Source organism: Streptomyces sp. NPDC002994, from assembly GCF_040611155.1.
Taxonomy (GTDB): Bacteria; Actinomycetota; Actinomycetes; order Streptomycetales; family Streptomycetaceae; genus Streptomyces.
Window position 1 is genome coordinate 56,744 of record NZ_JBEXNQ010000022.1, and the last position, 55,882, is coordinate 112,625.

Here is a 55,882-nt window from a genome sequence, read left to right on the forward strand (position 1 = left end):
CAAGGGCATCTGCTCCTTCACTCTTCAGCAGGACGGGCAGCAGGACGAAGACGCCGTCATGCTGACCTACGACATCGGCGTCGTGGCCGAACTGCACAAGAAGGCGGACCCGGAGGCGGAGTTCGAGGCCGTGATCAAGAGGCCCGTCTGGGAGGGCGACGCCGAGCCCAAGGTGGAGGAAGTCCCTGGCCTTGGCGAGAAGGCGTACCTCACGGCGGACGCCGAGGAGACCGGCGAGCTGCGACTGAACGTCCTGGACGGCGGGGCGGTGTTCGAAATCACGGTCAGTTCCAGCCAGGTGGTCAACAGCGAACAACCCGACTACGGCGACGTCGAGTTGCCGGAACCGGACATGACCGGAGTCCCGGCCCTCATGATCGAGGACCTGCGGGATCTCATGACCGCGCTCAAGCGCTGACGGAGTACGAGTGAGGGGCCCCGCGGACGGGATGTCCGGGGGCCCCTCACTCGTACACGTACTGCTTACTACTACTCGCCGGCCAGAACGGCTTCCGAGTCGATCGTCACGCCGACGGCCTGGATCACCGAAGCGATCTTGACCGCCTCCTGGATCGTCTCGCGCTCGACGCCCGCCTTGCGGAGCACCTGCTCGTGCGAGTCGAGGCACTGGCCGCAGCCGTTGATCGCGGAGACCGCGAGCGACCACAGCTCGAAGTCGACCTTCTCGACGCCCGGGTTGCCGATGACGTTCATCCGCAGACCGGCGCGCAGGTTCCCGTACTCCGGGTCGGAGAGCAGGTGGCGCGTGCGGTAGAAGACGTTGTTCATCGCCATGATCGCGGCGGCGGACTTCGCGGCGGTGTACGCCTCGGCGGAGAGGTTGGCCTTCGCCTCCGGCTCCAGCTCACGCAGCACCTTCGGCGAGCGCGAGGCGATCGCGCAGGCCAGGACCGTGCCCCACAGCTGCTGCTGCGGGAGGTCGCTGTTGCCGATGACCGAGCCGAGGTTCAGGCGCAGGTCCTTGGCGTAGTCCGGTATGGCGGACTTCAGTTCGTCGAGGGCCATGGGTCACTCACCTGCCAGCAGGGCGACCGGGTCGAGGGTGTTCTCGCCCTTGGTCCAGTTGCACGGGCACAGCTCGTCGGTCTGGAGCGCGTCGAGGACCCGCAGGACCTCCTTGGGGTTACGGCCCACGGAACCGGCGGTCACCATCGTGAACTGGATCTCGTTGTTCGGGTCGACGATGAAGACGGCGCGCTGCGCGAAGCCGTCCTCGCCCTCGATGCCGAGGTCACGCATGAGCTCGTGCTTCGAGTCGGCCAGCATCGGGAAGGGCAGGTCGGTCAGGTCCGGGTGGTCCTTGCGCCAGGCGTGGTGCACGAACTCGGAGTCACCGGAGAAGCCGAGGATCTGCGCGTCGCGGTCGGCGAACTCTTCGTTCAGCTTGCCGAAGGCGGCGATCTCGGTGGGGCAGACGAAGGTGAAGTCCTTGGGCCACGCGAAGACGACGCGCCACTTGCCCTCGTAGGACTTGTGGTTGATCTGCTCGAACTCCTTGCCGGTCTCCAGGGAGACACAGGCAGTGAGGTCGTACGTGGGGAACTGGTCACCAACAGTGAGCACGCGCGCTCCTTGCAAACAGGGAAATTCCGTTACGGGAGTTTCCTGGGGGGTTGGACGGATCCCCACCCTGACACAGGAAGCATTGATCGCAGAAATAGCTAGACTGGCTTGATCCGATCGGAGGTGGTTATCAGTGGCCAGTAGTAATGGAAAACAGCCCAGCCTGGCGCAGCTGCGCGCGTTCGCCGCCGTCGCGGAGTATCTGCACTTCAGGGACGCGGCCGCAGCGATCGGCATGAGTCAGCCGGCGCTGTCGGGGGCGGTCTCGGCGCTGGAGGACGCGCTGGGAGTGCAGCTCGTCGAGCGTACGACGCGCAAGGTGCTGCTGTCTCCGGCGGGGGAGCGGCTCGCGGTCCGGGCGAGAGCCGTGCTGGAGGCGGTGGGCGAGCTGATGGAGGAGGCGGCGGCGGTACGGGCGCCCTTCACCGGGGTGCTCAGGCTCGGGGTGATCCCGACGGTGGCGCCGTATCTGCTGCCGACGGTGCTCACGCTCGTACACGAGCGGTATCCGGAACTGGACCTTCAGGTGCACGAGGAGCAGACCTCGTCGCTGCTGGAGGGGCTGGCGGCGGGACGGCTGGACCTGCTGCTGCTCGCGGTGCCGCTGGGGGTGCCGGGCGTGGCGGAACTCCCCCTCTTCGACGAGGACTTCGTGCTGGTGACGCCGCGGGAGCACTGGCTGGGCGGGCGCGAGGACATCCCGCGCGAGGCGCTCAAGGAGCTGCACCTGCTGCTGCTCGACGAGGGGCACTGCCTGCGTGACCAGGCACTCGACATCTGCCGGGAGGCGGGACGTACGGAGGGCGCGCCCGTCACGACGACGGCCGCGGGGCTCTCCACGCTGGTGCAGCTGGTCGCGGGCGGGCTCGGGGTGACGCTGCTGCCGCGGACGGCGGTGCGGGTGGAGACGGACCGTAACGACCAGTTGGTGACGGGGTACTTCGCCGATCCGGCGCCGTCGCGGCGGGTCGCGCTGGCGGTGCGGGCGGGGGCGGCGCGCCAGAGCGAATTCGAAACGTTCGCGCAGGCGCTGCGCGAGGCGATGAGGCGGTTGCCTGTGCGGGTGGTGGCGGACGGGGGGTGAGGGGCGCACCGGAGCTCCGGACCGGCCCCCGCTCGCCTCCCCATCGCCGTACGGGCCCCAAAAGGAGCCCGTACGGCGATTGAGCGAGCCCTACTCCGTGCGCAGGCCGTCCGGCCGCATCAGGCGCCACAGCGGCGGCAGGCTCAGGGCCGTCACCAGCAGAACCACCCCCGCGCCGATGCCGGACATGGCGACGACCGAGAACCAGTCGACCGAGACCCGGCGGGCCACCATCTTCAGCAGGACCGCGCCGAGCGCCAGGCCGACCACCGTGGCGAGAGCCAGACCGAGGACGACCGGGACCGCCGCCTGCCAGAGGACCGACCAGCTCAGGGTGGTGCGGCGGGTACCGAAGGCGACAAGGGACGACAACAGCCGCTTGCGGTCGCGCAGTTGCTCGAGCATGGAGACCAGCAGGCTCGCACCGATCAGCATGAGCACTGCGGCCGCGCCGATGTAGAGACCCTTGCGGACTCCGGCGAAGCGGGTGGACTCCTTCGTCGTCTGTGCGGCGCGGACAGCGATCAGCGGATCGGCCGTCGCGACGGTGTTACGGGCATGCTCCGCCGCGTCCGGCACCCGGGAGTCGAGCTTGAGGTACGCGGTGTGGCCCAGCGGCAGCTTGTCCGTCGGCGGCAGCGCACCGGGCGTGGCCAGGACACCGGCGATCGCGCCCCCCGTCGGCTCGTCGCGCTTCGGGACCTGCGGCAGCTTCGCCGGAAGGGTCCAGGGCGTCTCGGACCCCTTCTCCTCTCCCTGGAAGGTCGGGTCAATGAAGAGCTTCCGGCCGGGCTTGGCGACCTTGAGGACGCGATGGTCCCAGCCACCCGTGGTGAGAAAGACGCTGCCGTCGCGGCAGTCGGAGATCTTCGCGAGTTCGCGCAGGGACCTGCAGTCGCCGATGGTGAGGTCGACGTAGTCCTGCGGCTCGTTCGCCACGGTGGCGAGCCCGGTCCGGCCGACGGAGATCACGTCCCGTACGCCCTGAGTGGTGCGCAACTGCCGTGTCAGCGCGGCGTTCTGCGCCGGATCGGCGGAGTTGGACGTACGGAACGAGAGCTGGGCGCGGTTCGGGTCCGCCCCGGTGTCCTGCCGGTAGTCGCCCTCGATCCCGGCGAACAGCATCTGCAGGGCGATGGCGCCGGCGACCGCGATGGCGATGCCGTTGACGAGCCGGGCGGCGTTGCCGCTGCTCATCTGGAGGCGGCGCACCGCCAGCTGCCAGGCGGGAGTCCCGCCGCCGATCCGGGCCACGACCGCTTCGACGATCCACGGGAGCAGCGCGGTGACACCGATCAGCAGGAGTACGGTGCCGCCGATGACCTGCGCCTGGTTGAAGGCGCCGTCGTCGCGGCCCTTCCCGAGCATCGGGTAGAGCAGGGCCAGGCCGACTGCCGGTGGCAGCAGCCGCCACCACATCCGGCGCTTGCGTGGAGTTGCCGTACGGACCACGCCGAGCGGCTCGATGACCACGCCGCGCAGTGCGAACAGCGTCACCCCCACGGCCGCGGCGGGCACACTGACGGCGATCAGCACGGCCAGCAGCGGGCTCGGGTCGACATCGGCGGGGAAGAGGTTCAGCCCCGCGACCGTCACCTCCCCGACGAACTGCCGCCCCAGCAGGAAGAATCCGGCCCCGAGCACCAGCCCGGCCAGCGATCCGGCGAGCGCCTCACCTGCCGCGATCCGGCGGGTCGTCCGCCCGTCCGCGCCGACCAGCCTCAGCGCGGCGAGCCGCCGGTCGCGCCGGTCGCTGCCGAAGCGGACGGCCGCTGCGATGAAGATCGCCACCGGCAGCAGCAGTACGACGAAGATGATGACGACCAGCAGCGCGAGGACCGGGTCCATCTTCTCCGTCGGCGCCTTGGCGACGAAGTCCCTGATCCGCATGACGTCGCCCCGGGCGAACTCTAGGGTTCCATCGCCGGCGTAGTACGCGAGGTCGTGCGGACCGACCAGACCGGCGTCGGCGATCGTGCCGACGACGGTGGCGTCGAGGCGTTGGCGCAGCAGCTCGCCCTCGGGCGAGGAGAGCAGCTCACGCAGCTTGGGGGAGACCACCATCTCGCCGGACCCCGGCAGCCGTTCGACGCCGGGCGGCACGGAGGGGCTGGAGCCCTCGGGCTTCAGAAGCCGCCCGCGGATGTCCTTGTCACGGAAGACGGTGTCGGTCCGGCCGAGCAGCATCGTGTCGTCCGCGGCCGGGCCGTTGATTACGGCGCCGTAGTCGTTGCGGGCGTTGTCGCGCTGGTCGCGGGCGGACAGGGCGCTGGGTACGGCGGTGGAGAAGAGCAGCAGCGCCACACCGAGGCCCACGCCCACCGCGGTGAGCGCGGTGCGCAGCCAGCCCTCGCGCCCGCCGGCGACGGCGAACCGCGCCCCCATCCTGAGGTCACCGGACCAGCTCATGCGTGCTCCAGGTCACGGGATTTGCCGTCCCGTACGACGATCTCGCGGTCGGAGTAGGCCGCGACCCGGGCCTCATGGGTGACCAGGACGACGGCCGCGTTGCTGGACCGGGCCGCCTCGGTGAACAGCTCCATCACGCGCTCGCCGTTGAGCGAGTCGAGGGCGCCGGTCGGTTCGTCGGCGAAGATCACGCGCGGTGAGGTGACGAGGGAGCGGGCGACGGCGACGCGCTGGCCCTGCCCGCCGGATACCTCACCGGGACGCTTGCGTCCCAGATCGGCGACCTCCAGGCGGTCCATCCAGTCGAGAGCCTGGGCCTCGGCCCGCTTGCGCTTGACGCCGTTCAGGCGGAGCGGCAGCGCGACGTTCTCCGCGCAGGTCAGCTCGGGGACGAGCTGGCCGAACTGGAAGACGAAGCCGAACTCGCTTCGGCGCAGGGCGCTGCGCTCGGCGTCCGACATCGCGGTGAGGTCTTGTGTGTTGTACGTGATGGTCCCGCTGTCCGGCGGGACGATCCCGGCGAGACAGTGCAGCAGGGTCGACTTGCCGGAGCCGGAGGGGCCCATGACGGCGACGACCTCGCCGGGGTGGATGGAGAACGCCGCCCCGTCCAGGGCAGGGGTCGGGCCGTACGCCTTGTGCAGGTCGTGGGCGACGAGGAGGGACCCGGCGGGGGTCATGCGCGTACCTCCGTGGCGAGCTTGTCGAGGCGTGCGGCGGCGAGTTCCAGCCAGCGCAGGTCGGCTTCGAGGTGGAAGAGCGCGTGGTCGCAGATGAGCTGGTCGGCGAGATCGCCCCGACGCTTGCGGTCGGTGAGGACGCGCATCATGCGCAGGTGCTCGGCGCGCTGTACGTCGAGGAGGCCGGCGGCGCTGCGGCCGGTGAGGAGGGCGAGGACGACCTTGGTGTAGAGCGTCGACTGGAGGTACGGCTCGGGCTTCTCCGGCTGGGCGAGCCACTGCTCGACGTCGGTGATGCCGGCTTCGGTGATGGCGTAGCGCTTGCGCTCGGGGCCGCCTTCGGATTCGACGCCGTCGACTTCTACGAGGCCGTTCTTGAGCAGGCGGGACATGGTCGAGTAGACCTGTCCGTAGTGCAGGGGGCGGTCGTGGCCGAACTTGTCGTCGAAGGCGCGCTTGAGGTCGTAGCCGTGGCGCGGTCCGGATTCCAGGAGCCCGAGGAGGGTGTGGCCGATTGACATGCGGGGCACTATACACAGTGGGTATACATGCAGTGCATAATGGTGTGCGGGCACTCGCCTGCGGCGGGCCCTTCCCCACCCCGCCCCTTCCCGCTGTGACACTTTGCGGCTGCCGCCGCGTGAGGGGCAAGCCCCAGGCCCCAGACCACACAGGCGCCCTTCGGGCGTGGTCCTCAATCGCCGGACGGGCTGGATTTTGCTGAGCTGGAGTCCAACAGCGCGGCACTTTCGCGGAGCGCGGCAGCCTCGAGCTGGGGCGAAGCCCCCAGCTCGGACGAGCCCCCTGGGCAACTCCAGCCCCTCCGGCGTGTGAGGAGCGGGGTCTGGGGCGGAGCCCCAGTTGTGGGAAGCCCCGCTGGGGCCGCCCTACGGCGGCGGCGGTTCCGGGTCCGCGTCCGGCGGCTTCGGGGGGCGTCCCCGGCGGGGGATCGGGCCGGCGCCGCCAGGAAGGCGGCCGGTTTCCGAGAGCGCTCGCCGCAGCAAGAACTCGATCTGCGCGTTCGCGCTGCGCAGCTCGTCCGACGCCCAGCGGGCCACCGCGTCGTACACCGCCGGATCAAGCCGCAGCAGCACCTGTTTGCGCTGCCGCGGCGCCTCGTCCGTCACTGGTAGAGCGTGCCGGTGTTGAGGACGGGCTGCGCGGCCCGGTCACCGCACAGCACCACCATCAGGTTGCTGACCATCGCCGCCCTGCGCTCGGCGTCGAGCTCGACGATGTCCTGCTCGGTGATCCGGGTCAGAGCCATCTCGACCATCCCCACCGCACCCTCGACGATCAGCTTGCGCGCCGCGACGACCGCGCCGGCCTGCTGCCGCTGAAGCATCGCCGATGCGATTTCGGGGGCGTACGCGAGATGCGTGAAGCGGGACTCGATGATGTGGACGCCCGCCGCCTCCACCCGCGCGTGCAGCTCCACCGCGAGCTTCTCGGTGATCTCCTCCGCGTTGCCCCGCAGCGACAGGCCGTCCTCGTCGTGCGCGTCGTACGGGTACTCGATGGCGATGTGGCGCACGGCGGCCTCCGTCTGGGTGGAGACGAACTCCAGGAAGTCGTCCACCTCGAACGTCGCCTGCGCCGTGTCCTCCACCTTCCACACCACGACCGCCGCCAGCTCGATCGGGTTTCCGTAGGCGTCGTTGACCTTGAGGACCGCCGTCTCGTGGTTCCTGATCCGGGTCGATATCTTCGAGCGCGTGGTCAGCGGGTTGACCCAGCGCAGTCCGTCGGTGCGGATGGTGCCGCGGTAGCGCCCGAAGAGCTGGACGACGCGGGCCTCGCCCGGCGCGACCATGTTGAGGCCGCACATCGCGAGGAACGCGGCGAAGGCGGTCAGGACGCCGATGATGATCAGCGCCACCTTGGGGCCGGTCGAGGCAAGGGTGGCGCCGGCGGCGATGAGGGCCGCTCCCGCCAGCAGCCCCAGCAGTCCGAGCAGCAGGGCGAGGCCGCCGCCGATGCTGTGCGCGGCGGTCTCGCGGACTCTGGGCGCGGGCATCTGTGGCAGGTCGGTGGGCGTGGGTGTGGGCGTGGACGTGTTGCTGGTCGTCGGCATGGTGGTCCCCCGTTTCGTGCGGTGATCGCGGTCCGCGATCGCGGCCCGACTGGCCTAGCAAAGTGATATCACTTTTTCGAGGACCGTAAACCTGTGAGAGGACCTTCGCAACCTTGGAGCCCTCTGATGAGTCGGTTCCAGAGAGACAGGTGCTGATTGTCACGTACGGAAAAGAGCGGATCGGCTGCCCTTTGTCCGCAGGTGCGGTGTTAGCTTTCTGAGCTGACATCCGGGGGCTCGATGAGCGGAGTTACGGAGTAATGGGCCGAGCAGAAGCGCGACAGAACCGGAAGCGCGGTGCGCGCCGGGCGAAGAAGCCGGGAGGCATACGCCGCTTCTTCACCTGGAAGAAGATGCTGGGCACCTTCTTCGGGCTTTGCCTGCTCATGATGGGGGCCTTCGTGGCGCTCTACATATGGGTGCCCGTGCCGACGGCCAACGCTCAGGCCGAGATGCAGAGCAACGTCTACAAGTACAGCAACGGCAAGATCATGGCCCGCTCGGGCAAGGTCAACCGCGAGATCGTCCCGCTCGCCAACATCCCCAAGGACGTCCAGACCGCCTTCGTCGCCGCCGAGAACAAGAACTTCTACAGCGACTCCGGCGTCGACCTCAAGGGCACCGCCCGCGGTCTGCTCAACACCGTCACCGGCAAGGGCAAGCAGGGTGGCTCGACCATCACCCAGCAGTACGTCAAGAACTACTACCTCACCCAGGAGCAGACGGTCAGTCGCAAGCTCAAGGAGCTGGTGATCTCGATCAAGGTGGACCGGAAGCAGAGCAAGTCGGACATTCTGGCCGGTTACCTCAACACCAGCTACTTCGGGCGCGGCGCGTACGGCATCCAGGCCGCGGCCCAGGCGTACTACGGCGTCGACGCCGACGAGCTGACCGTCACGCAGGGCGCGTACCTCGCGGCGCTCCTCCAGGCCCCCAGCCAGTACGACTGGGCGGTGGCGGGCCCGACCAGCAAGAAGCTGGTCACGGAGCGCTGGAACTACGTACTGAACAACATGGTCGAGATGAAAGAGCTGGACCAGGCCAAGCGCGACACCCTGAAGTTCGACATACCGCGGAACCCCAAGGGCGCCGCCGGTATGGAGGGCCAGACCGGCTACATGGTCGACGCCGCGAAGGCCGAGCTGAAGAAGCAGGGCGTCACCGACGCCGAGTTCGACGCGGGCGGGTGGACGATCACGCTCAACATCGACGAGAAGCGCCAGAAGTCGCTGGAGAAGGCGGTCGAACGGCAGCTGGAGTCCAAGCTCGACCGCAAGAAGAACAAGGTCGACGCGACCCTCCAGGCCGGCGCGACCTCGGTGGACCCGAAGACCGGCAAGGTCGTCGCGATGTACGGGGGCGTGGACGCCACCGAGCACTATTTCTCCAACGCCACGCGGTCCGACTACCAGCCGGCCTCGACCTTCAAGCCCGTGGTCCTCGCCGCCGCCCTGGAGAGCAACTCCAAGACGCAGGACGACGAGCCGATCACACCCAGCACGATCTACGACGGCACGAGCAAGCGCCCCGTCGAGGGCAGCGCCACCCCCTTCGCCCCGCAGAACGACCTGGGCAAGAGTTACGGCCCCATCACCGTCCAGCAGGCGATGAACAAGTCGGTCAACTCCGTCTTCGCGCAGATGCTGGTCGATGTCGGCCCGTCGCGCGTGAAGGAAACCGCGCTGCGGATGGGCATGGAGGACAAGGGCGGCTTCGACGAGCGCCCCGCCATGTCCCTCGGTGTGATGGGCGCCAGCACCATGGACATGGCGAGTGTCTACGCGACGCTCGACAACCACGGCAAGAAGGTCACGCCGACCATCGTGAAGTCCGCGGAGCACAAGGACCGCGAGGGCGGCAGGGTCGACCTGCCCAAGCCGGCGGAGGAGCAGGTCATCGACCGCTCGACGGCGGACAGCGTGACCAAGGTGCTGACCGGAGTGGTGAACAGCGGTACGGGTTTCCGGGCGAGCAGCCCGAACTACAACGCGGCGGGCAAGACCGGTACGTCGGAGAAGAACCGGTCCGCCTGGTTCGTGGGCTACACCCCCGAACTCTCCACCGCCGTAGCCCTCTTCGGCGAGTCCACGAAGCCGGGTGGCGGACAGGTCTCCCTGACCGGTACGGCCAACGCCGGCCGCGCCAGCGGTGGCGGCTTCCCCGCGAGCATCTGGGCGGACTACACCCTGGGCGCCCTCGGAGGCGGCTCCGACGCCGACTTCGACCTGGAGATCGACCCGGACGACAAGTATTCGCCCCCGCCGACCAACACCCCGGACCCGACCAACACCCCGAGCACGCCCCCGACGACCCCGAGCACGCCTCCGACGTCGCCGTCCACCACGCCTCCGACGTCACCGTCCACCACACCTCCTTCGTCGCCCTCCACCACGCCCCCGACATCGCCGCCGCCCATCACGCTCGACCCGCCGGACCCCGGCGGTGACACCGAAGGCTCCGACGGCGGCGCGGACGGCGGCGGTGACACCGGAGGCTCCGACGGGGGCTCCGGCGGTGGCACGGACGGCGGCGCGGACGGCGGCGCCGACAGTGGTGCCGACGGTGGCACCAACAACGACCTCCGGCCGCCGCGCCCCTGAGCGGCCACGGCCAACGGCAATATACGTCTGCGGCGGACACCCTCGGGTGCCCGCCGCAGTCGTATGGGTCGTGCGTACAGAGTCGGCTACGGGCGCGTGGCCAGCTCGAACCAGACCACCTTGCCCGAGGACAGCCGCGTAGCGCCCCAACGTCTCGCCAGCCGGTTCACGAGGAACAGCCCGCGCCCGCCCTCGTCCGTGTCCCGCGCCCGCCGCTGCCTGGGCAGCTGCGGCGAGTCGTCGCCGACCTCGCAGCGCAGTACGTCCGTACGCAGCAACCGCAGCGTCACGGGCCGCTCGGCGTACCGCACCGCGTTCGTCACCACCTCGCTGACCAGCAGCTCCACCGAGTCGCTCAGCTCCTCAAGACCCCAGCGCGCCAGCGCCCGCCGGGCCAGCCTGCGGGCCCGCCCGGGCGCCTGCTCCTCCGGCTCCAGGAACCAGTACGCGACATCGCTCGGCGCGATCCCGTCGAAGCGGGCGGCGAGCAGCGCGATGTCGTCGTCCCGGTCACCCGGCCCGAGCATGTCGAGTACGTCGTCGCACAGCGCCTCCAGCGGCGGCGAGTGGTCCGGCCCCGTCAACTGCGCGGTGGCGGCGAGCCGTTCCCGCAGCTGCTCGATTCCGGTCCATACGTCCCGCAGCCGCGACTCGACCAGGCCGTCGGTGTAGAGCAGCAGCGTGGCGCCCGCCGGGGCGTCCAGCTCGACGGCCTCGAAGTCCACTCCGCCTACGCCGATGGGCGCGCCCGGCGGCACCCGCAGCACCTCGGCGCGGCCGCCCAGATGGAGCAGGATGGGCGGCGGGTGGCCCGCGTTGGCGATGGTGATCCGGTGCGAGACCGGGTCGTACACGGCGTACAGGCAGGTCGCCATACGGTCCTGGCCGAGCCGCTGCGCCTGCTCGTCGAGGTGGTGCAGGACCTCCTGCGGCGGCAGGTCGAGTCCGGCGAGGGTCTGCGCCGTCGTCCGCAGCTGGCCCATGATCGCGGCGGAGGTCATGGAGTGGCCCATGACGTCACCGACGACCAGCGCGACGCGGCTGCCCGGCAGCGGGATCGCGTCGTACCAGTCGCCGCCGACGCGGGCCGTCTCGGCGGCCGGAAGGTAGCGGGAAGCCAGCTTGACGCCGGTCGGCTGCGGGAGCGAGTCGGGCAGCATGGTGCGCTGGAGCTCGTCGGCGATGTACGCCTCGCGCCCGTACAGCACGGCCTTGTCGATGCCGAGCGCGGTGTGCGTCGCCAACTGGGCCGCGACCAGGAGATCGTTGGCCTCGAAGGCGGGCCGCTCGGGGCGGCGCAGGAACACCGCGGCGCCGATCACCCGGCGCCGGCCGCGCAGCGGTGCGAGGATCGCGCGGCGCCCGGCGGGCAGGCCCATGGAGTCGCCGAGCAGCTCGGGCAGGGCCGCCCGCGCGGACGCGGAGTCGCCGAACACCGGGCGTACGCCTCTGAGGACCTCGGCGAGGGCGCCCCCGCTGCGTACCTCGCACAGCTGGTGGGCGGGCAGCGGCTCGGCCTGGAGGTCGATCTCCTCGGCTCCGTCATCGGCTAAACGCAGCCGGTCGGTGCGGCGCAGGCGCAGCACGAACGGTACGGCGGGGCGCTCGTCGCCGACCGGGAGCGGGTCGCGCAGATACACGAGGATCGCGTCGGTGAAGGTCGGCACGGACGCCCGGCACAGGCCGAGCACGATCTCGTCGAGGTCGATGCCGCGCGCGATGCGCCGCGTCGCCGCGCCCACGAACCGCAGCCGGTCCCCCTCACTCCTGGCCTCCCCGGCCTGTTCCGGGGCCCCGCCGCCGGTGGCCGGCCCAGGAGCGGGCGCGGGACTCGGCACCGCTGGGCGCGCCTCCTCCTGCCGTGGCCGGGTGCGCTCGTGCGGCCTGGCAACCAGGGGCTGCCGGCCTTCGTGCGAGGTGGACTGGTGCTCCGTCACGCGTGGGGTTCCGTCCGTCCGGGGAGCTTGTGCGATGCAATCGCTTTGTGTGGCGATATACCCGCTCTGCGGGCGGCCTCGACAAGGCGGTGGGCCCTGAACTCGGCAGACTTGCTCTCCGGCACGGCTCCACCCCCCTGTGGTGACATACGGTCAGGTTCTGCTCCGGGCCCGCGTGTTGCGTGCGGGATACGTGCGATCAGTGTTGCGGAAGGCGATCCTACGTTTGACCCATGGGGGCGTTTCAAGGGTCTCATGGAGCCATGTGAGCAGGAGTGCGGTCCCAGTCATCGGGCAATCGGGGCACGGCCCACCGCGGATCGGGCCGCCAGTTCTCCCAGCCGTCCCGGAACGGAGCGCCCCACGCGTTGATCAGGCGGACCGCCGCGCGCCCCGCGTCCCGTACCTGCCGGGCCTGGGCGGGGCTCAGCAGCCCCACCCGGCGGGCCTGCTCGAACTCGTCCTCGTCCAGCCAGCACCAGGCGCGGTCCGGGTGCACGGAGATGTCGAGGAAGTGGTCCTCGGAGTCGACGCCGCCCGACCAGCGGGTGCGCGGCTCCTCCAGGTTCACGTACCAGTTCTTGAACTGCCAGCCCCGTTCCCAGAACAGCCACACCGACCACGGGTCGTCCGGCCGCGCCAGCTTCAGCACGCCGGTGCCCCACCACCGCGAGGTGGTCGTGGTCCGCGGCGCCGTGTACCGCGTGGCGAGCGGCTCCTCGTGTACGGGCGTACCGTCCGCGAGCACCGGCCGGACACACTGCGTGCCCGGAGCCATCCACACCGCGAGCAGTTCGTCGGTGTCGCGGACCACCGTGACGGGACGGCAGATGTGGATCCGGTCGGAGGCATTGCCGCGGTAGCGCCAGAGGATGTGGTCCCCCGGCGCCCAACGCGCCCCGCCCGCCCCGCTCACCGTAGCTGTCATGAGCAGATCTTAGGAGTACGTACCGCCGGTTGCTCCGACCGAGGTCACGGGTGCGTCATACGCAGCACGTCCAACGCCTCGTCGAGCTGTTGCTCGGTGAGGTCGCCCCGCTCGACGTACCCGGATTCCAGGACGACTTCGCGGATGGTCCGGCGCTCGGCGAGCGACTTCTTGACGACCTTCGCGGCCTCTTCGTACCCGATGTACTTGTTCAGCGGGGTGACGACGGACGGCGACGACTCGGCGTACTCGCGGGCGCGCTCGACGTTGGCCGTGATGCCGTCGATCGTACGGTCGGCCAGCAGCCGGGAGGCGTTGGCGAGCAGCCGCACCGACTCCAGCAGATTCTTGCCCATCACCGGCAGCATGACGTTGAGCTCGAAGTTGCCCGCGGCGCCGGCCACCGCGACCGTCGCGTCGTTGCCCATCACCTGGGCCGCGACCATCAGCACGGCCTCGGGGATGACCGGATTCACCTTGCCGGGCATGATCGAGGAGCCCGGCTGGAGGTCGGGAAGGCTGATCTCGGCCAATCCGGTGCGCGGTCCCGACGCCATCCAGCGCAGGTCGTTGGAGATCTTGGTGAGGGAGACCGCGATCGTACGGAGCTGACCGGACGTCTCGACGAGTCCGTCCCGCGCGCCCTGCGCCTCGAAGTGGTCGCGGGCCTCGGTGAGCGGCAGTCCGGTGCTGCGGGCCACTTCGGCGATGACGGCGGCCGAGAAGCCGGGCGGAGTGTTGATGCCGGTCCCCACCGCCGTACCGCCGAGCGGGAGTTCCGCCAGGCGGGGCAGCGAGGCGCGCAGGCGCTCGACGCCGTACCTGACGGCAGCGGCGTAGCCGCCGAACTCCTGGCCGAGGGTGACGGGCGTGGCGTCCATCAGGTGCGTACGCCCCGACTTGACGACGTCGGCGAACTCGGCGGCCTTGCGCTCCAGGGCGGCGGCGAGGTGGTCGAGGGCGGGGATGAGGTCGCCCGTCACGGCGGCGGTCGCGGCGATGTGGATGGAGGACGGAAACACGTCATTGGACGACTGCGAGGCATTGACATGGTCGTTGGGGTGGACGGGGCTGCCGAGCCGCTCGGTGGCGAGGGTGGCGACGACCTCGTTCATGTTCATGTTGGAGGACGTGCCGGATCCGGTCTGGAAGACGTCGACGGGGAAGTGCTGGTCCCAGCGCCCCTCCGCGACCTCCGCGGCCGCGTCCTGGACCGCTTGCGCGATGTCCTTGTCGAGCACGCCGAGTTCGGCGTTGACCTGGGCGGCGGCGGCCTTGATGCGGGCCAGCGCCTCGATGTGGGCGCGCTCCAGGCGCTGTCCGGAGACGGGGAAGTTCTCCACGGCCCGCTGGGTCTGGGCGCGCCACTTGGCGTGGGCAGGAACGCGTACTTCACCCATCGAGTCGTGCTCGACGCGGTAGTCGTCCCGGTGGTCGTCCCGGTGGTCGTCAGCCGTCATGATCGATCCTCTCCTCGGAAAAAGTTGAGCACTTGTCTTGTTCTGCGTATTCCCAAGTCGCCTACCCACCAGTAAATACCGGGGGTAACAACAAACCGGGGAGGCGCAATGCAGCGCACACGGCTCAGACTTCGCTCTACGGTCGCGGCCACCGCCGCACTGGCGGCGGCCATCGGCGGCGGCCTGGCGGCAACCACCCCCGCCACCGCCGCTGACACGACCACCACCGCATCCACCCCCCTTCCGGCCGAACTGGAAGCCATCCGCGCCGCCGAGGCGACCAAGCTCTACGGCGACCCGGCCGAGCGGCCCATGGATCAGCGTAAGAGCGGGCTGATCTCGCTGGGCGACAGCGAGATCTCGGGTGAGGGTGTCGGCACGTACGAACCCGGCACCAACGGCCCCGACAACTGGTGCCACCGCTCGCCGGACGCCGCCATCCACCGGACCGGCATCCCGGCCGATGTCACGTACAACGTCTCCTGCTCGGGCGCGTACACCGGCAACATCAGGATCGGCGGAAACAAGCAGTACGCCGACGAACTGGTCCAGAGCGACAGTCTGGCCGTCAAGGCCCGCAACACGAAGATCAAGATGGTCCTGCTGGTCGCCGGCGCGAACGACGACCTCCAGTTCGGCCCGGTCATGACGGACTGCGTCACGCGCTGGCTGACCATCCAGGGGCCGTGCGAGCCGAAATACGCGCCCGGCTGGCAGGGGCGCGTCGACGCGCTCGTGCCCAAGGTGGAGCAGACGGTCCGGGACCTGCGGACGGTCATGCGCGGCGCCGGGTACGCCGACGGCGACTACAAGATGGTCGTGATGGGCTACCCGAGCCCGATCGGCCCCGACTTCAAGGACAATCCGAACTTCCCCGGCAAGATCCCGGGTGGGTGCGTGGGGTACGACTCGGACGCGGCCTGGGGCCGCAACACGGCGGTCCCGGTCTTCGAGCGCGGCATGCGCAGGGCGGCGGCGAACACCGGGTCGGTCTATCTCGACAACTCCCGCCTCTTCCACGGCCACGAGGTGTGCATGGAGGATTCCTGGGCGCGCGGGCTCTACATCGACCTCTCCAAGCCCGGCATGCCGGACGCGAACTCGGTCCGCCAGTCCTTCCACCCGAACATCAGCGGCCACGCGGCGTTCGCGTCGTGCGTCACCCAGCTCTACAGCTCCTCGCTGCGTGAGGCGAGTTGCGCGGACCCGGCAAGCACGGGAAAGCCCGTGCTGTTCGCGGGGGCGTGGGACGACGCGTACAAGCCGCTGAAGAACGCGGGGACGGGGACGTGCGCCGACGTACCCGGGTCGACGACCCGTAACGGGACGGCGGTGGGCGGCTGGGACTGCCACGGCGGCCGGAACCAGGGCTGGTGGTACGACACCGCCCAGAAGTCGCTCCGTACGGAACTGAGCCACGACCGGTGCCTCGACGTGCCCGGCGCGAAGTATGCGGCGGGGACCGGGCTGGTCCTGTGGAACTGCTCGGGCGCGGCCAACCAGCAGTTCGTACGCGACGGATCGACGATCCGCCCGGCGGCGTCGACGGGCCTGTGCGTGACGCTCGCGGCGGCGAAGGACCCGCTGAAGCTCCAGCCCTGCACGGGCGCGGCGAACCAACGCTTCGCCTGACGCCTGACGGGCGTGCGGTGCGGCGTGCGGGGCCCGGGCGAGCCGGGACCCCGCACGCGTATAGCGCACGCGCACGCGTGGCGGCGCCCTCCCAGGCCCCGCCGGGGGCCTCACTCGCCCTCTTCCGCTCCCTGCGGCGGCGCGGCCAGGGCGGTGAGGACGGTCTCCAGGGCCCGCCGCAGGGTTGCCCGGTCGGTGGTTTCGGGGCCCGGCCGCACCACCCCGTCGTACGTGAGCCCCTCGGCGAACGCCACGACGATCCGCCCGCCTTCCTCGGGGTGGTGGCTGCCGAGCCCGGCCGCCAGCAGGCGCGCCTGCTCGACGAAGCCTTCCCTGGCGCGCCGCAGCTCGGCGCCGGTCTCGTCGTCGGGACGGCCGACGGTCAGCAGGATCTCCAGCCGGGCCCGGGTGCGCTCGCGCTCCGGGCCGAGCCAGTGGGCCAGTACGCCCGCGAACCGGTCGGCCACCTGCCGGACCGGCGGGGCGGACGCGAACTCCTCGGCGACTTCCGCCTGGCCGATGTCGGCCAGCTCCTCCTCGGCGATGAGTGCGACGACGCCGGCGAGCAGTTTCTCCCGGGTGCGGAAGTAGTAACTGGTCGAACCCATCGGCACGTTCGCCCGGGCGTCGACAGCCCGGTGGGTGAGGCCGCGCAGCCCCTCGGCGGCGATGACCGAGACGGCGGCACGCAGCAGGGCCGCCACCCGGGGGCTCCGGCTCACGCCGCCGCCCGCTTCCGCAGCTCCCCGAGCATCAGTCTCCGGGTGAGGCCGCTGAACGGACGGATCACCAGCCAGTAGCGTCCCATCGCCCGCCGCGCCTCGGGATCGGTGCAGACGACGCGCGTCTCGGTGACGACCTTGGTGCGCCGGCCGTCCGGTGACTCGGTGAGCTTCAGTACGAACACCGCCTTCGCGTGGTTCGGTTCGGCGAATGCGAGGAACGCCTCGGCGCCGACGACGTCCGTACGGTTCGCGGCGCCTCCCATCGTCCACCACTGACCCACGATGCCGTGCACCACTTCGCGGGGCGGATCCTCGGCGAGCGGGACGGACAGGGTGGGCATGTCTTCGTACGTTCCGCCCCGGTTGCGGAGCCGGCCGAGGAGCCGGCGGACGGCGACCAGCGCCCGTACCGCCCGGACGTTCTTGAATCCGCCGGTTCTGTCGAACTCCTGGATGGCTGCCCATACGGCCTGGGCCGGGGCCGGGATGACGGCCTCGTGCGCCGAGGCGAAGTGGGGGTGAGGGACGAACCGGTCGGCGAGCGTGCTCATGGATGGACCTCTCTGCCGGACTCTACTTCTGTAGAGGACTCTACAGAAGTAGAGGAGGCTGCGGGCGAGAACGCGACTGCCCCCGACCGCGATTGCGCGGTCGGGGGCAGGGCAGCTCTCGGGGCGAGGGCGCTGTTACGCCAGGCCAGGGCCCCGCACCGGGATCGAGGTGAACGTCGGGGCCGGGGCGGGCTCAGTAAAGAAGTCGTTGCCCTTGTCGTCGACCACGATGAACGCCGGGAAGTCCTCCACCTCGATCCGCCAGACGGCCTCCATGCCGAGCTCCTCGTACTCGACGACCTCGACCTTCTTGATGCAGTCCTGCGCGAGACGCGCCGCCGGACCACCGATCGAGCCCAGGTAGAAGCCGCCGTGCGCACCGCACGCGTCCGTCACCTGCTTCGAGCGGTTGCCCTTGGCCAGCATCACCTTTGACCCGCCCGCCGCCTGGAACTGCTCGAGGTACGAGTCCATGCGGCCGGCCGTCGTCGGGCCGAAGGAGCCGGACGCGTAACCCTCGGGGGTCTTGGCCGGGCCGGCGTAGTACACCGGGTGGTCCTTCAGGTACTGGGGCATCTCCTCGCCCGCGTCCAGCCGCTCCTTGATCTTGGCGTGCGCGATGTCGCGGGCGACGACCAGCGGGCCGGTGAGGGAGAGGCGGGTCTTGACGGGGTACTTCGTGAGCTCGGCCAGCACCTCGTCCATCGGCCGGTTCAGGTCAATCTTGACGACGTCCCCGGCTTCATCCAGCTGCTCGTCCGTCGTCTCCGGCAGGAACCGCGCCGGGTCCTTCTCCAACTGCTCCAGAAAGACGCCCTCAGCCGTAATCTTTGCGACCGCCTGGCGGTCCGCCGAGCAGGACACGGCGATCGCGACAGGCAGCGACGCGCCGTGGCGCGGCAGCCGCACCACGCGCACGTCGTGGCAGAAGTACTTGCCGCCGAACTGCGCGCCGATACCGATCTTCTGCGTCAGCTCGAAGACCTTCTCCTCCAGCTCCTTGTCCCGGAAGCCGTGGCCGAGCGGCGAGCCCTCGGCCGGCAGCTCGTCCAGGTAGTGCGCGGAGGCGTACTTCGCGGTCTTGAGCGCGAACTCGGCGCTCGTACCACCGACGACGATCGCCAGGTGGTACGGCGGGCACGCGGCCGTACCGAGCGAGCGGATCTTCTCCTCCAGGAACTTCATCATGGAGGCCTCGTTGAGGACCGCCTTCGTCTCCTGGTAGAGGAACGACTTGTTGGCGGAGCCGCCGCCCTTTGCCATGAAGAGGAACTTGTACGCACCGCCGTCGGTCGCGTACAGCTCGATCTGCGCGGGCAGGTTCGAGCCGGTGTTCTTCTCCTCCCACATGTTCAGCGGGGCCATCTGCGAGTACCGCAGGTTGAGCTTGGTGTAGGCGTCGAAGATGCCGCGCGACAGCGCTTCCTCGTCGCCGCCCTCCGTCAGGACGTTCTGCCCGCGCTTGCCCATGACGATCGCCGTGCCCGTGTCCTGGCACATCGGCAGGACGCCCGCCGCCGCGATGTTCGCGTTCTTCAGCAGGTCGAGCGCCACGAACTTGTCGTTCGAGGACGCCTCGGGGTCGTCGATGATCCGGCGCAGCTGGGCCAGGTGCGCGGGCCGCAGGTAGTGCGAGATGTCGTGCATCGCCTCGGCGGCAAGGGTGCGCAGCGCCTCGGGGTCGACCTTGAGGAACGTACGGCCGTCGGCCTCGAAGGTGGAAACACCCTCGGCGGTCACCAGGCGATACGGCGTGGTGTCCTCTCCCAGGGGGAGCAGATCGGAGTACGCAAACTCTGGCATTACGGCCATTCCTCACTCGGCAGACGGCAACTGGCCTCCATTGGCGCAGCGCGCCCACCAGCGTAAGACGCCGTCGGTGCGTCCGGTCTGTGAGGTAAGGCTCAGTTGGCGCCCACTTGGCAGTCGTACGCACTAGTCGCGATCTATCGCGTTTCGGTACGCTGGGGCGGTGGACCTCGAAAAGCACCCCCAGCAGCCCGCCGCCATCCGTGCGTCCGACGCGGACCGGGACCGGATCGCGGACATCCTGCGCGACGCCATGGCCGAGGGCAGGCTGACCGCCGAGGAGCACTCCGACCGTATCGACTCGGTCTACCGCGCCAAGACCGTCGCCGAACTGGAGCCGCTGGTCCAGGACTTGCCCGCCCCCGGCGGCGACGCCCGGCGCGAGCCGGCCTCGGCGGCGTACGACCCGGTCGATCCTTCGGTGCCGGTCGCCGCGGAGAACCTGATCGCCGTCTTCAGCAGCTCCACCCGCAAGGGCCGCTGGCGGATCGGCGGCAGGACGAACGCCTTCGCGCTCTTCGGCAGCGTCGAGATCGACCTCACCGAGGCGCTTTTCGGCCAGCGGCTGACGGTGATCAACGCGACCTCGATCTTCGGCAACGTCGAGGTGCGCGTCCCCGAGAACATCACGCTGCGCGGCGGCGGCACCGGGATCTTCGGAAACTTCGAGGTCGACACCCTCGAAGCCGCCAATCCCGAGGCGCCGGTCGTAGTGATCAACGGGTACGCGGTGCTCGGCAACATCGAGGCCAGGCCCAAGCGCGGAAAGCGCATCGCGGACCTGCGCGGTCGCATGCGCAAACACCTCGGGCACTGACGCCCGCTGAGACGGTTCGAAACCCTGTGCATAGGCGCGCGCACAGCGGGTAGGGAACGCTGCATCGCTGCTCGCTCCCGAAGCCGTCGTCAGGAGTAGACCGTGCTGCATCCGCCGCAACAGTCCCTGCAGGTCGCCGCCGTTCCGTCGCAGCGCGCGCCGGCCCGGGATCAGGCCGGCCCATGGCACACGGAGGCGGTGTGCCGCCGGGACGAAGCCGGGCTGTTCTTTGCCCCTTCAAAGGAGCCGACGGCCGCGAGGCTGGCCCGCGAAGAAGCCGCGAAGCGGGTCTGCGCGCGCTGCCCCGTGATGGTCGAGTGCCGGGAGCACGCGCTGCTCCAGCCCGAGCCGTACGGCGTCTGGGGCGGCCTGACCGCGGCCGAGCGCCGGGTGGTGCTGGCCAGGCGCAGGCGGCGCGAGATGGAGCTGGGCCAGGCGGCTCAGGCGGGCAGGATCGCCGCCGCGGGCTGACCGGCTGATCAGGACATGAGAAAAAGGGGCGCCCCCCGCTGTGAAGCCGGGGCCGCCCCTTTCTCGTACCGCTTCGTACAGTGCTGCCTCGCGCAGGTGCTACTTCGCGCGGTCGAAGTCGATGGCGCTGTACGCGCGCAGCTTCGAGAGGCGGTGCGTCGAGTCGATCTGGCGGATCGTGCCCGACTTCGAGCGCATCACCAGGGACTGCGTGGTGGCGGTCTCCGAGCGGTAGCGGACGCCGCGCAGCAGCTCGCCGTCCGTGATGCCGGTGGCGACGAAGAACACGTTGTCGCCGCTGACCAGGTCGTTCGTGTGCAGTACGCGGTCGAGGTCGTGACCCGCGTCGAGGGCGCGCTGGCGCTCGGCCTCGTCCTTGGGCCACAGCTTGCCCTGGATGGTGCCGCCGAGGCACTTGATCGCGCAGGCGGAGATGATGCCCTCGGGCGTACCGCCGATGCCCATGAGCATGTCGACGCCCGTACCTTCGCGCACCGCCATGACCGAGCCCGCGACGTCGCCGTCCGAGATGAACTTGATCCGGGCGCCCGTCTCGCGGATCTCCTTGACGATGCCCTCGTGACGGGGGCGGTCGAGGATCATCACGGTGACGTCTTCGGGGGTCGAGTTCTTGGCCTTGGCGACCCGGCGGATGTTGACCGAGACGGGGGCGTTGATGTCGACGAAGTCGGCGGCCTCCGGACCGGTGACCAGCTTCTCCATGTAGAAGACCGCGGACGGGTCGAACATGGTGCCGCGGTCGGCGGCGGCGAGCACGGCGATGGCGTTCGGCATGCCCTTGGCGTTGAGCGTGGTGCCGTCGATCGGGTCGACCGCGATGTCGACCTCGGCGCCGGTGCCGTCGCCGACACGTTCCCCGTTGAAGAGCATCGGGGCTTCGTCCTTCTCGCCTTCGCCGATGACGACAATGCCGTTCATCGAGACGGTCGAGACGAGGGTCCGCATGGCCTTCACCGCTGCGCCGTCCGCGCCGATCTTGTCACCGCGGCCGACCCACCGCCCGGCGGCCATGGCAGCGGCCTCGGTGACCCGGACGAGCTCCAGGGCCAGGTTGCGGTCGGGGGCCTCGGGCGAGACCTCGAGCTGAGACGGAAGATGGTGCTCGGTCATCGGAGCGCACCTTTCTGTACGGCGACGGCCGGAGTAAAGAGGGTGCTGCCGACTCTATCGGTACGTCGACAAAATGAGCAGAGCGGGGCACGTATGAGCGGCATATCGGGATGAGATGCCCCTCGCGCAGGCGGTGACAGGGCATGGGGGACCATGGGGGCGTGGCAGGTATGAAAGGCACAGGCAAGCAGACGGTCCGGAGCATGATGCTGTCGATGGCGGCGATCGGTGCCGTCGCCGCGAGCGTTTACGTGTTCATCCCGCATGACGACTCGGCGGACCCGATCAAGCCGGTGGACTACCGGGTCGAGCTCATCACGGCGCGACGGGCGGCGCCGTACCCGGTGGCAGCCCCCGTCGGGCTCCCGGAGACCTGGAAGCCGACGTCGGTCACGTACGACCGGCAGGACGGCAACTCCTGGCACCTGGGCTTCCTCGACCCGGATCGGCAGTACGTCGCGGTCGAGCAGTCGAACGGGCCGGCGGAGAAGTTCGTCCACGAGGTCAGCCAGCGGGCGACGAAGACTGAGAAGACTCTGCGGGTCGGCGGCGAGACGTGGCAGCGCTGGGAGGGCCCGAAGTACGACGCGCTGGTGCGCGAGGAAAAGGGCGTGACGACGGTGGTCACGGGCACGGCGTCGCAGGAGCGGCTGGCTGAGATGGCCGAGGCGCTGGAAGCGAAGAAGTCCTGAAGTGACATGAGGAAGCCGCCGCATCCCGAGGGTGCGGCGGCTTCGTCACGCGTGATTCGGACGGCGGTCGTGATCAGAGGCGGTCGTGATCAGACGGTGGTGATGACCTCGTCGTAGGTCAGGCGCGGGGAGCGCGGGAACCACGCGTCCTCGCCCGGCTTGCCGATGTTGACGATCATCAGCGGGGTGTGGTCGTCGTCCAGGAACTCCTTCTGGACGGCGGCGAAGTCGAAGCCGGTCATCGGGCCCGCGGCCAGGCCGGCGGCGCGGACGCCGACGATGAAGTACGCGGCCTGGAGGGCGGCGTTGAGGCCTGCGGCCGACTCGCGGGCCGGGCGCTCCGAGAAGAACATGTCCTTGGCCTGCGGGAAGTGCGGCAGCAGCGCCGGGAGCTCCTCGTGGAACTCGTTGTCGGCGGCGAGGATCGCGACCAGCGGGGCGGAGGCGGTCTTCGGCTGGTTGCCCTCGGCCATGAGCGGGACGAGGCGCTCGCGGGCCTCGGCGGAGCGGACCAGGACGACGCGCAGCGGCGACTGGTTGAACGCGGTCGGGCCGAACTTGACCAGGTCGTAGATCGCCTGGACCTGCTCCTCGGTCACCGGCTCGTCGGTGAAGGTGTTCGCAGTGCGGGCCTCACGGAAGAGGAGGTCCTGGGCGGCGGGGTCAAGAACGAGAGACATGCGGCTTACCTTCCGGACGTGCAGGGGATCAGGCTGTGATCTCACCGTAAGCGAAGATGTATTAACTTTCAACTAAAACTGAGCCGCAGTGATCCACTTCACAGCCAACGCTTTTCGCCCCCCGCCCCCGCCTCCCTCAGCTCTCGTCGGCGAGTGAGGCGTCCAGGCGGGCCCTCGCCCCCTCCAGCCACCGCCGGCAGACCTTCGCCAGCTCCTCGCCGCGCTCCCAGAGCGCCAGCGACTCCTCCAGCGTCGTACCGCCCGCTTCCAGGCGCCGTACGACGTCGATCAGCTCGTCCCGGGCCTGCTCGTACCCGAGGGTCGTCGCCGCTTCGTCCGTCTGTGCCATGTGATCCACCCTATGTGTGCGTACGAGGTCACTCCGCGACCCGCACTGTGAACTCGCCCTCCGCCACCCGCGCCCGCAGCTCGTCGCCCGCCGCGACCTCGTCCGGGGAGCGGACCACCGCGCCGTCCCCCCGCTGAAGCACCGCGTACCCACGCTCCAGCGTCGCCGCGGGCGAGAGCGCCACCACCCGCGCCCGGGTGTGCGACAGCTCCGAGTCGGCGCGGTCCAGCAGGTGCCCCAGTGTGCGCCGGCTGCGCGCCACCAGCGCCTCGACCTCCGCCTCGCGGTCCTCCACCATCCGGTGCGGCCGTTCCATCACCGGCCGGGCCAGCGCGTGCGCCAGCCCCCGCTCCTCGCGGTCCATCAGTCCGCGTACGGTCCGCAGCGCCCGGTCGCGCAGCAGTTGGACGCGGTTCAGCTCCTCGCCGACGTCCGGCACGACCTTCTTCGCCGCGTCCGTCGGCGTCGAAGCCCGGACGTCGGCCACCAGGTCCAGCAGCGGCGAGTCCGGCTCGTGCCCGATCGCCGACACCACCGGCGTACGGCACCCGAACACGGTCCGTACGAGCTGCTCGTCCGAGAACGGCAGCAGATCCTCCACGCTGCCACCGCCGCGCGCCACGATGATCACGTCGACCTCCGGCAGCTCGTCCAGCTCCTTGACGGCCTGGACGACCTGCGCGACCGCGCTCACCCCCTGCACCGCCACGTTCCGCACTTCGAAGCGGACGGCGGGCCAGCGCCGGCGCGCGTTCTCCAGGACGTCGCGCTCGGCCGCCGACGCCCGGCCCGTGACCAGCCCGATGCGCTGCGGAAGGAACGGCAGGGGCCGCTTGCGGTCCAGCGCGAAGAGCCCCTCGCCCGCCAGGACCTTCTTCAGCTGCTCCAGCCGCGCGAGCAGCTCACCGATCCCCACCGGCTTTATCGCCGTCGCGCGCAGCGACAGCTGCCCGCGCGGCGCGTACCACTCGGGCTTCGCGTGCACCACGACCCGCGCGCCCTCCGCCACCACGTCCGCGATCGGGTCGAAGACCTGCCGGAAGCACGTCACGCCCACCGAGATGTCGTGCGAGGGATCCCGCAACGTCAGAAAGACGACCCCGGCGCCCGGCCTGCGCGAGATCTGCGTGATCTGCCCCTCGACCCACACCGAGCCGAGCCGGTCGATCCACCCGCCGATGAGGCGCGAGACCTGACCGACCGGCAGCGGGGCGTCGGCGGACGTATTCAGAGCCATGTACGAAGGCTAGCCGTCAGCACTGACACCCATGCCGGTCCGACGCCCCCGTTGCACGGCCGCCACCACCAGCCCCACCACCAGCCACACCGCGCCCACCACCTGCGCCGCGCCCGACGCCTCCACGATCACCGCGACCGCCACCGCCGCGCCCAGCACCGGCAGCAGCACATGCCGCCACCACACCGGCGGCCCCTCCATCCTCCGTACGGCGAACCAGCCCACCACCGACGCGTGCAGCAGCACGAACGCCGTCAGCGCCCCGATGTCGACCACCGACACCAGATGGTCCAGCCCGTCGTCGCGCCGGGACGCCCACACCGCCGCCACCAGCGTCACCACGGCCGCGACACCCAGCGCGATCCGCGGTACGCCCGACGCGGCGTCCACCTTCGCCAGTACGCGCGGCAGCCGCCCCTCCCTGGCCATCGCGAACAGCAGCCGCCCGGCCGCCGCCTGCCCCGCCAGCGCCGCGAACGCCGCCCCGATCGCCTTGCTCACCGCCACCAGGTCACCCAGCCAGGTCGCGATCGACGTATCGAGCGCGTCGTAGAACGCGGTCCCCTGCTTCCCCGGATCCGCGGCGAGCTCCGCCGCCGACACCGGCTGGAGCAGCGCCGCGAGGTACGTCTGCGCCACGAACAGCGCGCCCGCGAGCCCCAGGCAGAACAGCACCGCCCGCGCGACCTTCGCCGACCCGCCCGTCACCTCCTCCGCGAACGACGCGATCGCGTCGAACCCCAGATACGACAGCACCGCCACCGACACCGCGCCCAGCACCGCCGCGAGCGAGAAACCGCCCATGGAACCGTCGCCGGTCAGCGGCGACAGCCAGCCGCGCCGCGCCCCGTCCTGCGTGAGCACCACGACGGCGGCCACCACGAAGACCCCCAGCACCACGATCTCCATGGCGAGCACCGCGAAGCCCACGCGCGCGGCCGCCCGTACGCCCCACATGTTCAGCCCCGTGGTCACCACCACCGCGAGCGCCGTCCACACCCACTGCGAAACGGCCGGCACGAGCGCGTGCATCGCGATCCCGGAGAAGAGATACGCGACCGCCGGGATCAGCACGTAGTCGAGCATCGCCATCCACCCGGCGATGAACCCGGGGCCCTCACCGAGCGCCTTGCGGGCGTACGCGAAGACCGAGCCCGCCTGGGGGACCACCCGCACCATTTGGGCGTAACTGAATGCGGTGAACGCCATCGCGACCGTCGCGACGAGATAGACGAGGGCCACCGCGCCGTGCGACTTGGCGTCGAGCGTCCCGAAGACGCCGACGGGCGCCATGGGGGCGATGAAAAGCAGCCCGTAGACGACGAGATCGCGGAATCCGAGACTCCGCCGCAGGCCCTCGGTCTCCCTCACGGTTACGGTCATCGCGCCTCCGTACGTAGAACCAGGCGTCCAGTCTTGATCACCGAGGCGGTCCGCGGCGTCCCCTGGCCTGCGTGGCGCGGCCTTACGATGGTGGACATGACTGCTACCGCCGCCCGTCGTGTCCTTCTCGCCGCTCCCCGTGGCTACTGCGCGGGCGTGGACCGTGCCGTGATCGCCGTGGAGAAGGCCCTGGAGCAGTACGGGGCGCCGATCTACGTCCGGCACGAGATCGTCCACAACAAGTACGTCGTGCAGACCCTGGAGAAGAAGGGCGCGATCTTCGTCGACGTGACGGCGGAGGTCCCCGAGGGCTCGATCGTCATGTTCTCCGCGCACGGCGTCGCGCCGACCGTGCACGAGGAGGCCGCCGAGCGGAAGCTCGCGACGATCGACGCGACCTGCCCGCTGGTGACCAAGGTCCACAAGGAAGCGGTCCGCTTCGCCAAGGAGGACTACGACATCCTCCTGATCGGCCACGAGGGCCACGAAGAGGTCATCGGCACGTCCGGCGAGGCGCCCGACCACATCACCCTGGTCGACGGCCCCGAGGACGTCGCCAACGTCTCCGTACGCGACGAGTCGAAGGTCGTCTGGCTCTCCCAGACCACGCTCTCCGTGGACGAGACGATGGAGACGGTCGACGCGCTGAAGGAGAAGTTCCCGAACCTGCTCTCGCCTCCCAGCGACGACATCTGCTACGCCACGCAGAACCGTCAGATCGCGGTGAAGAAGCTTGCCGAGGACGCGCAGCTCGTCATCGTCGTGGGCTCCAAGAACTCCTCGAACTCCATCCGCATGGTCGAGGTCGCCCTGGACGCCGGCGCCCCCGCCGCGCACCTGGTGGACTTCGCCGACGAGATCGACGAGGCGTGGCTGGAAGGCGTCACGACGGTCGGCCTGACCTCCGGCGCCTCGGTGCCCGACGTCCTGGTGGACGGCGTACTGGAGTGGCTGGCCGAGCGCGGTTACGGCGACGTCGAGACGGTGAAGACCGCCGACGAGTCGATCACCTTCTCGCTGCCCAAGGAACTGCGCCGCGACCTGCGCGCCGAAGCGGCCCGCCTCTCCGGAAAGTGACTTTCGGCGACACTGTCAGTGCCACACCGTAACGTTGAGTCCATGAACGTGTTCGGAGTGGACATCGGCGGATCCGGCATCAAGGGCGCTCCCGTGGACCTGGAGCGCGGCGACCTGGCGCAGCCGCGGCACAAGGTACTGACCCCGCACCCGGCCACGCCGTCCGGCGTGGCCGGGTGCGTCCATGAGGTCGTCAGCCATTTCGGCTGGAGCGGCCCGGTCGGCGTCACCTTCCCCGGCGTGGTCACGGGCGGCGTCACCCGTACCGCCGCGAACGTCGACAAGGGCTGGATCGACGTAGACGCGCGCGCCCTGCTCAGTGACCGCCTGGGCCTGCCGGTCACCGTCCTCAACGACGCCGACGCGGCCGGCGTCGCCGAGATGACGTTCGGCGCGGGCGCGGGCCGCAAGGGCACGGTCTTCCTGCTCACTTTCGGTACGGGCATCGGCAGCGCACTCTTCATCGACGGCAACCTCGTGCCCAACACCGAGCTGGGGCACCTGGAGCTGAACGGCCAGGACGCGGAGAAGCACGCCTCCACGAAGGCCAAGGAGGACGAGGACCTGAGCTGGGAGCACTGGGCGCACCGGGTGCGGAAGTACCTGGCGCACGTGGAGATGCTGTTCTCGCCGGAGCTCTTCATCATCGGCGGCGGGGTGAGCCGCAAGGCCGAGAAGTTCCTCCCCCTGATCGAGGGCATCCGTGCGGAGATCGTCCCCGCGCAGCTCCAGAACAACGCGGGGATCGTGGGCGCGGCCATGGCGGCGGGCGCCGCCTCCTAGCCGGTCCCGGGCTACTCCACGGGATCCGGGCTCGGACGCCTGGCGGCGGCGCGCTGAGCGGCGGCCTGGATGGCACGCCGCCGCGTCATCAGCCGCACCTTGCGTACGGTCGCGATGAGCCCGGCGACGAGCGTTCCGCCGTACAGCCAGCCCGCGTGTACGGCGAGCGCCGTGACCACGGCCATGATCCGGCTGCCGAACCCGCTCCCGCCCCCGGCGATCGGCACGAGGCCGACGGCGAAGGCGATGGGTACGGCGATCGGCGCGGTGACCAGGTCGGCGGGTCGCACCCACAGTGCGGTCAGGGCGCTGACCGGCAGGAACAGCAGCCCGTACACGATCGGCGAACCGTCGAACAGCAGCCGGTCGAGACCGCCGAGCACCAGCATCACGGCGGCGGCGAACAGCCCGCTGCCGAGTCCGGTGAGCCGCGGATTGGGCAGCCGTCGCAGGGCCAGCACTACGGGCGGCACGGGACGCGCCGGTCTCGCCGCCACCCGGTAGACGGCGGCGGCGTCGGCGGACCCGCCCGAGGGGAGCAGGGGGGTCTGCGACCGCTGCTGGGGACGAGGGGGACGTGCCCTGTGTTGCTCCACCTGGACAACGTAGGTCGCAGGGTGGGATGAATCAGGCGCAGGACACGCCCTTTGGCCGACCTTGGCCCTGCGTTCGACGCAAGGTGGCCGATCGGCGCCCCCCGAAGCCTCCCGCAGCTCCCGTCGTCGGCCTCATGCCGCCCGCCCGTAAACTGGGGGATCGGTCCACTCCCGGGCCAGTCCTCACTTCAGGAAGTCGCCAACGTGTCGCTCACGATCGGAATCGTCGGCCTGCCGAATGTCGGCAAGTCGACCCTGTTCAACGCCCTGACCAAGAACGACGTGCTGGCGGCCAACTACCCGTTCGCCACCATCGAGCCGAACGTCGGCGTCGTCGGCGTCCCCGACCCGCGCCTGGCCACGCTCGCCAAGATCTTCAGCTCCCAGAAGATCCTCCCCGCGACGGTGGACTTCGTCGACATCGCCGGCATCGTCCGCGGCGCCTCGGAGGGCGAGGGCCTGGGCAACAAGTTCCTGGCGAACATCCGCGAGTCCGACGCGATCTGCCAGGTCATCCGTGCCTTCAAGGACGAGAACGTCGTACACGTCGACGGCAAGGTCTCGCCGAAGGACGACATCGAGACGATCAACACCGAGCTGATCCTGGCCGACCTCCAGTCGGTGGAGAAGGCGGTCCCGCGCCTGACGAAGGAGTCCCGCCTCCAGAAGGAGAAGGTCGCGGTCCTGGCAGCGGTGGAGGAAGCCCAGAAGATCCTCGAAGCGGGCACCACGCTCTTCGCGGCAGGCATCACCGCGGGCACGGAGAAGGGGCAGCTCCTCCACGAGCTCCACCTCCTCACCACCAAGCCGTTCCTCTACGTCTTCAACGTCGACGAGGACGAGCTGGTCGACGAGGACTTCAAGAACGAGCAGCGCGCGCTCGTCGCCCCCGCCGAGGCGATCTTCCTCAACGCGAAGATCGAGTCCGAGCTGATCGAGCTCGACGACGACGAGGCCCTGGAACTGCTCCAGTCCATGGGCCAGGAAGAGCCCGGCCTCGCCACCCTCGGCCGCGTCGGCTTCGACACCCTGGGCCTCCAGACCTACCTGACGGCAGGCCCCAAGGAGACCCGCGCCTGGACCATCAAGAAGGGCGCGACGGCCCCCGAGGCCGCCGGTGTGATCCACACCGACTTCCAGAAGGGCTTCATCAAGGCCGAGGTCATCTCCTTCGCCGACCTGGTCGAGACGGGTTCGGTAGCCGAGGCCCGCGCAAAGGGCAAGGCCCGCATGGAGGGCAAGGAATACGTCATGCAGGACGGCGACGTGGTGGAGTTCCGCTTCAACGTGTGAGCGGATGACATAACACTACTTTTGCCGCCTGGCAAACATGCAGGTCAGGTGGGGTCGGCTCCTCTGGGGTCGGCCCCTCGTTGTTTCCCGTGCTGGGATGGTGCTGAGTTTCCTGATGGCCCGTCATTGATTGTGCCTCGTTCGAGGTGGCCGCGAGTGGTACGTTATTGGGTACCACTTGATGTAGGGAGTCAGTCCATGTCCATAACTGCGAGCGAAGCCCGCAAGGCTCTCTTTCCGCTGATCAAGAAGGTCAACGACGATCACGAGGCCATCGAGATCGTCTCCAAGCACGGCAACGCGGTGCTCGTCTCGGCCGAGGACTACGCTGCCCTGCGCGAGGGCTCGTACCTGCTCCGTTCGCCCGCGAACGCACGGCGACTCCTCAAGGCGTACGAGAACGCCCTGGGCAACATCAACGTGTCGGAGCGCGAGCTGATCGATCCGGATGCGGCAGATCCTGGTGCGGGTGCTGCGTGAGGCTTGTCTTCGAGGATCAGGGCTGGGAGGACTACACGTCCTGGCTCAAGAACGACCGCAAGATGCTCGCTCGGATCAACAAGCTCATCGCGGACGTCAAGCGTGATCCCTTTACGGGGATAGGCAAGCCCGAGCCGCTCAAGTACCACTTGCCCGGGGCGTGGTCGAGGCGGATCGACGACGAGCATCGCCTCGTCTACCTAGTCACCGACAAAGAGATCGTCATCCTCGCCGCTCGTTACCATTACTGACCGTTGAACGGCAGGGCGAAGTGCATGCGACTAGCGTGATTCACCACGCGGCGTCTTCGGAGTGTCCGTGCACCCCAAGGACGCGGCCCTATCTCCGTCTTGTGATGCGCCGTATCCCACGACGTATCCGTCGCGCGGAGGAGGGCGAAGACCCCTCGCTCCGGCGATCCGCCAGGAAGCCGGACGCTCCAGGATGAGTGATGTTCCCGCCGGGCACACCGAAGCCCCGCGGCCATCCTGGAGTTGGGGAATTCATGATGAACCGTCGTACGGTCATGCTCGCGGTACCCGCGCTCACTTTCACCTACGGCCTGTTCCGGATCGCGGACGGTCTGGACGGCGAGCGAGGCCCCGGCCCCGCCTGGACCCTCGGGCATCTGGCGTTCTGCGCGGCACTGGTTCTCTTCGCGGTGGTGTTCCGCTGGCTGAGGGTGCTCGCCCCGTCGAGCGACCGCGTCGCGGCGGTGGCGCACTGGACGGCGACGGCCGGAGCCGCCGTCCTCCTGGTGCAGTTCGGGATCGACCTGGTGGCGGGGGCGGTGTCCGCGGACCACCTGGAGATGTCCCTGTTCACGGAACGGGCCTCGGAAGTGCCGGGCGTGGCACCGGTCGTTTACGACTTCGGCCCGTACCTCTTCTACGTGGGGATGCTCGCCCTCATCGTGCGGCTGGCCGTCGTCCGGGTGGTCAAGACGTGGACGGCGCTCCTGGTCCTCGCCGACCTGGTGATGCCGCTGGCCGACAAGGACCTGATCCCGGTCGGGGCGCTGCTACTGTCCGTCTCCTTCGTGCAGATCGCGCGGGTGATGGAGTCGCGGCAGGCCGCCTCCGGTACGGCGGACGACCGTGGCACGGGGCGCCCGGCGGTGGCCGGTGCGCGGTGACGCGTCAGGGGGAGCTGTGACTGGGGGAGCGGTGATCTGGAGAGACATGGGCGCGGGTGCGGACCGGATACGGGGGCGGCTCCGCGCCCTGTCCCCGCGCGCGGTCGACACCGGGCTCGTGGCCCTCGTGGCCGCCGCCCAGCTCTGGCCCTTCGCCGCGCGGGCCGGCGGGGGCGGCGGACCGTGGAGTGGGTGGGGCGTCCTGGTCGTACTGGCCTCGGCGGCGCCGCTGTACTGGCGGCGGAACCACCCGGTACCGGTACTGATGGTGAGCCTCGCGGCGACCAGTAGCTACGACTACGTCGGCGAGGTGCCGTCCCAACCGGTCTGGTACGCAGCCCTGGTTGCGATCCACTCGGTCGCCGAGCGGTCGGGGCGGTGGGCCGGTAACACGGTGGTCGCTGCGACCGTACTCGGCAGCTTCGCGCTCGCCTCCTCCGAATCCGGACTGCGGATGAGCGTGCTGTGCGTCGCGGCCTACGCGCTCGGCAGGGCGGCCGCCGCCGGCCGGGCCCACGCCGAACGGCTGGAGCGCGAGCGTCAGGCGGAAGCCGAGAAGGCCGCACTCGCCGAACGCGCCAGAATCGCCCGGGACATGCATGACATCCTGTCCCACGCGGTGAGCCTGATGGTCGTCCAGGCCGAGGCCGGACCTGTGGTCCTGGCCACGAACCCGGCTCGCGCCGAGCGCGCCTTCGACGCCATCGCGGGTGCGGGACGCGATGCGATGGTGCAGCTCAGAGGGATCCTCGAGGTGCTCGACCCGGACCGGGCCCCACAGCCCGAGCGCACTCCTCAGCCGACTCTCGCCGACCTGCCCGTCCTGACCGCCGGATCGGGCCTCACGGTCGAGTGCACGCAGACCGACGGCTCGGGAATCACCGTCGAGTACCCGCGGCCCGACGGGGCCGGCCACCGTCCGCTCGCCCCGCACGTGGAGACCGCTGCATTCCGCATCGCCCAGGAGGCGTTGACCAATATCGTCAGGCATGCGGGCACCGACCGTGCCCGGCTTCACCTCCACTGGCAGGAAGACCGAGGCATCGTGCAACTCGACATCACCGACGACGGCGCGGCCACCGGCCAGCGGCCCGCCCGCTCCCTCCCCTCTGGCGGCCACGGCCTGATCAACATCCGGGAACGTGCACGTTCGTGCGGCGGAACCGCCGAATGCGGTCCCCGTACCGACGGCTCCGGCTTCCGGGTCCGCGCCCGCCTCCCGCTCCTCCCTCAGTCATGAGCGGGGGTACGGCGGCCGGGCCGCTGCGCGTGGTAGTCGCCGACGACCAGGAACTGGTCCGGGCCGGCTTCGCGATGATCCTGGACTCCCAGCCGGACATCGAGGTCGTCGCGGAAGCCGCCGACGGCGCCGAGGCGATCGCGGCGGTACGGGCCCACGCCCCGAACGTCGCACTGCTCGACATTCGTATGCCGGGTACGGACGGCCTCACCGCCACCGCCGAGATCTGCGCCACCACCGCCACCCGCGTGATCATCCTGACCACCTTCGACCTCGACGCGTACGTGTTCGAGGCGCTGCGCGCGGGCGCGAGCGGCTTCCTCCTCAAGGACGTCCGGCGCGACGATCTCGCCCACGCGGTCCGGGTCGTCGCGGAGGGCGATTCCCTCCTCTCGCCTTCCGTCACCAGAAAGCTCATCGCCCACTGCACCGGCGCACCCGCCGCGGTGCCGCTGCTTCCCGACCCGCGCCTCGACTCCCTCACCTCGCGCGAGACCGAGACCCTGCGCCTGCTCGCCCGCGGCCTCACCAATCCGGAGATCGCCGCAACCATGGTCATCAGCGAACACACCGTGAAGACCCACGTCAGCAACATTCTCGCCAAGCTCGGCCTCCGTGACCGCATCCAGGCGGTGATCACGGCCTATGAGGCAGGGCTGGCGGTGCCGGGACGCAGGGACCCGATGAACTCCGTGGCCAGAGCGTCTTCTTCCGGCTCTGTGAGGGCGACGCCAGCAGCCCCACTTCGTGGGGCGCCCGGAGGCGTTGAGGGGTAGTGGCGACGCGAAGTGGGCTCTGGCAGCGATCAAAGGGAGCCGTCACGGTCGGTGCATCAGCCTTCGCGTCAGCGGCCTGATCGACGCCCGTGCTGGGACGAACCTCCCGTGCTGGGGTGGTGCTGGGACGGCCCTCTCGAAAACGACGTTTTCGCAGGTGGCAGCTTTGCGCTCGACGTTCCGCTTCAACGTCTAAACGATCAACGAAAGGCCGTCTGACCCGCGGTGGAGCGGGTTTGGCGGCCTTTGCTGTCCGCGCAGAGTCCGCAGGGCCTTGGAACCGCCGACGGTTCTGGCCATGGAAATGCCTACTTCGAAACCGGGCGGTTCACCACGCGGAAGCCGACATTTGCATCGTCGGAGAGAAGCCTGAAGGTGGCGTCTGCCGTAATTCGATCAATGCCCCATCCGGAGTCCTCTGCTCGCGAGCGTTCGGAGTTCATTCCCCATCGAGGGCGTTTCTCTCGTGACCAGTCCCTGCCCGAGCTGCTGCCGGAGCCCGTTTTGTGTCAGAAGGGAGGCGTATGGAGCGAGCCATCGGTTGGTTGGAACGTCGAGCTGGCTGAAGACCAGGGCTCGGGGGCGGTTACACCCCGACTACGGGCAGGACCAGCCGTCTGCGAAGTCGCAGTGGAGGTCGGTCCAGCGGCGCTGCTCGCTCGGGGAGTAGGCGGGGTGGTCGCGGAGGCGGGCCAGGGCTTGGACCCACTGGTCCCAGAGGCCGTGGGCTGGGTGAAGCGGTCGGCGTGGTGGGTGCCGAGGTGGGCGTCGAGGCGGAGGAGGGCGCCGAGGGCCTGGGGCTGGTCGTAGCGGAGATCGGTCTGGGGTGGGTACCGGGTCGAGGTAGGCGGTGAGGATCTCGGCGTCCGCGTGCGTGCCGAAACGGGCCAGGGCGAAGCAGTAGCCGCAGCCGGAGTGGCCGACCTCGCTGGCCAGGAGCAGGTCGCCGATGCATTCGCGGAACGAGGTGCGCCGGGCTACGCCGATCAGCCAGGCGGCGGTGAGGCGCGAGCGCCATTCGTAGGCGAGGAGGGCTCCAGCTCGGCGTCGGTGATAGCGGCCGCGTCGTCGATCAGGTGGCGGGCGAAGCGTTCGGCGTGCGGTCACCCCGGCCGCAGGACACGACGGCTGTTCAGTTCGAGGTAGCGCGGGTGGTCCGAGTCCTTCCTCGTTACGTAGCGCTTGATCACGTAGCCGTAGCCGGTCTCGTCGGGGTGCTGGAACGACACGGGGTCAGCTTTCCGGGTGCAGGTCGGTGCGGTCGATCCATGTGATGTCGACGAAGACGTACCCGCCGACGGGTGTTTCGGAGGCTTCCAGCAGAGACTGCGTGCGTGTCTCTTCGACCAGTTCCTCCCAAGGTGCCGTCCAGTCCGGCTGCCAGTCCGGGGCGGTGTAGGAGACGTCGTGCGTCCGCTCGCCCTCCACTCGCCGGAACTGGGAGTAGAGGATCACCTGGCCGTGGTCGGCGAGGTCGTTGATCACCTCTTCGAAGTGTGTCGAGGGCCAGCCGGGACTCTCGGGGTCGGCGGTGTTGCCCAGGCGGGCCGTGAGCGGGGGGACGATGGGGGTGCGGGCGCCGAGTTCGGTGAGGGCCCAGCGGATGCCGACGGGCTCGCTCCAGTCCGGTGGGGACGCCCGTTCCAGGCAGGCGCGGTAGGCGCGGCGCAGGGGCTCCACGGCGTCGTCGATCTCCAGGTTCGCCAGGGCCATCGCCGCCCATTCCCTGACAGTGGGGTCGTCGCTGTCCAGTAGGGCGATCAGGGCGGGGCCGCAGCGGGGGTCCGCGACCGCTTCGAAGACCTCGATGGCGGTCAGCTGGCCGAAGCTGCCCAGGGTCGGCAGTCCGTCGGCGATCGTGAGGGTTGCGTCACGACCGATGCCGATCAGCTGCGCACGGGCGCCGTACGAGGCGTCATCGTCACCGTCGAGCTGTTGGACGAGGGCCTCGATGGGGGACGTCATGACGCTGCCGGGTGGTCGCGACGCCAGAAGGTGGGGAGCCACCAGCAGAGCACCGAGCGGTCATCGGGCCACGGGGTGCGGTCCTCGGCTTCCCAGTCCTCGAAGGAGTCGCGCGTCAGGTCGATGGGGCGCCAGGCAGGGTCGAGCGGCTCGTCCTCGACCGGAGGGCGGACGTACTGCCGGCCGTGCTGGTCGCAGGCGCCGAAGTCCTGGTAGTTGAGCTGGGCCTCGATCAGGGAGACCTTGTTCGCTCCGCCGTCCATGGTCGGCCAGCGGAACTGGACCCCGTCGTCCTCCCAGAAGCAGACGGGGCAGATCTCGTAGGAGCCGGGCATGTCGTCGAGCACGCGGTGCCCGCAGCAGGGACAGGGGTAGGAGTCGCTCACCCGCGCAGTCTCGTTGCAGGTCCCGCCGGTGTGCCATGGATTTCTCTGCCTCGGCACACCCGGCCAGTCCGCAGAGAGTCCGCAGGACACCCATAAGGGACCGTCGGGACTCAACGCACGCCAACGGAGAAATGCCTGGTCAGGGCGGTGGTGCGGCTCCGCCGCAGGTCTGGATCGGCGGGCAGACATTCCGTTTCAACGTGGGAGCGAATGAAACAGCACCACGCTGCCGAGCTGGCAAACGTGCCCCTTCCGACGTGCACGTTTGGCGCCATGTGCTGGACGCTGTCACTACTGATCGTTACGGGATCAGGGAGTTGTAGACCTCGACCACCTTCGATTCGAACGGCGGCGCTCCCAGCTCCTGTGCGGCGGGTTTGACCGACTCCTCCAGGAAGCGGCGGAACGCCTCTTCCGACTCCCATACGTCGATGACCTGCCAGCCACCGCCCTCGCCGGGCGCCCCCACGTGGGAGATGAGGCCGGCCGGAGGGTTCGTACGGTCCGGGATTGCCCGGTCGAAAGTCGCCTGGTAGAGATCCTTGGTCCAGTCGGCGCCTTGGTTGATTACCAGAATTGCCATCTCGGTTCCTCGGTTCATGTTTGGTTCGGGTCGGGACGGTCAGGACGGGCGGATTACCTGGGTGAGAACCACCTCGAATTCCTCGATGCTCCGGGTGATCACGCGTGCCTTCGCGGTGGCCTCGGCACGGACCGCCGCGACGGCGCTGCGGGATGCCACCAGCGCGTTGCGGTCGGTGTAGAACGCGCCCACAGTGGCCCGGCCCTTGGCGCGGTCGATGAGCAGCGAGCCGCCCGCGAAGCCGGGAATGCCCCGGAGCTTGGGCAGCGCGGTGTCGCGGAACGTCTCCACCAGCAGGTCCGCGTCGGGCGGCTCGAACTCCAGACGGACCAGCCGGAACCACGCACCGGGCTCCAGCGCCTCGGGACGACTGACGACGGCCGCCTCCCAGTTGTCCGTAGCCGCGGACTGGGCGAACGGTGCGATCAACTCCGCCCGGCGCGCGCGAAGGGCTTCGTCACTGGCCCGTCGGCTCTCTTCGTCCTCCCACCACGAGCCCACCAGCAGCTTGCCGAGCTCGCGGTCGACGAACAGGCCCATCCCGCGGTAGCCGGGCTGCTCCGACAGCAGCCTGGGTGCTTCAGTGCTGAGCGCTTCGGCCACGCTGTCGAGCTTGGCCGGATCACCTGTCGCGTAGGTGGTGCGTACGTACATGGCGCCCTTCCTGCGGCGAGCCCCGGGTGGGCCCGTGTCCCGCACTCCATGCGACGGGTGGTGGACGCGGGAATCAAGGTGACCGGGGCATTCAGGTGAACGCCGTCGAGTGGAGACCGTGGCCGAACCGGCGGAGCATGGTCAGGAGCACGGACAGCGGAGCCAGGCGTGGTGTGCGAGTGGAACCGACAAGGATGCGACCGCGATGACGACTGAGCAGACGATGGACCCCGCGCGGCGGGAGCAGTTCGCGGAGCGGATGCTCCACGTGCTCAACGATTCGTGTCTGGGATACCTGTGCAGCCTCGGCCACCGCACAGGGCTTTTCGACGTCATGGCCGGGCTGCCGCCGTCGACCAGTTTGCAGATCGCCGAGGCCACCCGGCTCGACGAGCGGTACGTACGGGAGTGGCTCGGCGGGATGACGGTGGGCGGCTTCGTCGAGTACGACCCCGCCGGCGGCACCTACCGGCTGCCGCCGGAGCACGCCGCCTCCCTCACCCGCGCCGCCGGGCCCGACAACCTCGCCTCCTTCATGCAGGACCTCGCGCTGCTGGGCAACGTCGAGGACAAGGTGCTCGACGCGTTCCGCCGGGGCGGCGGCGTTCCGTACTCGGCGTATCCGCGCTTCCAGGAGCTCCAGGCCGAGGAGACGGCGCGGGTGCACGACGCCGTGCTCGTCGACACGATCATCCCGCTGGCGCCCGGACTCACGGAGCGGCTGAGCGAGGGCATCGACGTACTGGACATCGGTACGGGCCAGGGGCACGCCGTCAATCTGCTGGCCCGGGCCTTCCCCGCCAGTCAGTTCCTCGGCCTGGACATCTCCGATACGGGCATCGCGGCCGCGCGGGAGGAGGCGGAGCTGCTCGGGCTCGACAACGCGCGGTTCGTCGTGTCCGACACCGCCGACCTGGCCGGGACGTACGACCTGATCACGGCCTTCGACGTGATCCACGACCTGGCGCGGCCGGAGCGCGCTCTGTCGGCCGTGGCCGGCGCGCTGCGGGACGACGGGGTGTTCCTGATGGGTGACATCGCCGCTTCCAGCAAGCTGGAGGAGAACATCGACCACCCCTTCGGCCCCACCCTCTACACCTTCTCGGTCTTCTACTGCATGACCGTCTCGCTCGGCGAGGGCGGCGCGGGCCTGGGCACGGTGTGGGGCAAGCAGCGGGCGTTGCAGATGCTCGCGGAGGCAGGGTTCGACGACGTCGAGGTGCGCGAGGTGGAGGGCGACGTACTCAACGTCTACTACGTGGCCCGCAAGAGCCGCAAGAGCCGCCGCTGAGAAGGCCCTTGCCTCCGGGCCTCAGACCGGCGCGTTCGGCAGGAGGCCGAGCTGGCCGAGGAAGTCGAGCTGGTCGAAGTAGAGCCGGTAGCTGACGATCTTGCCGTTCTCGACGGTCGCGATGTCGCACCCCCGTACCCGGACGTCCTTCTGGGTCGGCTCCAGACTTTCCCCGGAAGGCAACACCAGCGGACCGGTGTTCTTTCCGTGGAAGAATCCCTCGTCGATCGCCGTGTTGCCCGACTCGTGTTTGTACGTCGACTCGTACTCGCTGTTCGGGATCGCGTCCGTCATCTGGCGCCAGTACTCGCCGATGTTCTCCCGGCCCCGGATCTCGCCGTCCGGCGTAACGGCCACCGCGTCCTCTGCGAAGCACTCCATGACGGCTTTGAGGTCCGTACCCGTGGTGAGCGCCTCGGTGAGCTGGTCCATCACTTCACGTGCCTGCCCCATGATCCACCTCCACGTCGGGCCGTGGTGACATGTCCGTTCCATTTTCCCACATAGTGGTGCAAACGACGCGTCGCCCGCCCAGGTCAGGTGAGCGTGATCAGTGCCGCGATCGCCGGGCCGAAGGCGCCTCCCAGCTGGTAGCAGAGGATGAACAGTCCGATCGCCGTGGGGCGTTGGGAGTCGGGGGCGGCCTGGGTCGCGTACACCGCGAGGGTGGCGTTGCCCGCCGTGGCCGTGAAGACGGCCATCGCGGCTACGAGCAGGAGCAGCGGCGCCCAAGGGCTCACGGCGGCCGTCACCGGCGCCAGCGCGCCCAGGGTGATCAGCACCGTCAGGACCCTGCGCCGGCCCAGCCGGGCGGAGACCGCGGCGAGGGCGAGGGAGAGGAACGAACCTGTCAGGAGGGCGAGCAGCTGGCCGGTGCCGATGGTGGCGGTCGACCAGTGCGTACGGGCGGCGAGCAGCTGGGGGATCGCGAAGAGGAGGGTGAAGTACGACGTCGCCAGGGCGCAGGCGAGCAGCGCGGCCGAAAGGAACGCCGGGGTGCGCAGGAGCGTGGCCGGGACGAAGCCGTCGGGGCGGGCGCGGACATGGGCGGTCAGGAGCGCGGCCACCGCGAGCGCCGAACCGGCCGCCGGCAGCGGGTGGTGCGGGATGAAGACCAGCGCGGTTGCCAGTGCCACCAGGAGCGATGCGCCGCGGGCGTCGAAGGGGGCGGTCGTGGCGGGGGGTGTGCGCGGGGCGGTGCGGGTCACGGCCGGGACGGCCAGCAGCGCCAGTGCGGAGACCGCGAGCGATGCGCGCCAGGAGAGCGCGTCTGCGATGAGTGAACCGAGGAGCGGGCCTACCGCGCCGAGGACTCCGAAGCCCGCGGTGATGACCCCCATCCGGCGGACCGAACCCGCCAGGCTCATGGCCGAGGTGATCAGCCCCGCGCCGCCCACCGCCTGGGCCGCCCGCCCCGGCAGGGCCAGCGCCATCCACGGCGCGAGGGCCACGAGCAGGGTTCCGCCCAGGACCATGGCCGTACTCACGTGCAGGGTGGTGCGCAGGCCGCGGCGGCGCAGCAGGGCCGCCATCAGCGGCGTGCCGACCGCCATCGCCCACGCGAACGCCGTGACGAACCAGGTGGCCGACGCGGGCCGTGCCCCGAACGAGCCGGCCATCTCCGGGAGGATCAGAACCGGACTGTTGGCGCCGGCTGCGATGGGCGTGGCGAGCAGCGCGAGCCAGAGGGCCGGGACTTGGCGGGCGGCCTTGGCCGGGGCCGCCGGCTTCATGGGCCTCGCGAGAGCGGGCTCGGGCATGGGGAGCTCCTGTCGTTCAGGCTTGATAATCTCAACGTTGAGATAAAAACAGGCCCTGCCTCTCAACGTCAAGTCTCTTAACGTTGAGATTGCGTGCGTTGAAAGGAAACTGGGATGAGCGACGCGGTGGACGCGATCATCGGCCAATGGGTCCAAGAGCGACCGGACTTGGAGGACGACCTCTGGCCCGTGCAGGTCCTCGGGCGGCTTCAGCGTCTCGGGCGCGTACTGGACAAGGAGTTCAGGACGTTCGCGGCCCAACGAGGCCTCGAACTGGGCGAAGTGGACGTCCTCACCACGCTCCAGCGCTCCGGCCCGCCGTACGCCCTGCCCGCCGGCGCACTCCTCAAGGCGGCCATGGTGACCTCCGGCGCGATCACCAATCGCATCGACCGCATGGAGGCGAAGGGCCTGGTGGAGCGCGTACGCGAAGAGAGCGGCGGCGACCGGCGCACCGTGAGGATCCGGCTCACCGAGCAAGGCCACGAGGTCACCCGCGAGTACATGGCCGCCCATCTCGCCAACGAGGCGCGCATGCTGCGCGAATTGAGCCGCGAGGAGAGTGACCGCCTCGCCGCCTCCCTGCGCAAGCTGCTGACGTCCTTCGGCGATACGTCGATCGGCTAGCGGGCGGGCCGGAAGTCCGGGGCGCGTGAGGATCTCTGGCGGCATAGTTCGGTGCATGACACAACCGCAGCCCGCCCCGCAGCCCGCCCCTCAGCCCGAATCGAAGCCGTACACCGCCCGTCTCACCGTCCGGAGCAGTGACCTCGACACCAACGGCCACGTCCGCGGCCCCGCCTACCTGGAGTACGCCGACCACGCCCGCTGGGAATGCGTGCGCGCCGCCGGTGTCGAGTTCGACGACCTGGCCGCCGCCGGGCTCGGGCCCGTCAACCTGGAGACCGTCGTCCGCTTCCATCAGGAACTCCTCGCGGGCGACGAGGTTGAGGTCTCCTGCGTCTTCTCGTACGGACCGGGCAAGACCGGCCGCGTGACCCAGGAAATGCACCGCGCCGACGGTGTACTCGCCGCCACCGTGGAGAGCGTCATCGGGCTGCTCGATCTGCGCACCCGGCGCCTGGTCCCCGACCCGGCCGGCCGCTGGCGCGAGTTCGCCACGGACCCCACCCCGCTGGGCGCCTAGAGGACCGGTGCCGACCGGGGAGTGGGTGGCGGGGCGGACCGTACCGCCGCGCCGCCTGCCGGTTACTGGGGTGCGAGGCCCGTCTTCGCTCCCGCGCCGCACAGTGGGACCACCGCGGTGTGGCCCTCCTGGGGCGGCCGTGCGCTCATCGCGGCCCAGCACGCCACCCCGGTCGACTCGACGAAGAGGCCGCGTCCGGCCAAGTCCAGCTGGGCGGCGCGGATCTGGTCCTCTGTCACGGTCAGGAAGGTGCCGCCCGACTCCCGTACCGCGCGCAGGATCTGGGGCGCGCGCGGCGGTCGTGGGATGGCGATGCCCTCCGCGAGGGTGGGGGGCGTAGGGCGCGTCGGCGTGTCGTCGCTCAGGTCCGCGGCGCCCGCGTGGAACGCCGTCGCCAGGGGCGACACCGCCTCCGCCTGTACGGCGATCAGTGCGGGGCGGCTGTCGATGAGCCCCTGCGTGTGCAGCTCGGCGATCGCGAGTGCGGCGCCCAGCAGGAGCGTTCCGTTGCCTACGGGGACGACCACCGCGTCGGGGAGCCGGCCGCCGAGGTCCTCCCACAGCTCGTAGACGTACGTCTTCGTGCCGTGCAGGAAGTACGGATTGTGGACGTGGCTCGCGTAGAAGGTGCCGGGTTCGTCGGCCGCCGCGCGGGCGGCCACCGCCGCGGCCTCGCGGTCGCCGGGGACGAGGGCGACGTGGGTGCCGTGCGCCCGGATCTGCTCGGTCTTCTTCGGGGAGGTCGACTCGGGGACGTACACCGTGCAGGGGAGGGCGGCGCGCGCGCAGTACGCGGCGATCGCCGTGCCCGCGTTGCCGCTGCTGTCCGCGACGACGCGGCCCACCCGATCGGGGCCGAGACGGCGGGCGAGCTCGGCGAGCATGACCGCGCCGCGGTCCTTGAACGACAGCGTCGGCATCAGGAAGTCGAGTTTGGCCGAAACGGTGTCGGTGAGGGGGATGAGTGGAGTGCGGCCTTCCCCCAGCGTGAGAGTGGCCGCCGCGCCCGCGAGCGGCAGCGCCTCCTCGTAACGCCACAGCGAATTCACCCGTCCGGCAAGGGACTTCAGTGGTACGGGGGAGGAAGGGGCGAAGTCCAGATCCCAGGGACCGCCGCAGGTGGGGCAGTGCCAGGCGAGGGATTCGACGGGGGCGCGGGAGTCGTCGGCGGGGCAGCGGTACGTCATGGACGCCGTCGAAGCCGCCGGAGTCGTCGAAGCCCTCGTGATCACCATGCGGCAAGCGTAGGCCGGACCCGGGTGCGGCGCAGATTCATGTCGGTGGTAGGGCAGGCGCATTGCGGGTCCGAATTGACTCTTGTGGGATTCCTATGGATGCGCCAATCTTTCGCCTGGCAGCAAGGCGTGGGAAACGACGCGGACTCCGAAGCGTCGATTTGTCATGCCCCTGTCGTACCTGCCGCACGGAGCACGGCCCCCCACCAGCGCACCGCCAATGAGGAGGACCCCTCACATGTCAGTGATGCGTAGTTCCCGGCGAAGAGTTGTCGCAGCCAGTGCCACCACCGTCGTAGCCCTCGCGCTCGGCGCCGCCTCCGCCCTCCCCGCCACCGCGGCCACCGCCGCCGAGGGCCGGATCCAGAACGCCGGAGCCCCCGGAACCATCGCGGGCAGCTACATCGTGACCCTCGACGAGGCGGCGGCCGACGCCGGTTCGGCGGAGGGCAAGGCGCTTGCCAAGGAGTACGGCGCCAAGATCAAGAAGACGTACACCGCGGCCCTCAACGGGTACGCCGTCGAGCTGTCCGAGGCGCAGGCGAAGAAGTTCGCCGCCGACCCGGCCGTCGACTCCGTCGTACAGAACCGCACCTTCAAGATCAGCGCGACGCAGCCCAACCCGCCGTCCTGGGGCCTGGACCGCATCGACCAGAAGGCCCTCCCGCTGAACCAGAGCTACACCTACCCCGACACCGCCGGTGAGGGTGTCACGACGTACGTCATCGACACCGGCGTACGCATCACCCACAGCGACTTCGGCGGCCGCGCATCCTACGGCTACGACGCCATCGACAACGACAACACCGCGCAGGACGGCCACGGCCACGGCACCCACGTCGCCGGTACGGTCGCGGGCGGCGCGTACGGCGTCGCGAAGAAGGCCAAGGTCGTCGGCGTCCGCGTCCTCAACAACCAGGGGTCGGGCACCACCGCCCAGGTCGTCGCCGGCATCGACTGGGTGACGCGCAACGCCGTCAAGCCGGCCGTCGCGAACATGAGCCTCGGCGGCGGCGCCGACTCCGCCCTGGACACGGCCGTACGCAACTCCATAGCCTCCGGCGTCACTTACGCGGTCGCGGCGGGCAACGAGAGCACCGACGCCTCCACCAAGTCGCCCGCCAGGGTGGCCGAGGCGATCACGGTAGGTGCCACCACCAGCACTGACGCCAAGGCGAGCTACTCCAACTACGGCAGCATCCTCGACATCTTCGCCCCGGGTTCGTCGATCACCTCGGCGTGGAACAGCAGCGACACGGCGACGAACTCCATCTCCGGTACGTCGATGGCCTCGCCGCACGTCGCGGGTGCGGCCGCGCTGTACCTGGCGGCGAACAAGACCGCCACCCCGGCCCAGGTCTCCAGCGCGCTGACCTCGGCCGCCACCACGGGCGTCGTGACCAGCCCGGGCACCGGCTCGCCGAACCGGCTGCTGTACGTGGGCACGGGCGACACCACGCCGCCCCCCGGCAAGCGGTTCGAGAACCTCGCCGACTACGCGATCAGCGACAACGCCACGACCGAGTCGCCCGTGACGGTCAGCGGCATCACGGGCAACGCGCCGGCGACGCTGAGCGTGCCGGTCGACATCAAGCACACGTACATCGGTGACCTCAAGGTCGACCTGATCGCCCCCGACGGCACGGCCTACACCCTCAAGGGCTACGGCACGGGCGGCAGCAGTGACAACCTCATCACCACGTACACGGTGAACGCCTCGTCCGAGGTGGCCAACGGCACGTGGAAGCTGCGGGTGAACGACAACGCGGCGTACGACACAGGGAAGATCGACTCTTGGGCGCTGCAGTTCTGATTCTGACGCGTCTTACCCCGACGCGCTGAAGTCCAACTGAACACGTGAGCGGGGCGGTCGCTTCGGCGGCCGCCCTTGCTGTGCGTCGCCGGACGGGAGTGCGGGCGGCGGAGAAAGTATCGAAGCGGTGCGGATCTTGGCGCGGGGTTCCGATTTCTATACCCCGGGAAGCCCCTGCTTAAAGACAAAGTCATCACTTCGGGTGAAACTTTGGCCTGTGCTTGCGGTCAACAACCGACGGTTGCCACGCTGTTGCTGTGTGTCAACCTGATGGGAGTGGCCAGTGACATTCGGTGAGCAGCCGGCCTATCTGCGCGTCGCGGGCGATCTACGGCAGAAGATCGTCGACGGTTCCCTGCCACCCCACACCCGGCTCCCCTCGCAGGCGCGCATCCGCGAGGAGTACGGCGTCTCCGACACCGTGGCGCTGGAGGCCCGCAAGGTCCTGATGGCGGAGGGCCTGGTCGAAGGCCGCTCCGGCTCCGGTACGTACGTACGGGAGCAACCGGTCCCGCGCCGCGTCTCCCGCGCGGGCTACCGGGGGACCCTCCCCTCGAACCCGTTCCGGCAGGAGCAGGCGGAGGCCGGTGCGCGCGGCACCTGGGAGTCCAGCAGCGAGCAGGAAGAGGCGACTTCGGACATCGCCAAGCGGCTCGGCGTCCAGGAGGGCGACCGGGTGATGCGCACGCGGTACGTCTTCAGGGACGCGGGCGAGGCGATGATGCTGTCCACCTCGTGGGAGCCGCTGGCCGTGACGGGGCGTACGCCCGTGATGCTGCCCGAGGAGGGGCCGCTGGCCGGCTGCGGCGTCGTCGAGCGGATGGCGGCCATCGACATCGTCGTGGACAACGTGGTGGAGGAGGTCGGCGCGCGGCCCGGACTCGCGGAGGAGCTGATGAGGCTCGGCGGCGTACCGGGGCATGCGGTGCTGGTCATCGAGCGGACGTACTACGCGTCGGGGATGGCGGTCGAGACGGCCGATGTGGTCGTCCCCGCCGACCGGTACCGGATCGCCTACCACCTGCCCGTGAAGTGACCGATACGCGGACGCCCTGTGCTGATGCCTGTGCCGACCCTGCGTAAGGGCTGAGGTCACGCGGGAGGAGAAGGGGGCGCACTTTTTGGGGTGCGCCCCCTTCCGCATGGCTTGTTGCGTACCTCTTTGTGTAAAAGCGTATCCGCTGAGTGAAGGTCAGGCGTACGCTCGGGCATATGCGGATTGCGGTTTCCTGGAGATCCTTAGAGGCGAGTGCACCGGCGGACGCGGCGGACGGAGGCGCGCGATGAACGACAGTGGCGCTGTCCTCCCCTGGTTGGTCATACGGCAGGACGACAACGGCAACCGCTACCGCGTCGGCCGGTACGCGACGCGGGTCGAGGCGCAGAAGATCGCTGACAGCCTGGATGAGCGCGGCCACAAGCAGCTCTACTGGGTCGAGCGGATAGGCCAGAGCGTCCAGTAGCCGCCCGTACGCCGTAGGCTCCCGCCATGACTGATCGTGTCGTGGTGGTGGGTGCGGCCGTGTTCGACGAGGGCCGGCTGCTGGCAGCGCGCCGCAGCGCCCCGCCCGAGCTGGCCGGCCGCTGGGAGCTGCCCGGCGGCAAGGTGGAGCCCGGCGAGAGTCCGGAGCAGGCGCTCGTACGCGAACTGCGTGAAGAGCTGGGCGTCGAGACGGACGTGCTGGAGCGCATCCCCGGCGAGTGGCCGCTGAAGCCCGGTTACGTCCTCCAGGTGTGGACCGTCCGGCTGCTGTCCGGCAGGCCCCGCCCCCTTCAGGACCACGACGACATGCGTTGGCTCCGTCCGCACGAGGCGGACACCGTGGACTGGCTCACCCAGGACCGCCCTGCTGTGGCCGAGGCGGTACGCCGCCTGAGCGCCTTGCCGGGGCCGCCCGCGGCGCAGGCCTGAGCACCGACTGACCGACTGACCGACTGGCTGGCTGACCGGCTGGCCGTCGGCCGGCGCGGGGCGTGCGGGGACACCCGGTACGCCGTTCGTGCCACAGTGCTTCCGGGACCGGGATAGGCCGACCCGTATATCGGGTATGTGCTGATTAACCCCCCGAAAAAGGACGCGGGTCTGCGGCTGGTCTGGCATCTGGGATGTGGTCGGCGTGATCGACACCGACGGCGACTGCGCCGAGTGGACGTTCCCTGCTGAGCCCGACGCCGTCCGTTCCGCCCGCCACGCCGTCCGCGAGGCGCTGCGCGCCTGGGGCCTGCTCGACACCATCGGCGATGTGACCGTGCTGCTGGTCAGTGAGCTGGTGACCAATTCTTTGCGGTACGCGTCGGGGCCGATCGGGGTCCGTCTCGTACGCCCGGACATCAAAGGAGCCGCGGACGGCGCCGACGGCCACCCCCCGGGCGTGCGCCCCGTACTGGTGGTCGAAGTCTCGGACCCCCTTCCGGATCCGCCCCTGGAACGCGTCGCGGAACCCGATGACGAGGGAGGACGCGGTTTGCAGCTCGTGGCGGGCTCCGCGCAGCGATGGGGTACGCGTCGAGGCAGAACAGGCAAGACGGTGTGGTTCGAGCTGGCTCTCCCTGGTTAGAAGAGTGAAGGGACAACGATCACCTCGCGGCTCTCTTTCCCCGGCCGAAAAGGAACGAGACCGTGCTGTGATCGTGAACGCCGTGCCGGTTGTGACCGTAGTGCTGAATACTGCGGGAAGGACCGGTCCGGTGCGTTGAGCTGGAGGGGACGGTCGCGTGAACGAGATATCAGCGGCAGCGGGCGAAGTGATGTGGCAGAACAGCCCGCCCGGCTCGATCTACGACTACATAAGAGTCGCGTCCTTCTCGATCGGCCCCTGCGGGCTGGTAGAGCAGTGGAGCAGGCGGGCCGAAGAGCTGTTCGGCCTGCCCGCGGCCGATGTCGTCGGCAAGGATCCGGTCGAGGCCTTCATGCCCCCCGAGCTGCGGGTGCGCGGACGCAACCGGCTCTCCGAGATCCTCGACGGCAAGGAGTGGACGGGCCTCGTCCCGTTCCGGATGCCCGACCGCGAGGACCGTCAAGCCGGTGCGGTGCGTGCGCACGGCATCGCGGAGATCTACGTGATGCCCAGCGCCACGGCCGACGGCGAACAGGCCGCGCTCTGCCTGGTCGTCGACGTGCGTGCCGTACGCCGGATCGAGACCGATCTCGCCGCTTCGCAGGCCATTTTCGGCCAATCTCCGTTCGGATTCCTGCTGTTCGGTACGGACTTCACCGTGCAGCGCGCCAACAAGCGCTTCGCCACCGTCTTCGGCGGCGCCGTGGAGGACCACCGCGGCCGCACCGTCCACGACTACCTCACCCGCCCCGAGGCCGACCGCATGACCGCCGCCCTGGAACGGGTCCTGGAGACCGGCGAGGCCGTCACCGACATGCAGATCGTCGGCAGCGCCCCCGGCGACACGGAGCCCAGGCACTGGTCGGTCAACCTCTACCGGGTGCACAGCGGAGCCGGCCGCACCATCGGCGTCGCCGGGCTCGCCACCGACGTGACCCGCCGTCATGTCGCCGCCCGGGAGGCCGCCGACGCCCGCCGCAACCTCGCCCTGCTGAACGAGGCCGGCGCCCGCATCGGCAACTCGCTCGACCTGGAGACCACCGCCCGCGAACTCCTCGACGTCGCCGTCCCCGGCTTCTGCGACCTCGCGTCCGTCGACCTCTACCAAGGCCTCCTGGCCGGTGACGAGGCCCCGCCGGGGCGGGCCGACGGCAGCGCGGAGCTGCGCCGGGTCGCCTTCGCCAGCGCCGTCTCCGACGGGCCGCTGTCCGCTCCGGCCTGCGTCGCCGACGGCGAGGACCCCGGGCCCACCGAAGTGGGCGCCGTACACCGCTACCCGTTCAACTCGCCCTGCGCGAGCGCCCTGCGCACCGCCCGCGTCCAGGTCGTACCCGGTGAGGAGGGCAGCCTCGTCCACACCACGCTCGCCGTGCCGATGGTGGCCCACGACACCGTCGTCGGCCTCGCCCAGTTCTCCCGTACGAAAGGCAGCGAGCCCTTCGGCGAACGCGACCGGGCGCTCGCCACCGAGCTCGCCGCCCGCGCCGCCGTCTGCATCGACAACGCCCGCCTCTACCGGCGCGAGCACGAACGCGCCCTGATCCTCCAGCGCAGCCTGCTGCCCCCCGGCGACCCCGAGGCAGCCGGGCTCGACATCGCGTGCCGCTACCTGCCCGGCAATACGGCGACCGAGGTGGGCGGCGACTGGTTCGACGTCATCGAACTGCCCGGCCACCGCACGGCCCTGGTCGTCGGCGACGTCATGGGACGCGGCCTGCGCGCCGCTGTCGCCATGGGAGAACTGCGCACAGCGGTACGGACCTTGGCCCTGCTCGACCTGGAGCCCGCCGAAGTCCTCTCCGCCCTCGACGAGATCGCGCGCGGCCTCGGCTCGCCCAGCGGCGCGCAGCACGCCTCGCGCGCCGTCCACAAATCGCGGGAGGCCGACCTGTCGGAGGTCTACCTCGCGACCTGCGTGTACGCCGTGTACGACCCGGTCACCCGCCGGTGTACGTTCGCCAACGCCGGCCACCTGCCGCCCGTCCTCGTCGAACCGGGCGAGGAGGCGCTGCTGCTCGACGTACCGCCGGGAATGCCGCTCGGCGTCGGCGGGGAGCCGTTCGAGGAGGTCGAGGTCGAGGTGCCGGAGGGCGCGCTGCTCGCGCTCTACACCGACGGCCTCGTCGAGTCGCGCGACCATCCGCTCGACGAAGGGCTGCTGGCGTTCCGCGCCGCGCTCGCCGATCCCGTACGCCCCCTGGAAGACGTCTGCGACCACGTCCTCAACACCCTCGACACCCGGCACGGCGAGGACGACATCGCCCTGCTCATGGCCCGCATCCAGGGGATGCCCGCCGAGTCGGTCGGTGACTGGTCGCTGCCGAGCGAGCCGCGCTCGGTGGGCCGGGCGCGGGAACTGGCGCGGGCGCAGCTGGTCACCTGGGGCCTCGAAGACCTGGTGGACACGACAGAGCTGCTGGTCAGCGAGCTCGTCACCAACGCGCTGCGGTACGGCGAGGGAGACATCAGGCTCCGGCTGCTCCTCGACCGTACGCTCGTGTGCGAGGTGTGGGACGCGGGCCTGGTCCAGCCGCGGCGGCGCCGCGCCCGCGACACCGACGAGGGCGGGCGCGGGCTTCAGCTGGTGGGGCTGCTCAGCGCCGCGTGGGGATCGCGGCGTACACCGCGCGGAAAGACCGTCTGGTTCGAACTCGCCCTGCCGAAGGGGGAGGCGGAGAAGGGTGAGCTCAGTTTCGACCAGCTGCTGAGCCTGTTCTGAGGCGCGTCCGCGTCACCCGGTCTTCATGGCGGCCAGCCTGGCCTCGATCTCGGCGTCGTCGCCCAGGCTGTCCAGCTGCTCGAACTGGGCGTCCAGCGACGAGGCGGCGAGCTCCTGCTTGCCCATGGCCCTCGCCTCCTCGCGGCGTACCTTTTCCTCGAAGCGGCTCAGCTCGCTGGTCGGGTCCAGTACGTCGATGTTCTTGACGGCGTCCATCATCTGGTTCTGCGCCTGGGCGGACTTGGCGCGGGCCACCAGTTCGTCGCGCTTGGACGTCAGCTCGGTGAGTTTGGTCTTCATCTGGACCAGACCGGCCTTGAGCTTGTCGACCACCTCGGTCTGCATGGCGATGACCGGCTCGGCGGCCTTCGCCTCCTTCTCGGACTGGAGCTGGCGCTGGAGCGCGACTTTGGCGAGGTTGTCGAACTTGTCCGCCTCGGCGGCCGGCCCGGCCCCGCGCATCTCGTCGGCCTTCCTGCTGGCCGCGAGCGCCTTGACGCCCCACTCCCTGGCGGCATCGACGTCCTCCTTGTGGTCGAGCTCCAGGAGCCGCAGATTGCCGATGGTGGTGGCGACGGCCTCCTCGGCCTCCGCGATGTTGTTGGTGTAGTCGCGGATCAGCTGGTCCAGCATCTTCTGCGGGTCCTCGGCCTGGTCGAGGAGGGCGTTGATGTTGGCCTTCGCGAGCTGGGTCACGCGGCCGAGGATGGTCTGCTTCGTCATGCCGTGTCTCCTTGAGTGGTGTACGTCGGCGGTGTCGGTCGGTTACGTGTCAGAACCGGCCGCCGCCACCTCTGCGGGCCCGCGTGCCGCCGCCGCCGAAGCTGCCGGGGCCACGGCCGAAGCCGCCGCCGCCGAAGCCGCCGCCGCCGAAGCCGCCCCTGCTCCGGCCGCCGCCGAGGACTTCGCCGAGGATGATGCCGCCGAGCACGGCTCCGTTCAGGCCGCCGCCGCCGGCTCCGCCTCCGATTCCGCCGAAGCCGCCGAAGCCGCCGAAGCCGCCGACGTCGGCGCCGAGCTGGTCGGCGTACCCGTGTGCGTCCTGTTCGGCCAGGCTCTGCGCCTGCCGCGCCATCGCGTCCGCCTGCTGGGCCTCGGCGAGCGCGCTCGGCGCGTCGGACGCCGCGGCGGCCGCCGACCGTTCGAGGTGCCGCTGGGCCTCCGCGATGCGGGTGCGTGCCCGGCTGCCGACCGCGCCCCGGTTCGTCGTGATGTAGTCGGCGGCCGCGCCGATCGACGCGCGGGCGGCGAGAGTGGCCTGGTCGAGCAGGGCCCGCGCCCGCCGCCCCGCCGTCTCGCGCCGGCGCACCGCCGACAGGGCATCGTCGAGCACCGCGTCGGCCTCCTCGACGCGGCGCAGGGCGTCGATCGGGTCGTACCGCCCCGACTGCTTCTCCTGCTGTACGTCGATGACGACCGACTCGGCGCGGGCGATGCGCCCCTGGAGGTCTGCCGTCGAGACGCCGCTGCCCGTGTCCTCCTCCTTGAGGCCCTGGAGCAGACCGCGCGCGTCGGCCAGATCGGTCTCGGTCTCGATCAGCGCTCCGGGGAGCTTGCCCGCCGCCTCGGCGAGTTCACGGGCGCGGCGGTCGACGGCGTCGACGAGCGTGGCCGCCTGGCCGACGGCGCCCTCGGCAGCCCGTACGAACACAGCAGCCTTGCCCGTGTCGCCCGCGTCCACCGCCTGCCGGGCCTCGGTGAGGCTCGCGGTCGCGAAGGCGAGCCGGTCCTTGGCCTGCGCGGCGTTGCCGGTGATGGGCGCGGAGGCGGAGTCGGCGTACCGCTGGCGCATGGCGGTCAGCATGGCCTCCGCCGTGCCCGTACGGCCGACGAGATCGCGGAACGCGGCTTCGGCGGCCGCCAGCGCCTGCGGGGCGTTCTGCTCCAGGGCCCGGAGCTGGTCGAAGGCTTCCGACTCGGCGTCGAGCCGGCGGTTGGCCTCGGTGCAGCGGGCGATGATCTCGTCGAGCATGCGGCGGCGGGTGGCGTCGTCCTCCGGATAGGCGTCGTCGAGCTGCTGGCGCAGCCGGAAGGCGACGGCCAGCTCGCTCTTGGCGTGCGCGAGTGCCTCGCCGAAGGGGCGGGCGGCCTCCTCGCCGAACTGGGCGGAGGCGAAGCCCAATTCCTCCTCGCTGGTATGGATCGCGTCGTCCGCCTCGACGAGGTCGCGCTTGGCGCGGGAGTCGAGTTCGGGGAGGGGAGTCTGGGGCTCTTCCTTGTGCAGGGCGGGCGTGGTGCGGGTGGCCGACCGCTTTCTGCGCCGGGTGTATGTGTACGCCGCCAGCGCGACGGCCGCGCCGACCGCGACCACGGGGAGCACCAGGTCGCCGGCGCCGCTGACGCCGTCGTCCTGGTCGCCGCCGGGGTCGGCGACGCCCGGGGTGATCGTGGGCACTGGGACGGGCCGGCCGGCGAGCACGGCGGCGTAACCGTTCGCGGCGCCGATCGCTGCGCCGGCCCAGTCGTTCTCCCTCAGGGCCGGCTCGATCGCCGTCCTGGCGACGTCGTCGAGCTCGGAGTCGGTGAGGCGCGATTCGTGGTCGACGGAGTAGGCGTACTGACGGTCGTGGGTGGCGACGGCGAGCAGCGCGTCGTCGCGGCCGAGGCCGTTGCGCTCGGCGGTGTCGTCGGCCCAGCTCTGGGCGGATCTGCCGGAGAAGTCACGGACGTAGGCGACGAAGAGCTGGATGCGGCGGGTGTCGTAGAGCCGGTCGAGGGCGGACTCGACGTCGTTCGTACGGGTGCCGAGGGCGCCTACCTTGTCGGTGATCTGGCCTTCTCGGGAGAGGCCGATGGGGTCTTCGGCGCCGGCGGCCCGGGCGGCCGGGAGGGCGAGACAGCACGCGGCCAGCAGTGTGCTGAGGACTGCGCGGGCGGCGGCTGTTCGCGTCACGTTTGCGAGGTTATGTCGCGACTGTGCGCCCCGCGACCGGACGGCGGGCACGCGTTTGCGGCTCCGCCGCGCGAGGGGCTCCGCCCCAGACCCCGGTCCTCAAACGCCGGACGGGCTGAGGTCGCCGGGGGGTGGCTGGGGCTCCGCCCCAGACCCCGGTCCTCAAGTGCCGGACGGGCTGAAGTGGCCGGGGTGGCTGCCGGGGCTCCGCCCCAGACGCCGCTCCTCAAGCGCCGGAGGGGCTGAAGTTGCCCAGGGGGCTCGTCCGAGCTGGGGGCTTCGCCCCAGCTCGAGGTTGCCGCACTCTGGCGGATCCAGCGCAGCCAAATCCAGCCCGTCCGGCGTTTGAGGACACGCCCGTAGGGCGTCTGTGTTGTCTGGGGGGCTGGGGGCTTGCCCCCAGTTTCGGGAAGGGGCGGGTAGGGGACAGCCCCGCAGGGGGCCCGGCGGGGCGGAGCCCCGGGGTCAAGCCAGCTTGGTCAGGAGCAGGGACGTGTCGGCCGGGGTCAGTTCGATGCCGAACACGTCCGCCAGGACCTTCGGCACTTCCTCCGGCTCCAGCTCCCGCACCTCCGGCGGCCCCGGAACCCCCGGCCGGATGGTGGTCAGCGTGCGGTTGTCCAGGAGGTGCAGGCGGTCCGGGTGCACCCGCTGGATGAACGGGCGGTAGCTGAAGGGCGAGTGCGAGCTCGTCGCGATGAAGTGGTTCGCCATCCGGAAGTCGACCGGGTATTGCGGGTCCAGCGTGAAGGTGTGCCGCGCCATCCACCCGTCACCGGTGTCGTCGCTTTCGCCCTCGAGCTCGCCGGCCGGCTGGTACAGCGTCCACCCGTCCGCGCCCGGCGTGACCTCCCCGCGTCGCAGCCGGTACGCCCACACCCCGTCCGTCGTTTCCGTCCCGTCCGTCAGCTCGATCGGCTCCAGCGGGCTCGCCCCGAAACCGATGTCGCTCAGCCAGCGCTGCCCGTCGATCTCCACGATCAGCATGGCGTGCGTGGTCGGCAGCATCTTGGGCGCGCCCATCCGGATCCGGCCCAGGACCGCGAAGAACGTGAAGCCGAGCCGCTCAAGCGCCGCGGCGTACAGCGTGGCGTGCTCGAAGCAGTAGCCACCGCGCGCGTTCCCGATCATCTTGCTCTGGAGCGTGGCGAGATCGAGCGGAACGTCGCCGCGCAGCACCGAGTCCAGGTTCTCCCAGCGTACGGAAAGTACGTGCGCGCGGTGCAGTTCGCGCAAGGTCGCCAGGGTGGGGGAGCGGTCCCCCTCGTACCCCAGATGCGCCAGGTAGGCGTCCAGATCGAGTGCGTCACCGTTCCACATGCGTACGTTCCCCGTCGTCTTGTCCGTCGTGTTCGTCGTGTGCGACAGGTGAAGCGCGGGACGTACGAACTCTATTCCGGCTCTATTCCGGGCGGCGCCGGAAGATCTTGTCGCCCAGCCAGACCAGTGGGTCGTACTTGCGGTCAACCGCCCGCTCCTTCAAGGGAATCAGGGCGTTGTCCGTGATCTTGATGTTCTCGGGGCAGACCTCCGTGCAGCACTTGGTGATGTTGCAGTAGCCGAGCCCGTGCTCCTCCTGCGCGGTCGTCTTGCGGTCGAGGCCGGTCTCGGCGGCCGCGTCCAGCGGGTGCATGTCCAGTTCGGCGATCCGCATCAGGAACCGCGGTCCCGCGAAGGACTCCTTGTTCTCCTCGTGGTCGCGCACCACATGGCAGGTGTCCTGGCACAGGAAGCACTCGATGCACTTGCGGAACTCCTGCGGGCGCTCCACATCGATCTGCTGCATCCGGTACTCGCCCGCCGCGACCCCGGCAGGCGGCACAAAGGACGGCACTTCCCGCGCCTTCGCGTAGTTGAAGGACACGTCCGTCACCAGATCGCGTACGACGGGGAACGCCCGCAGGGGCGTGACGGTGATCGTCTCCTCACGCGAGAAGACCGACATGCGCGTCATGCACAGCAGCCGCGGCCGCCCGTTGATCTCCGCGCTGCACGAACCGCACTTGCCCGCCTTGCAGTTCCAGCGCACCGCGAGATCCGACGCCTGGGTGGCCTGGAGGCGGTGGATGATGTCGAGGACGACCTCACCCTCGTTCACCTCGACCTTGAAGTCCTCCAGAGCCCCGCCGTCCGCATCACCGCGCCAGACCCTGAAGGCCGCTGTGTAGCCGCTCATGACAGGAGCTCCTCTTCGGCTAGGTACTTGACCAGCTCTTCCTTCTCGAAGAGGCCCAGCAGATCGGGGCGGATGGGCTCGGTGGTCTCCCGTACGAGCGAGATCTGGCCCTGCATCGGATCGGCCGGCGCCATCGCACCCGACGGGTCCGTCAGCCGGCACAGGAGATTGGCGCGGCGCCACGCGCGCTCCATGGACGGGCAGTCCTCGCGGGTGTGGCCGCCGCGGCTCTCGGTACGCTCCAGCGCCGCCCGCGCGACGCACTCGCTGACCAGCAGCATGTTCCGCAGGTCCAGCGCGAGGTGCCAGCCCGGGTTGAACTGCCGGTGGCCTTCGACTCCGGCCCGGTGTGCCCGTACCCGCAGGTCGGCCAGCTTCTCCAGGGCCTGCTCCATCTCCGGCGCCCGCCTGATGATGCCGACCAGGTCGTTCATCGTCTGCTGGAGTTCCTGGTGGAGGGTGTACGGATTCTCCGGCGGGCGCCCGTCCGGCGCGCCCGGCGCGGGTCCTTCGGCGCTGAAGGGGCGCAGCGCCTCGGCCGCCGCCGCGTCCACCTGGGCCTCGTCCGGCTGCGGGCGTGCGGTCCCGGTCCCGGTCCCCGTGCCGGTCCCGTCCCCGAACCCGATCGCGTACTGCGCCGCGTGCAGCCCGGCTCTGCGGCCGAACACCAGCAGGTCGGAGAGGGAGTTGCCGCCGAGGCGGTTCGAGCCGTGCATGCCGCCGGCGACCTCGCCCGCGGCGTACAGTCCCGGGACGTTGCGGGTGGCCGCGGTGTCGGAGTCGACCGCGATGCCGCCCATCACGTAGTGGCAGGTCGGGCCGACCTCCATCGCCTCGGCGGTGATGTCGACGTCGGCCAGCTCCTTGAACTGGTGGTACATCGACGGCAGCCTGCGCCGGATCGTCTCCGCCGGCATGCGCGTCGACACGTCGAGGAACACGCCGCCGTGCGGCGAGCCGCGCCCCGCCTTCACCTCGGAGTTGATGGCGCGCGCGACCTCGTCGCGGGGGAGCAGCTCGGGAGGACGCCGGTTGTTGTCCGGGTCCTCGTACCAGCGGTCGCCCTCCTCCTCCGACTGCGCGTACTTC

Annotated in this window: 56 protein-coding genes and 2 pseudogenes (2 of these 58 cut by a window edge); 24 read left to right on the forward strand and 34 right to left on the reverse strand. The window is 70.1% G+C overall.

The annotated features are described in order from the left end of the window. Positions 1–418 carry the 3' portion of a hypothetical protein gene (locus ABZX79_RS26835; RefSeq protein ID WP_355262764.1) on the forward strand. It extends 311 nt beyond the left edge of the window, so 418 of the gene's 729 nt are visible here — the last part of the coding sequence; the start codon falls outside the window, past its left edge; the stop codon is at positions 416–418. Between the two features lie 71 nt (positions 419–489). On the opposite strand, the gene ABZX79_RS26840 is transcribed toward ABZX79_RS26835, so the two are convergent. Together ABZX79_RS26840 and ABZX79_RS26845 are read right to left on the reverse strand one after the other, a co-directional pair. Then, positions 490–1,026, reverse strand: coding sequence for an alkyl hydroperoxide reductase (locus tag ABZX79_RS26840; RefSeq protein WP_355262767.1), 537 nt, complete (start codon positions 1,024–1,026; stop codon positions 490–492). Between the two features lie 3 nt (positions 1,027–1,029). Further along, entirely contained in the window at positions 1,030–1,584 is a 555-nt protein-coding gene (locus tag ABZX79_RS26845) for a peroxiredoxin (RefSeq protein WP_214969683.1), read from the reverse strand. A gap of 133 nt (positions 1,585–1,717) precedes the next feature. Here ABZX79_RS26845 and ABZX79_RS26850 point away from each other — a divergent pair, with 133 nt between their 5' ends. After that, entirely contained in the window at positions 1,718–2,668 is a 951-nt protein-coding gene (locus ABZX79_RS26850) for a hydrogen peroxide-inducible genes activator (protein WP_355262771.1), read from the forward strand. 90 nt (positions 2,669–2,758) lie between these two features. On the opposite strand, the gene ABZX79_RS26855 is transcribed toward ABZX79_RS26850, so the two are convergent. From ABZX79_RS26855 to ABZX79_RS26875, 5 genes are all read right to left on the reverse strand, one after another. Then, a complete protein-coding gene (locus ABZX79_RS26855) occupies positions 2,759–5,077 on the reverse strand; it encodes an FtsX-like permease family protein (RefSeq protein WP_355262774.1) in 2,319 nt (772 codons plus the stop codon). Continuing rightward, complete coding sequence (locus tag ABZX79_RS26860; RefSeq protein ID WP_355262777.1) at positions 5,074–5,757, reverse strand: ABC transporter ATP-binding protein; 684 nt, start codon at positions 5,755–5,757, stop codon at positions 5,074–5,076. The genes ABZX79_RS26855 and ABZX79_RS26860 overlap by 4 nt, the downstream gene beginning before the upstream one ends. Further along, positions 5,754–6,278, reverse strand: a complete 525-nt coding sequence (locus ABZX79_RS26865) for a PadR family transcriptional regulator (protein WP_355262780.1) — start codon at positions 6,276–6,278, stop codon at positions 5,754–5,756. Before ABZX79_RS26865 ends, ABZX79_RS26860 begins: the two co-directional genes overlap by 4 nt. 366 nt (positions 6,279–6,644) lie before the next feature. After that, entirely contained in the window at positions 6,645–6,884 is a 240-nt protein-coding gene (locus ABZX79_RS26870; RefSeq protein WP_355262783.1) for a hypothetical protein, read from the reverse strand. Continuing rightward, positions 6,881–7,831, reverse strand: coding sequence for an SPFH domain-containing protein (locus ABZX79_RS26875; RefSeq protein WP_355262786.1), 951 nt, complete (start codon positions 7,829–7,831; stop codon positions 6,881–6,883). Before ABZX79_RS26875 ends, ABZX79_RS26870 begins: the two co-directional genes overlap by 4 nt. 260 nt (positions 7,832–8,091) lie before the next feature. On the opposite strand from ABZX79_RS26875, the gene ABZX79_RS26880 reads away from it, so the two are divergent. After that, positions 8,092–10,431, forward strand: coding sequence for a transglycosylase domain-containing protein (locus tag ABZX79_RS26880; RefSeq protein ID WP_355262789.1), 2,340 nt, complete (start codon positions 8,092–8,094; stop codon positions 10,429–10,431). Between the two features lie 86 nt (positions 10,432–10,517). Here ABZX79_RS26880 and ABZX79_RS26885 read toward each other — a convergent pair whose 3' ends face one another. From ABZX79_RS26885 to ABZX79_RS26895, 3 genes are all read right to left on the reverse strand, one after another. Continuing rightward, a complete protein-coding gene (locus ABZX79_RS26885; RefSeq protein ID WP_355262792.1) occupies positions 10,518–12,368 on the reverse strand; it encodes a SpoIIE family protein phosphatase in 1,851 nt (616 codons plus the stop codon). Positions 12,369–12,621: 253 nt separating this feature from the next. Then, a complete protein-coding gene (locus ABZX79_RS26890) occupies positions 12,622–13,284 on the reverse strand; it encodes a DUF402 domain-containing protein (RefSeq protein WP_355262960.1) in 663 nt (220 codons plus the stop codon). A gap of 56 nt (positions 13,285–13,340) precedes the next feature. Then, positions 13,341–14,756, reverse strand: coding sequence for a class II fumarate hydratase (locus ABZX79_RS26895; protein ID WP_355262795.1), 1,416 nt, complete (start codon positions 14,754–14,756; stop codon positions 13,341–13,343). 108 nt (positions 14,757–14,864) lie between these two features. Between ABZX79_RS26895 and ABZX79_RS26900 the strand changes: the two genes are divergently transcribed. Further along, the gene (locus ABZX79_RS26900; RefSeq protein WP_355262798.1) at positions 14,865–16,388 is read left to right on the forward strand and encodes a ricin-type beta-trefoil lectin domain protein; all 1,524 of its coding nucleotides are present in this window, start codon (positions 14,865–14,867) and stop codon (positions 16,386–16,388) included. A gap of 110 nt (positions 16,389–16,498) precedes the next feature. On the opposite strand, the gene ABZX79_RS26905 is transcribed toward ABZX79_RS26900, so the two are convergent. The 3 genes from ABZX79_RS26905 to ABZX79_RS26915 all read right to left on the reverse strand — a co-directional run bounded on the left by ABZX79_RS26905 (position 16,499) and on the right by ABZX79_RS26915 (position 19,476). After that, positions 16,499–17,110 (reverse strand): TetR family transcriptional regulator, encoded by a 612-nt coding sequence (locus tag ABZX79_RS26905; RefSeq protein WP_355262801.1) that lies wholly within the window; start codon positions 17,108–17,110, stop codon positions 16,499–16,501. Then, complete coding sequence (locus tag ABZX79_RS26910; RefSeq protein ID WP_355262804.1) at positions 17,107–17,664, reverse strand: hypothetical protein; 558 nt, start codon at positions 17,662–17,664, stop codon at positions 17,107–17,109. The genes ABZX79_RS26905 and ABZX79_RS26910 overlap by 4 nt, the downstream gene beginning before the upstream one ends. A 135-nt stretch (positions 17,665–17,799) precedes the next feature. Continuing rightward, positions 17,800–19,476: a fumarate hydratase gene (locus tag ABZX79_RS26915; RefSeq protein WP_355262807.1), complete on the reverse strand. Its 1,677-nt coding sequence runs from the start codon at positions 19,474–19,476 to the stop codon at positions 17,800–17,802. Between the two features lie 160 nt (positions 19,477–19,636). Here ABZX79_RS26915 and ABZX79_RS26920 point away from each other — a divergent pair, with 160 nt between their 5' ends. Both ABZX79_RS26920 and ABZX79_RS26925 read left to right on the forward strand, forming a co-directional pair. After that, positions 19,637–20,290: a DUF1707 domain-containing protein gene (locus tag ABZX79_RS26920; protein WP_355262810.1), complete on the forward strand. Its 654-nt coding sequence runs from the start codon at positions 19,637–19,639 to the stop codon at positions 20,288–20,290. 102 nt (positions 20,291–20,392) lie between these two features. After that, positions 20,393–20,761: a WhiB family transcriptional regulator gene (locus tag ABZX79_RS26925; protein ID WP_355262813.1), complete on the forward strand. Its 369-nt coding sequence runs from the start codon at positions 20,393–20,395 to the stop codon at positions 20,759–20,761. Positions 20,762–20,860: 99 nt separating this feature from the next. On the opposite strand, the gene glpX is transcribed toward ABZX79_RS26925, so the two are convergent. Then, a complete protein-coding gene (glpX, locus tag ABZX79_RS26930; protein WP_214969656.1) occupies positions 20,861–21,892 on the reverse strand; it encodes a class II fructose-bisphosphatase in 1,032 nt (343 codons plus the stop codon). A 203-nt stretch (positions 21,893–22,095) separates the two neighbouring features. Here glpX and ABZX79_RS26935 point away from each other — a divergent pair, with 203 nt between their 5' ends. Continuing rightward, the gene (locus ABZX79_RS26935) at positions 22,096–22,584 is read left to right on the forward strand and encodes a DUF4245 domain-containing protein (RefSeq protein WP_355262962.1); all 489 of its coding nucleotides are present in this window, start codon (positions 22,096–22,098) and stop codon (positions 22,582–22,584) included. 89 nt (positions 22,585–22,673) lie between these two features. On the opposite strand, the gene ABZX79_RS26940 is transcribed toward ABZX79_RS26935, so the two are convergent. From ABZX79_RS26940 to ABZX79_RS26955, 4 genes are all read right to left on the reverse strand, one after another. Further along, the gene (locus ABZX79_RS26940; RefSeq protein WP_214969646.1) at positions 22,674–23,264 is read right to left on the reverse strand and encodes a malonic semialdehyde reductase; all 591 of its coding nucleotides are present in this window, start codon (positions 23,262–23,264) and stop codon (positions 22,674–22,676) included. A gap of 136 nt (positions 23,265–23,400) precedes the next feature. Continuing rightward, positions 23,401–23,613, reverse strand: a complete 213-nt coding sequence (locus ABZX79_RS26945) for an exodeoxyribonuclease VII small subunit (RefSeq protein ID WP_214969643.1) — start codon at positions 23,611–23,613, stop codon at positions 23,401–23,403. Between the two features lie 28 nt (positions 23,614–23,641). After that, entirely contained in the window at positions 23,642–24,850 is a 1,209-nt protein-coding gene (xseA, locus tag ABZX79_RS26950; protein ID WP_355262818.1) for an exodeoxyribonuclease VII large subunit, read from the reverse strand. A 9-nt stretch (positions 24,851–24,859) separates the two neighbouring features. Next, complete coding sequence (locus ABZX79_RS26955; protein WP_355262821.1) at positions 24,860–26,233, reverse strand: APC family permease; 1,374 nt, start codon at positions 26,231–26,233, stop codon at positions 24,860–24,862. Positions 26,234–26,320: 87 nt separating this feature from the next. Here ABZX79_RS26955 and ABZX79_RS26960 point away from each other — a divergent pair, with 87 nt between their 5' ends. Both ABZX79_RS26960 and ppgK read left to right on the forward strand, forming a co-directional pair. Next, the gene (locus ABZX79_RS26960) at positions 26,321–27,310 is read left to right on the forward strand and encodes a 4-hydroxy-3-methylbut-2-enyl diphosphate reductase (protein WP_355262824.1); all 990 of its coding nucleotides are present in this window, start codon (positions 26,321–26,323) and stop codon (positions 27,308–27,310) included. Positions 27,311–27,352: 42 nt separating this feature from the next. After that, positions 27,353–28,093, forward strand: coding sequence for a polyphosphate--glucose phosphotransferase (ppgK, locus tag ABZX79_RS26965; RefSeq protein ID WP_355262827.1), 741 nt, complete (start codon positions 27,353–27,355; stop codon positions 28,091–28,093). Positions 28,094–28,104: 11 nt separating this feature from the next. Here ppgK and ABZX79_RS26970 read toward each other — a convergent pair whose 3' ends face one another. Next, entirely contained in the window at positions 28,105–28,689 is a 585-nt protein-coding gene (locus ABZX79_RS26970; protein WP_355262830.1) for a DUF6542 domain-containing protein, read from the reverse strand. A gap of 204 nt (positions 28,690–28,893) precedes the next feature. Here ABZX79_RS26970 and ychF point away from each other — a divergent pair, with 204 nt between their 5' ends. The 6 genes from ychF to ABZX79_RS27000 all read left to right on the forward strand — a co-directional run bounded on the left by ychF (position 28,894) and on the right by ABZX79_RS27000 (position 33,613). Beyond that, on the forward strand, positions 28,894–29,982 hold the full coding sequence (gene ychF / locus ABZX79_RS26975; protein WP_355262833.1) for a redox-regulated ATPase YchF: 1,089 nt from the start codon (positions 28,894–28,896) through the stop codon (positions 29,980–29,982). A gap of 198 nt (positions 29,983–30,180) precedes the next feature. Next, positions 30,181–30,462: a type II toxin-antitoxin system prevent-host-death family antitoxin gene (locus ABZX79_RS26980; RefSeq protein WP_355262836.1), complete on the forward strand. Its 282-nt coding sequence runs from the start codon at positions 30,181–30,183 to the stop codon at positions 30,460–30,462. Further along, entirely contained in the window at positions 30,459–30,713 is a 255-nt protein-coding gene (locus ABZX79_RS26985; RefSeq protein WP_168481211.1) for a Txe/YoeB family addiction module toxin, read from the forward strand. The genes ABZX79_RS26980 and ABZX79_RS26985 overlap by 4 nt, the downstream gene beginning before the upstream one ends. Positions 30,714–30,967: 254 nt before the next feature. Beyond that, entirely contained in the window at positions 30,968–31,597 is a 630-nt protein-coding gene (locus ABZX79_RS26990; RefSeq protein ID WP_355262840.1) for a hypothetical protein, read from the forward strand. A 31-nt stretch (positions 31,598–31,628) separates the two neighbouring features. Next, complete coding sequence (locus ABZX79_RS26995) at positions 31,629–32,837, forward strand: histidine kinase (RefSeq protein WP_355262843.1); 1,209 nt, start codon at positions 31,629–31,631, stop codon at positions 32,835–32,837. Further along, positions 32,834–33,613: a response regulator transcription factor gene (locus tag ABZX79_RS27000; RefSeq protein WP_355262846.1), complete on the forward strand. Its 780-nt coding sequence runs from the start codon at positions 32,834–32,836 to the stop codon at positions 33,611–33,613. The genes ABZX79_RS26995 and ABZX79_RS27000 overlap by 4 nt, the downstream gene beginning before the upstream one ends. Before the next feature lie 509 nt (positions 33,614–34,122). Here the strand turns inward: ABZX79_RS27000 and ABZX79_RS27005 are convergent. From ABZX79_RS27005 to ABZX79_RS27035, 7 genes and pseudogenes are all read right to left on the reverse strand, one after another. After that, positions 34,123–34,395, reverse strand: a pseudogene (locus tag ABZX79_RS27005) (hypothetical protein); the annotation flags it as partial. A gap of 115 nt (positions 34,396–34,510) precedes the next feature. After that, positions 34,511–34,720 (reverse strand): annotated as a pseudogene (locus ABZX79_RS27010) (DUF6000 family protein); the annotation flags it as partial. Further along, positions 34,717–34,842 (reverse strand): hypothetical protein, encoded by a 126-nt coding sequence (locus ABZX79_RS27015; protein ID WP_355262849.1) that lies wholly within the window; start codon positions 34,840–34,842, stop codon positions 34,717–34,719. The pseudogene ABZX79_RS27010 and the gene ABZX79_RS27015, both read right to left, overlap by 4 nt. A 4-nt stretch (positions 34,843–34,846) precedes the next feature. Next, entirely contained in the window at positions 34,847–35,578 is a 732-nt protein-coding gene (locus ABZX79_RS27020) for a HEAT repeat domain-containing protein (RefSeq protein WP_355262852.1), read from the reverse strand. Next, positions 35,575–35,964, reverse strand: a complete 390-nt coding sequence (locus ABZX79_RS27025; RefSeq protein WP_355262854.1) for a CPCC family cysteine-rich protein — start codon at positions 35,962–35,964, stop codon at positions 35,575–35,577. The genes ABZX79_RS27020 and ABZX79_RS27025 overlap by 4 nt, the downstream gene beginning before the upstream one ends. Positions 35,965–36,265: 301 nt before the next feature. Next, the gene (locus tag ABZX79_RS27030; protein WP_355262857.1) at positions 36,266–36,547 is read right to left on the reverse strand and encodes a hypothetical protein; all 282 of its coding nucleotides are present in this window, start codon (positions 36,545–36,547) and stop codon (positions 36,266–36,268) included. Between the two features lie 39 nt (positions 36,548–36,586). Next, positions 36,587–37,201, reverse strand: a complete 615-nt coding sequence (locus tag ABZX79_RS27035; protein WP_355262860.1) for an antibiotic biosynthesis monooxygenase — start codon at positions 37,199–37,201, stop codon at positions 36,587–36,589. Positions 37,202–37,406: 205 nt separating this feature from the next. Here ABZX79_RS27035 and ABZX79_RS27040 point away from each other — a divergent pair, with 205 nt between their 5' ends. Further along, positions 37,407–38,492: a methyltransferase domain-containing protein gene (locus tag ABZX79_RS27040; protein ID WP_355262863.1), complete on the forward strand. Its 1,086-nt coding sequence runs from the start codon at positions 37,407–37,409 to the stop codon at positions 38,490–38,492. Positions 38,493–38,513: 21 nt separating this feature from the next. Here ABZX79_RS27040 and ABZX79_RS27045 read toward each other — a convergent pair whose 3' ends face one another. Together ABZX79_RS27045 and ABZX79_RS27050 are read right to left on the reverse strand one after the other, a co-directional pair. Next, positions 38,514–38,945, reverse strand: coding sequence for a nuclear transport factor 2 family protein (locus ABZX79_RS27045; protein WP_355262866.1), 432 nt, complete (start codon positions 38,943–38,945; stop codon positions 38,514–38,516). A gap of 83 nt (positions 38,946–39,028) precedes the next feature. Then, complete coding sequence (locus tag ABZX79_RS27050; RefSeq protein ID WP_355262869.1) at positions 39,029–40,252, reverse strand: MFS transporter; 1,224 nt, start codon at positions 40,250–40,252, stop codon at positions 39,029–39,031. A 114-nt stretch (positions 40,253–40,366) separates the two neighbouring features. On the opposite strand from ABZX79_RS27050, the gene ABZX79_RS27055 reads away from it, so the two are divergent. Together ABZX79_RS27055 and ABZX79_RS27060 are read left to right on the forward strand one after the other, a co-directional pair. Next, complete coding sequence (locus ABZX79_RS27055; RefSeq protein WP_355262872.1) at positions 40,367–40,879, forward strand: MarR family transcriptional regulator; 513 nt, start codon at positions 40,367–40,369, stop codon at positions 40,877–40,879. A gap of 55 nt (positions 40,880–40,934) precedes the next feature. After that, positions 40,935–41,399, forward strand: a complete 465-nt coding sequence (locus ABZX79_RS27060) for an acyl-CoA thioesterase (protein ID WP_355262874.1) — start codon at positions 40,935–40,937, stop codon at positions 41,397–41,399. A 62-nt stretch (positions 41,400–41,461) separates the two neighbouring features. Here ABZX79_RS27060 and ABZX79_RS27065 read toward each other — a convergent pair whose 3' ends face one another. Then, positions 41,462–42,586, reverse strand: a complete 1,125-nt coding sequence (locus ABZX79_RS27065) for a pyridoxal-phosphate dependent enzyme (protein WP_355262965.1) — start codon at positions 42,584–42,586, stop codon at positions 41,462–41,464. A gap of 286 nt (positions 42,587–42,872) precedes the next feature. On the opposite strand from ABZX79_RS27065, the gene ABZX79_RS27070 reads away from it, so the two are divergent. The 6 genes from ABZX79_RS27070 (at position 42,873) to ABZX79_RS27095 (ending at position 49,724) form a co-directional block, all read left to right on the forward strand. Next, on the forward strand, positions 42,873–44,447 hold the full coding sequence (locus ABZX79_RS27070; protein WP_355262877.1) for a S8 family serine peptidase: 1,575 nt from the start codon (positions 42,873–42,875) through the stop codon (positions 44,445–44,447). A gap of 283 nt (positions 44,448–44,730) precedes the next feature. After that, positions 44,731–45,483: a GntR family transcriptional regulator gene (locus tag ABZX79_RS27075; RefSeq protein WP_355262880.1), complete on the forward strand. Its 753-nt coding sequence runs from the start codon at positions 44,731–44,733 to the stop codon at positions 45,481–45,483. A 247-nt stretch (positions 45,484–45,730) separates the two neighbouring features. Next, a complete protein-coding gene (locus ABZX79_RS27080) occupies positions 45,731–45,910 on the forward strand; it encodes an SPOR domain-containing protein (RefSeq protein ID WP_355262883.1) in 180 nt (59 codons plus the stop codon). A gap of 26 nt (positions 45,911–45,936) precedes the next feature. After that, complete coding sequence (locus tag ABZX79_RS27085; RefSeq protein WP_355262886.1) at positions 45,937–46,359, forward strand: (deoxy)nucleoside triphosphate pyrophosphohydrolase; 423 nt, start codon at positions 45,937–45,939, stop codon at positions 46,357–46,359. A 196-nt stretch (positions 46,360–46,555) separates the two neighbouring features. Then, complete coding sequence (locus tag ABZX79_RS27090; protein ID WP_355262889.1) at positions 46,556–47,005, forward strand: ATP-binding protein; 450 nt, start codon at positions 46,556–46,558, stop codon at positions 47,003–47,005. A 157-nt stretch (positions 47,006–47,162) separates the two neighbouring features. Continuing rightward, on the forward strand, positions 47,163–49,724 hold the full coding sequence (locus tag ABZX79_RS27095; protein ID WP_355262892.1) for a SpoIIE family protein phosphatase: 2,562 nt from the start codon (positions 47,163–47,165) through the stop codon (positions 49,722–49,724). Between the two features lie 12 nt (positions 49,725–49,736). Here ABZX79_RS27095 and ABZX79_RS27100 read toward each other — a convergent pair whose 3' ends face one another. The 5 genes from ABZX79_RS27100 to ABZX79_RS27120 all read right to left on the reverse strand — a co-directional run. Next, on the reverse strand, positions 49,737–50,447 hold the full coding sequence (locus tag ABZX79_RS27100; protein ID WP_355262895.1) for a PspA/IM30 family protein: 711 nt from the start codon (positions 50,445–50,447) through the stop codon (positions 49,737–49,739). A 49-nt stretch (positions 50,448–50,496) separates the two neighbouring features. Further along, the gene (locus ABZX79_RS27105; protein WP_355262898.1) at positions 50,497–52,617 is read right to left on the reverse strand and encodes a TPM domain-containing protein; all 2,121 of its coding nucleotides are present in this window, start codon (positions 52,615–52,617) and stop codon (positions 50,497–50,499) included. A 465-nt stretch (positions 52,618–53,082) separates the two neighbouring features. After that, positions 53,083–54,084, reverse strand: coding sequence for an arylamine N-acetyltransferase (locus ABZX79_RS27110; RefSeq protein WP_355262901.1), 1,002 nt, complete (start codon positions 54,082–54,084; stop codon positions 53,083–53,085). Beyond that, a complete protein-coding gene (locus ABZX79_RS27115; protein WP_355262905.1) occupies positions 54,020–54,793 on the reverse strand; it encodes a succinate dehydrogenase/fumarate reductase iron-sulfur subunit in 774 nt (257 codons plus the stop codon). The genes ABZX79_RS27110 and ABZX79_RS27115 overlap by 65 nt, the downstream gene beginning before the upstream one ends. Next, positions 54,790–55,882 carry the 3' portion of a fumarate reductase/succinate dehydrogenase flavoprotein subunit gene (locus ABZX79_RS27120; protein ID WP_355262908.1) on the reverse strand. Its footprint extends 884 nt past the window's final position, so the window shows 1,093 of its 1,977 coding nt (coding positions 885–1,977); its start codon lies off the right edge, out of view — the gene reads right to left on this strand; its stop codon occupies positions 54,790–54,792. Before ABZX79_RS27120 ends, ABZX79_RS27115 begins: the two co-directional genes overlap by 4 nt.

Coding starts and splice junctions, on each gene's coding strand:
- ABZX79_RS26840 (WP_355262767.1), bottom strand. CDS start 1,026: ATGGCCCTCGACGAACTGAAGTCCGCCATACCGGACTACGCCAAGGAC.
- ABZX79_RS26855 (WP_355262774.1), bottom strand. CDS start 5,077: ATGAGCTGGTCCGGTGACCTCAGGATGGGGGCGCGGTTCGCCGTCGCC.
- ABZX79_RS26860 (WP_355262777.1), bottom strand. CDS start 5,757: ATGACCCCCGCCGGGTCCCTCCTCGTCGCCCACGACCTGCACAAGGCG.
- ABZX79_RS26865 (WP_355262780.1), bottom strand. CDS start 6,278: ATGTCAATCGGCCACACCCTCCTCGGGCTCCTGGAATCCGGACCGCGC.
- ABZX79_RS26875 (WP_355262786.1), bottom strand. CDS start 7,831: ATGCCGACGACCAGCAACACGTCCACGCCCACACCCACGCCCACCGAC.
- ABZX79_RS26880 (WP_355262789.1), top strand. CDS start 8,092: ATGGGCCGAGCAGAAGCGCGACAGAACCGGAAGCGCGGTGCGCGCCGG.
- ABZX79_RS26895 (WP_355262795.1), bottom strand. CDS start 14,756: ATGACGGCTGACGACCACCGGGACGACCACCGGGACGACTACCGCGTC.
- ABZX79_RS26900 (WP_355262798.1), top strand. CDS start 14,865: ATGCAGCGCACACGGCTCAGACTTCGCTCTACGGTCGCGGCCACCGCC.
- ABZX79_RS26910 (WP_355262804.1), bottom strand. CDS start 17,664: ATGAGCACGCTCGCCGACCGGTTCGTCCCTCACCCCCACTTCGCCTCG.
- ABZX79_RS26915 (WP_355262807.1), bottom strand. CDS start 19,476: ATGGCCGTAATGCCAGAGTTTGCGTACTCCGATCTGCTCCCCCTGGGA.
- glpX (WP_214969656.1), bottom strand. CDS start 21,892: ATGACCGAGCACCATCTTCCGTCTCAGCTCGAGGTCTCGCCCGAGGCC.
- ABZX79_RS26935 (WP_355262962.1), top strand. CDS start 22,096: ATGATGCTGTCGATGGCGGCGATCGGTGCCGTCGCCGCGAGCGTTTAC.
- ABZX79_RS26940 (WP_214969646.1), bottom strand. CDS start 23,264: ATGTCTCTCGTTCTTGACCCCGCCGCCCAGGACCTCCTCTTCCGTGAG.
- ABZX79_RS26945 (WP_214969643.1), bottom strand. CDS start 23,613: ATGGCACAGACGGACGAAGCGGCGACGACCCTCGGGTACGAGCAGGCC.
- xseA (WP_355262818.1), bottom strand. CDS start 24,850: ATGGCTCTGAATACGTCCGCCGACGCCCCGCTGCCGGTCGGTCAGGTC.
- ABZX79_RS26955 (WP_355262821.1), bottom strand. CDS start 26,233: ATGACCGTAACCGTGAGGGAGACCGAGGGCCTGCGGCGGAGTCTCGGA.
- ABZX79_RS26960 (WP_355262824.1), top strand. CDS start 26,321: ATGGTGGACATGACTGCTACCGCCGCCCGTCGTGTCCTTCTCGCCGCT.
- ppgK (WP_355262827.1), top strand. CDS start 27,353: ATGAACGTGTTCGGAGTGGACATCGGCGGATCCGGCATCAAGGGCGCT.
- ABZX79_RS26980 (WP_355262836.1), top strand. CDS start 30,181: ATGTCCATAACTGCGAGCGAAGCCCGCAAGGCTCTCTTTCCGCTGATC.
- ABZX79_RS26990 (WP_355262840.1), top strand. CDS start 30,968: ATGATGAACCGTCGTACGGTCATGCTCGCGGTACCCGCGCTCACTTTC.
- ABZX79_RS27000 (WP_355262846.1), top strand. CDS start 32,834: ATGAGCGGGGGTACGGCGGCCGGGCCGCTGCGCGTGGTAGTCGCCGAC.
- ABZX79_RS27020 (WP_355262852.1), bottom strand. CDS start 35,578: ATGACGTCCCCCATCGAGGCCCTCGTCCAACAGCTCGACGGTGACGAT.
- ABZX79_RS27030 (WP_355262857.1), bottom strand. CDS start 36,547: ATGGCAATTCTGGTAATCAACCAAGGCGCCGACTGGACCAAGGATCTC.
- ABZX79_RS27035 (WP_355262860.1), bottom strand. CDS start 37,201: ATGTACGTACGCACCACCTACGCGACAGGTGATCCGGCCAAGCTCGAC.
- ABZX79_RS27040 (WP_355262863.1), top strand. CDS start 37,407: ATGACGACTGAGCAGACGATGGACCCCGCGCGGCGGGAGCAGTTCGCG.
- ABZX79_RS27045 (WP_355262866.1), bottom strand. CDS start 38,945: ATGGGGCAGGCACGTGAAGTGATGGACCAGCTCACCGAGGCGCTCACC.
- ABZX79_RS27050 (WP_355262869.1), bottom strand. CDS start 40,252: ATGCCCGAGCCCGCTCTCGCGAGGCCCATGAAGCCGGCGGCCCCGGCC.
- ABZX79_RS27055 (WP_355262872.1), top strand. CDS start 40,367: ATGAGCGACGCGGTGGACGCGATCATCGGCCAATGGGTCCAAGAGCGA.
- ABZX79_RS27060 (WP_355262874.1), top strand. CDS start 40,935: ATGACACAACCGCAGCCCGCCCCGCAGCCCGCCCCTCAGCCCGAATCG.
- ABZX79_RS27065 (WP_355262965.1), bottom strand. CDS start 42,586: ATGACGTACCGCTGCCCCGCCGACGACTCCCGCGCCCCCGTCGAATCC.
- ABZX79_RS27070 (WP_355262877.1), top strand. CDS start 42,873: ATGTCAGTGATGCGTAGTTCCCGGCGAAGAGTTGTCGCAGCCAGTGCC.
- ABZX79_RS27080 (WP_355262883.1), top strand. CDS start 45,731: ATGAACGACAGTGGCGCTGTCCTCCCCTGGTTGGTCATACGGCAGGAC.
- ABZX79_RS27085 (WP_355262886.1), top strand. CDS start 45,937: ATGACTGATCGTGTCGTGGTGGTGGGTGCGGCCGTGTTCGACGAGGGC.
- ABZX79_RS27100 (WP_355262895.1), bottom strand. CDS start 50,447: ATGACGAAGCAGACCATCCTCGGCCGCGTGACCCAGCTCGCGAAGGCC.
- ABZX79_RS27115 (WP_355262905.1), bottom strand. CDS start 54,793: ATGAGCGGCTACACAGCGGCCTTCAGGGTCTGGCGCGGTGATGCGGAC.